The organism is Streptomyces sp. NPDC029138, from assembly GCF_055564375.1.
The window spans coordinates 1-57,547 of record NZ_JBVHWM010000031.1; the positions used below are offsets into that span (position 1 = coordinate 1).

Here is a 57,547-nt window from a genome sequence, read left to right on the forward strand (position 1 = left end):
TCCCGGTCACCGTCGCCGAACTCGGGCCGGCCCCGCTCGTCGGGGCGCTCGGCGCCATGATCGGCGAGGTTGCGGCCGACATGCAGCGCGCTCATGGTATCGACCTGCGGTGCGGTGTAAGGGTCGCCCGGCTTGAGGGCGACGCGCGGGGACGGTTCCGCCGGGCTCACTTCGACGACGGCAGTACGGTCGACGCCGAAGTGGCGGTGGTGGCACTCGGGAGCATCCGCAACACCGAGTGGCTGCGGGAGTCGGGACTGGCGGCAGGCGAGTGGGGGATCACCTGTGACACGGGCTGCCGCGCCCTCGACGACCATGGCCGCGTCACCGACGACGTCTTCGCCGCGGGAGACGTGGCGCGTTGCCCGAATCCCTTCTACGGATACCGGCTCGTCTCGCTGGAGCACTGGGCCAACGCCGTGGAGCAGGCAGAGGTCGCGGCACACAACATGGTCAGCGCCCAGGTGAACCGATGGAGCCACCTGTCCATCCCGCTGTTCTGGTCGATCCAGTTCGGCGTCAACATCAAGTCTGTCGGCGTGCCGACCTTCGCCGACGAGGTGGTCGTCACCCAGGGATCGCTGGACGACCGCCGCTTCGTCACCGCATACGGCTATCGGGGCCGCGTCACGGCCGCTGTGAGCTTCGACAACGGTAAGTGGCTGGGCCACTACCGGCACTTGATCAAAACGGCCGCACCCTTCCCTCCCCCCTGCCCCACTCCCGACCAGCCGGCCGACAGGACACCGGTGCCCGTCGACTTCCCCGGCCCCGCCGCGCTCGCGCAGGGCGCCACCATGGCTGTCACAGGCCATGACCCGGGTGAGTGCCGCGTCGCGGCCGTGCACCGGCATCGGCAGGAGGAAGGCCAGACGACCACGGCCGGAACAACCGGCACGCTGCGACGGATCTTCGACTACTCCGCCCGGGCCGACCCCTACCCGCTGTATGCCGAGTTGCGCAAGACGCCGGTGGCTCGGCAGGAGGACGGCAGCTACGTCATCAGCACCTATCGCGAGATCACGGACATACTGAATGACCCGCACCTGAGCTCCGACGTGCGCAACCTGTCGTGCCCGATGCCCTCAGTCGAGGGAAGGGCCACGTCGTCGTTCATCCGCATGGACTCGCCCGAGCACGATCGTCTGCGGCGTATGGCGATGCGTCACTTCGGGCCCCCGCACACCCCTGGGCTGGTGACCGCGCTTGAAGGCTTCCTGACCGCCACCGTCGGTAGCCTGATCGACGATGTGGCGGGCAAGGAGCAGATCGACGTCGTCGACGAGTTCGCCTTCCCGCTCCCCGTAACCGTGATCTGTCACTTGCTCGGCGTGCCGCGCGAGGACGAGCCGAGGTTTCACCTCTGGGTGAACGACATCATGAACTCGGTCGACTACGACCCCAAGACCGACCCGAAGGAGAAGCTGGACAAGGGCGTGCAGTCCCGCAAGGACTTGCTCCGGCGCCTCGGCGAGCTGGTGGAACAGCGCCACGGCCGGCCGGGAGACGACCTGCTGTCAGGCCTGGCCAACGACGACGGGCCCGACGGTCGGATGGCCGACGCCGACATCGTCGCCACCGCCAAACTGCTCCTCATCGCCGGCCATGAGACCGTCGTCAACCTCATCACCAACGGCATGCTGACCCTGCTGCGCCACCCGCAGGTGCTGCAGCGCCTGCGCGACGAACCGGACCTCGTCGGGCCGCTGGTTGAGGAACTGCTGCGCTACGAGCCCCCCGTGCACATCATTCCCTGGCGGGCGGCGTACAGCGACATCACCGTCGCCGACACCGTCATCCCCCGGGGCTCGCAGATCATGCTCATGCTGGCCTCCGGCAGCCGCGATCCCAAGCGCTTCCACGAACCGGACCGCTTCGACCCGGACCGGCGTGACAACCAGCACCTGGGCTTCGGCAGCGGCATCCACCTGTGTTTCGGCGGCCCGCTGGCCCGGCGGGAGACCCAGATCGCGCTGACCGAGCTGGTACGTCGGCTCGACCGCCCCCGGCTGGTCACCGACCCGCCGCCGTACCGGCCCAGCCCCGTTCTTCGGGGTCCGAGCCATCTGGGCATCGAGCAAGGTGACGGTTGACGCGGCAGCCGAAGGCAATTGCGAGGTCGGGCGGCGGACGGCTCGGCCGTTTCCGCATTGCCACCACTGACCCGCAGTCGCGAACGACACCCGGCGCCCCCTCCACCCCGATGCTGGCCCTTCTTGCCGCGTGGGTCTCGTCGACGCCGGTGATCCAGCGTCTGGACGGTGCTCGCCGCCCCCGGAAGCGGTCGGCAGTCAGGATGGCCGCCGCGCTCGATGAGGACCAGGAGCCCGAGCCCGAGGAGCCCCTGGGGTGGCGGCCGGTCTGGAAGCGGCCCCGGAAGCCGAAGTCGAGGCGGCGAAGAAGGCGGAGCTGCGCAAGCAGCGGCGGCTCCAGGACGCCGGACGTCGCCGCCTTGCCGCCGGGCAGTCGCGCCGGCCCCGGCCCCGGCAGAACCGGATCGGCAACGCGGCCGCGCACCGCGACGCCCGCGCCCTGTCCCGGCTGCGGAACTCCAACGCCTGGCTGTGGTGACGATGCCGGACACCGTCCACCGAGTGGAGCCCACCGAGCGGACTCCACTCTGGTGCGCACCGCGATGCCCGGCACTGCACCCGGTGCGTACCACCCGGCGATGGCCGGCATGGCTTGGCACGTGATTTACCGATTTACGACGTCGTTTCGACGTGAGATTGGGCGTCGCACGCTCGCACGAATAGGCGATGTTCACCAGAACGGGAGTCAGCTGCCGCGGACCTTTCCCCGGGTGTATGCGTCACTGCCCGGTCCGGTGGGTGATGGGCTGTTGGGAGGCGGTCGGTGGTGCGAACAGTGCCTGGACGGTTTCGGCGGCCAGGTCTCGCAGCCAGGTGTGGGCGCGGTCGTCGTCGTAGCGCTGGTGCCACAGCAGGTACAAGGGGATGTCGGGCAGCGGGAGTGGCGGCGGCAGTGTGGCCAGGCCGAGTTGTTCCCGGGCTGCGCGGGTGACCGCGTCGGGGAGGGTGACGACCAGGTCGGTGTCGCGGGCGAGTTGCAGTGCGAAAGCGGCGGTGGGCCCGGCGGCGACGACGCGTCGTTCGAGGCCGCGGGTGGTCAGGGCGTCGTCGATCGGGTCGCGCAGGCTTCCGCGTCGCGAAACGGCGAGGTGTTCGGCGGCTGCGTAGCGCTCGATGCTCAGCGGACCTTCGGCGAGGGGGTGGCCCGGTCGGACGGCGACGACCAGCCGGTCCCTGCCGACGAGGCGGTGGCGGATGTCGGGGAGCGTCGGAGCGCTGGAGCTCGATTCGAGGTCGACCTCACCCCGGCGCAGTTCCGCGTCGTCCGTCCCGGGTTCGGCGGACAGGCGCAGCCGGACGTCGGGGGCCTGGCGGTGGACGGCGGTGATCAGGGCGGTGCCGCAGGCGGCGGTCAGGGCGTCGTGCCAGCGCACGGTGAACACCCGGTCCAGAGCTGCCAGGTCGAGTTCCTGCTGTGCGGACAGAAGGTGGTGGGCCTGCTGTACGAGGGCGTGGACCTGAGCGCGCATGGCCAGGGCGCGGGGGGTTGGGACCATGGTGCGGCCGGTGCGGACCAGGATCTGGTCGCCGGTGGCCTTGCGAATGCGGCCCAGGGAGCGGCTCATCGCCGGTGCGGTGACGCGGAGCCGTGCTGCGGCGCCCGCGACGCTGCCTTCTTCCAGCAGTGCGTCGAGGGCTGTGAGCAGGTTCAGGTCCAGTTGCATGCCAGTAACTCTACAAGTGACAAGCATGCACTTGTTGTTAATGACCAAGCGGGCCTACCTTCGAAGTGCGGGGGCGAGACAACCGCCCCGCTTCGACCGATCTCCCAGGGAGCCCACCATGAGCACAGCCATGCCTTTCGCCGCCGGTACGACGCTCCTGTCCGACGTGACAGCCGCGGTGCAGACCGCCGGCGTCACGTTGCGTGATCGCCACACCTCGCACGCCAGGGGCGTGAGTCTGGACGAGGTCGTGGGCGAGATCCACGCCAACGACGACGCGGTGCTGGAGGTGCTGCGGGAGCCGCTGCTGCGGGCCCGGCCGGGATCGCAGTGGGCCGAGGACGAGCTTGCCGGCGGCGCGCTCCCGCCCGGCGAGTGGTGGGTCGTCGACCCCGCCGAGGGCAACATCAACCACGTGCACGGCATGGAGGACTGGGCCGTGACCGCCACCCTGGTCCGCGACAACCAGCCGGTGCTCACCGTCGTCCACCTGCCGCTGACCGGCGACACCTACACCGCAGTCGCCGGCGGTGGCGCCCGCTTCAACGACCGGCCCCTGAAGGTGTCCGCCAAGACCGACCTGGGCGCCGCGCTCGTCGGCACCGGACAGGCCAGGCCCGGCGAGGACGAGCACACCTTCCGGCGGATCGGTGACTCCGTCACCGCGATGCTCGTCAACGGCCTGGTCGTGCGTGTCTCCGTTCCCGCCACGATGCAGCTCATCCACGTCGCGGCCGGACGCACGGACGCGTTCTGGCAGTTCTCCGACGTCCGCTCCGGCCTGGTCGCCGGTGCGCTGTTGGTCTCCGAGGCCGGAGGCACCGTCACCGACCTGGCGGGCGAGCCCTGGAACACGGGCAGCCGCGACTTCCTGGCCGCTGCCCCTGGCATCCACACCGCCGCCCTCAAGGTCCTGTCGACCATCGCCTGACCGGACATCCCCGCTCCATCCACCTCACCCGCAAGGAGCATCACCTCATGACCAGCATCGGCGTCCTGGGCGCCGGCCGCGTCGGCGCCAACCTCGCCGGCAAGCTCTCCGCAGCCGGACACCGTGTCACCCTAGGTGTCCGGAACCCGGAAAACACCGCAGCCCTCCCCGCCGGCATCCCCCCGCAGATCACCTTCGCCGACCAGCACACCACCGCCCGCACCGCGGACGTCGTGATCAACGCGACGCCCGGCGACACCTCCCTGGACCGCCTGGCCGGCCTGCGCACCGAGCTCTCCGGAAAGATCCTCGTCGATGTCTCCAACGCCACCCGCGACGCCGATGACGGCCTGCCCGGTGACCTGTGCTACCCCGGCAGCAGCCTCGCCGAGAAGCTCCAAGCCGCACTCCCCGACACCCATGTGGTCAAGACCCTCAACACCATGCTGTTCATGGTCATGACCGCTCCCGAAACCCTCGCCACCCCACCGACCGCCTACCTCTCGGGCGAGGACCAGAACGCGAAGAAGACCGTCACCGACCTGCTCGGCGACCTGGGCTGGCAGCCCGAACGGATCGAGGACCTCGGCGGCATCACCACAGCCCGCGCCACCGAAGCCATGATCCTCGTGGTTCCCCACATCCTGCGCCGACACGGCTTCAAGCCCTTCGCCGTCTCCCTCGCCCGCTGACATCTCGCTGCCGGCCTTCCCCATGTGCCGGGCTTTCCCCGGCTCGGAGTACTACGGCGGCTCCGCCTCTCCCACGGCCTGATCGACAGAGTAGGCACCCGGCTATACCCCCGCGGTATCGCCACGGTTGCCCCGCAGCACTTCACCGTGGCCTCCTGAGCCGTCTGGAACATCTGCCCGGGAGTTGCCCGCCATGCCACAAGGCGAGCATGCACCGCTACCAGCCCAGATCCGCCAGGTTCGAGCTGATCCCCTGCGAGCGCCTGGACAAGACCCGCGACACGCGAGCAGGTACTCACCGCCGAGATCGGCGGCAGCCGATGGGGTCCGCGACCTGTGCCAGGCTGGCAGCGGTTGGCCTCGGCGGCCTCGGCGATGCGGTCGGCCACGGCGTCGGCTGCGAGATGGACGCGGTGCGTGGGACGCCTCGACGCGCACGGTGCAGCAGCGGCCGGCCGGGACGGTGTCGTCGGTGCGGGGGCGGCTGCGGTGTGCCGCAGTACCGGCCGTCGTACGGCTTCCCCAATGGAGGGACGCCACCGTAGGGGTCGGCCGCTGTCCCTGCTGTGCCCCCGCCGTAACCGGCCCGCCGCTGTCCCCGTTCAGCCCCCGCCGGACGGACACGCCGCGGCCCCGGTGCAGTCTCCGGCCCCGCGGGGGCCCGGTCGGAGGACCGACCGGGCCCCGGGGACGGCCGGACAGGACGCGCCAGGGAAGTTGCTGACGTGTCGTCAGTTCGTAGTCGTGGGCCCGGTCGTCGGCAGGGTCGAGTCGAACTTCCAGTGGCCCGAGCCGACCTGGTACACCGCCTCCGTGCTGTCCGTGCGCAGCAACCGCGCCCCGTGCGGTGCCCGCGCGGAGCCCTCCGTCGCGGGGACGTGGACCTCCGCGGTGCTGCCGGCCGGGACGTCGACCGTCAGCCGGAAGGTGTCGGCGTCCCGCTGCCAGGCGGTGCGGGCGGTGCCGTAGGGGGTGCGGTGTGAGGCGGACGCGGACGTCATGTCGCCTTCCACGGCCGGATCGACGAGCAGTTCGGCGTAGCCGACGGAGTCGGCGGTCTGCGAGAGGCCGGCGACCCGGGTGGTGAACCAGGAGTCGATCGCGCCGAGCATGAAGTGGTTCTGCGACTGGCCGGGGCCGCCGTCCCAGGACTCGCCCAGAGTGGTGTTGCCGGCCCTCACCTGGTAGCCGTAGCTGGGGCTGGTCGTCCGCGTGGCGACGGCGTGGACGATGTCGTCCCGGCCGGCGGCGCTGAGCACGCGGAAGGCCGCGGGCAGGGAGATCTCGCCCAGCAGCAGGTGGTAGCCGGCGTTCCGCACGGACGAGGTGAAGTGGGCGAGCAGGCGGTCGCGTTCCCCTGCCGGATAGGCGCCCATGTCCAGGGCGAGCGCCTCGGCGCCCTGACCGCCCCCGCCGAAGGTCCCGGTGGCGGCGTCGTAGTACTTGGCGGACAGTGCCCGGGCGGCGGCGTCGGCCTCGGCCCGGTAGGTGGCGGCGGCCTCCGCGTCGCCGAGGACACCGGCGATGCGGCTCAGGGCGTCGACGACCCGCCAGTAGCCGTAGGTGCCGGCGACGGCGCGCGGGAAGGTGCGGTCGGGGGTGAACCAGTCGCCCAGCCCGTAGTCGAGGATGCCCCCGCTGACCTGCCGTTCGAGGAAGGCCGCGTACGCGCGCATCCGCGGGTAGTACGTCTGGAGGGTCTGCCGGTCGCCGTAGGTGGTGTAGAGCTGCCAGGGGACGAGGACGAACGCGCCGCCCCAGTTGGAGTCGTTGCGGTAGGCGCCGGGCAGGCTGGTGTACTCGGGGACGGTGCTGGGGACCAGCCCGTCGGCGGTCTGCGCGTCCGCCATGTCGCGGACGATCTTGCGCAGGTAGGCCTGCATGTCGTAATTGGCGGCGAGGGCGGGGAAGACGAGCTGGTCCTGTTCGAGCCAGCCCAGCTTCTCCCGGCTGGGGCAGTCGGTGAGGACGCTCATCATGTTGCCCTCGATGGCCCGGCGGATCAGCCCGTGGATGTCGTTGATCAGCGGGTCGGAACTGGTGAAGTCGCCGGCCGGGGCGTTGTCGGTGCGCAGGACCTTGCCGCGGACGGTGACCGTCGCCCCCTCGGGCAGGCCCTTGACCTCCAGGTAGCGGAAGCCGTGGTAGCCGAAGCGGGGGTGCCAGGTCTCGCCGCCGTCACCGCGGGTGGTGTAGCTGTCCCACAGGGGCGCGCCGACGTTGCTGATCGACTGGAACGCGTGACCGTCCTTGAGGCTTTCGGCCGGGTAGACGCGGACCGTGGTGCCGGCGGGGGCGTCGACGGTGAGCTGGGGCCAGCCGGCGATGTTGCGGCCGAGGTCGAAGACGCGGCTGCCCGCGGCGCCGGCGACCTCGGTGCCGGTGAGGGTCTCCACGACCTTGACGGGTTCGGTCTCGCGGGCGCTGAGGACGGCGGGCCGGTCGGCTGTTCCGGGTGCGCTCACCGCCACCGCGTGCGGCCAGGCGTGCCGGTCGCCGCCGGGCTCGTCCCACTGCGGGATCTCGCGGCGGGCGTCGTAGTCCTCACCGCCGTACCAGTTGCTGGAGGTGGTGGGGCCGAGCGTGGTGCGCCAGTCGTCGCCGCTGGTGACGGTGCGTACGCTGCCGTCGGCGAGGGTGACCTCCAGGCGGGCGATCAGCTTGGGGTCGCTGAGGTTGCCGTACAGCTTGCGGTAGCGGTCGGCGGTGCTGACGACATTGGCCATGCCGTTGCCGAGGGCGACCCCGATGGTGTTGGCGCCGGTGCGCAGCAGGTCGGTCACGTCGTACGTGGCGTACTGGACGCGCTGGGCGTAGGTGGTGTTGGCGGGTTCCAGGACGGCGTCGCCGACCGGTCTGCCGTTGAGGGTGGCGTCGTAGATGCCGAGGCCCGCGATGTACAGGCGCGCGCTGCGCGCGTCCCGCGGGAGCGTGAAGTCGTCGGTGAGCAGCGGCAGTCCGGCCGGGAGGTAGGGCGTGGGCGGCTGCTGGCCGGTGACCTGGGCGAGGGGGGTGAAGGGGCCGCTGGCGGCGTCGGCGGCGGAGACGGCGTAGTCGACGGGGAAGCCGGGGACGCGGCCGTCGTCGGTGAGGACATCGGCGCGCGGGTAGAGAGCGACCTCGTCGAAGGTCTTGGCGCTCTTCAGGTCGAGGGTGAGCGTCACGGGTGCTGCGGAGACGTCCGGTCCGGTGTGGGCCGCGCTCGCGTATCCGGCCGCGGTCTGCAGGGCGCTGTTGGGCAGGCCGTCGACCGCCAGCGCCGGTTCCCACGTCTTGCGGACGGTGTTGCTCTCGGAGGCGGTGACGGCGGCGCCGCGGGCGAGCCCGGTGGTGGAGGTGGCGGAGTCGCGCAGGTCGATCTCACCGAGCTGGAGGCGCCAGGTGCGGTCCGGGAAGCTCTCGGCGAGCGGGAGTCCGAGCCTGGTGACGTCGAGGCGCACGTGGCGGGCGGTGGTGCGGGGCAGGCGGACGACGACGGGTTCGACGGTGCGCTCGCTCAGTCGCCAGGCGGGGTGGGTGATCCAGTCGGCGTCCCAGTCGGACGGCCGGGTGAGGCCGGTCTCGAAGACGGCGGGCCGGCTCCAGGCCGAGTGCTGCGGTCCGTGCTGGGACCAGAGCATGACGCGCCAGTAGACGCGGGTCCGCGAGCCGAGTTCCCTGCCCGCGTACGTCGTCGCGGGCGTGGTCGAGTCGACCTTCCCGGAGTCCCACAGGTCGGGCCGGGAGGCGTTCAGCAGGCCCGGCGAGGTGGCGGCCTGCACGCGGTAGGCGGTCTGCCGGGTGTCCGGTGCGGTGGCGGTGGTCTGCCAGCCGAGGTCGGGTGTGGTGTCGTCGATGCCCAGCGCCTGGGTGAGGTGCTGGGTCCGCAGCCGGGTGGGGGAGATGGTGCCGGGGGCGGCGGCCTCGGCGGCGACGGCGCCGGCCAGCAGGGTGACGACGGCGGTGGCGGCGGCGAGGAGTGCGGTCGGTCTGTGTTGCTGGCGGAAGCGCGGTCTGCGCATGGCGGCTCCTTGCGGAAGGTGACGAGGCATCAGGTGCGGTGGAGCGTGGCGGTGACGCGGCGCCGGAAGCGCAGGGTCACGGGGCCGAGAAGGCCGGACGGAAGCGGCTTGTTGCGCTCGTTGGACAGCGTGTTGGCCACGCGGACCCGCACCGTGTTGCGGCCCGTGCGGAGCAGTCCGGTGACGTCGGCCGTGAACGGCGCCCACAGCAGCGGCGGCAGCGTCCGGCCGTTGACCGTGACCTCCGCGACGTCACGCACGTCGCCGAGGTCGAGCAGGACGCGGAGTCCGTCGAGCCGGGCGGCGTCGGCATCGATGTCCGTGACGTACGCGCCGGTCCCGGAGAACAGCGGGTCGCGCCCGGTCCAGCTGCCCAGGGGCCCGGTGACCGGGGTGGCGCCGTCCCGTTCGAGGGTGAGGGTCCAGTCACCGGTCACCGGGAGCGGGGTGAGCGGGTCGTCGACGCGCACGGTGCCGCGGTAGCGGTGGCTGCCGTCGGTGCCGGTGAGGGTGTGGGTGCCGGGGGCGTCCGCCTCGACGGTCGCGGTCAGGCCGGTGCCCTGCCGTTCGACGCCGAGGACCGGCAGCGGGGAGTCGGTGAGGTGCGGTCCGGGCCGGGTACCGGCGTGCACCACGGCGACGAGGGTCTGGTACGGCTCCAGGGTCAGCGGCAGCCGCACGGCGTCGTGGCCGCTGGTGTGCAGGGGCGCCGGGCCCCCGGTGCCGGTGGCGGGGTCCCACAGCTCCGGCGCGCCCGACGCCGGGAGTGTGGCCACCGTCCGCACCGGCGCGCCGCTCTCGTTGTTGACGAGGAACACGGTGTCGGCGGCCCGGCGCACCCGCAGCACCCGGACGGCGTCCTGCGGCGGGTCCAGGACGGCGGCGGCCGCTCCGGCGGCGTGGGCGGCCGCGGCCAGCCCGGCGGTGTCGGCGACGCGTACGGCGTTGCCGCGGCCCAGGGGACGGGTGCCCGGCAGCCGGTCGCCGAAGAGGTCGGCGAGACCGTGTGCCAGGGACCGGTCGTTGCCGTCGGCGTCGTCGCTGTCGAGGGCGCCGACCGCGACGACGGTGCCGCCCGCCTCGGCGAAGGCCCGCAGCACCCGCAGACCGGCCGCGTCCAGCGTCGGTGCCTGCGGCACCACCACGACGTCGTAGGCGGCGGCCCCGACGACGAGCCGTCCACCGTGCACCTCCGCGTGCGTGAGGAGGGCGGGGTCGCCGGTGAGGGCGCCCTCGTGGAGCAGGTCGAAGTCGACCTGGGCACGTTCGAGGGCGTAGGCCGCGTCCGCGAGCGGGCCGTCGACGTCCTGCTGGCGTGCGGTGCCGGTCCACTGCTCGGCGGCGCGCTGCGGTTGTAGCAGCGCGGTGCGGGCGGCACAGGTGCCGCGGCCGGCCTCCATGACCCGTCCGATCCACTCGGCGAGCGGCCGCATCGCCCACCACCAGGGGGCGCGCGGCCCGAACGGCGGTGGGAAGTACACCCGCGTCTCGTCGGTCCACAGGGCGTGCAGCACGGTCAGGTTGATGCCGCGCGTGGCCTGCGCGCCGACGGTGGCGTGCACGAAGGCGGGGGTGACCTGCCAGCCCATGTTGCCGAACATCTCCAGCAGCGCCCGCTCCCGGCCCTGCTGGTGGGCGACGGAGGCCGGGTTGCGGGGGATCATGGTGGGCCGGCCGGCGACGTACTCGGCGGTGATGATGTCGCCGCCGGGGACCTGCGCCCACTGGTTGACCTTGTGCAGGTCGCCGGTGGACGGGATGCGCTTGGCGGGGGCGGTCTCGTCGTAGAGCGGGTTGGTGATCAGGGCGACGCCCCGCTCCTCGTACCAGCGGGACTGCTTCTCGAACGCGGCGGCGAAGCGGTCGGAGACTGCCCGCCAGTACCGTCCCCGGGCGATGCGTCCCGCGCGGCCCAGGTCGTCGAACGCGCTCGCGTAGGCGAGGCCGGGGGTGACGCCGACCGCGCGCAGGGCCCGCTCGAGGGTGGGCGACCAGGGCAGCCGCTTGAAGTGGGCCTCGGCCGAGGCGAAGAAGGGCTCGTCGTCCCAGAAGCCGGGGACGACCGTGCCGAAGTGCCTGCCGAAGCGGCGGTGGTACTCACCCGGCACGATGTCCAGGAAGAGTTCGACCGGTTCGTCGTCGAGCAGGTCGACGTAACCGCGGCTGTAACCCTGGGAGTCGTCGACGAGGACGACGCCGCCGAACACGTCGACCTGCCACGTGCCCGCCGGTGCCTGCCAGGTGTGCCCGTCCGTCAGCTCGTCCGTCAGCTCGACGACGTCGTCGCCGTCGCCCGGGCCGGCGGGCCGGGCGGCCGCCGCGGCGACGGTGATGCCCGTGCCGGGCAGGGCGCGGTCGGGGAAGTCGCCCGCGGCGGCGGGCTCGTCGTACGTGGCCGAGTAGAGGGCGGTGCCGTCGGCGGCGGTCACCGCGAGGCTGTCCCACAGGGCCCGCTGGTCGTCGACGGCGCGGACGCCGACGCCGCCGGTGGTGTGGGCGGGGTCGTCGACGCCGCCCTTGTCGACACCGTCGAGGGTGACGGACAGCGCCGTGCCCCGTACGGTGACGCGGAGCGTGTGGAACTTGGTCTTGTTGAACCCGTCGGTGCGTCTGCTGCGCAGCAGTTCGACCGGGTCGGAGCCGGGTGTGAGGCGCTGGACGGTGACGACGCCGGTCTGGTCGAAGGCGACGGCGTATCCGCTGCCGCCGTCGGCGGACGCCCGCACGACGAGGCCGGCCGCGGTGTGCTCGGCCTTGGCGCTGCCGGTGACGGTGCAGTCGCCCCAGTCGTCGCTGCCGCGCAGGACGGCGGCCCCGGCGAGGACCGCGCCGTCGGCGACCAGGTGGCCGGCCTCCACGCCGACGCCGGTGCTGCGCAGCAGGTCGACCGTTGCGGGGCCGTGCACGACGGTGGTCGAGCGCCACAGCGCCTTCAGACGCAGTTCGGGGCGCGGCGCGTAGGTGCGGGTGCCGACCTGGCCGCCCTTGACGATGAACTCCCCGGCCCGGCCGCTCGGGAAGTGGTCGTCGTTGAAGATCCACACCCGCATGCCGGTGCGCTCGGCGGTGTCCAGCACGTGTCCGACGACGGCGAACCAGTCCTCGGTGAAGAACACCGGCAGCATCTCGGCGTTGTCGAAGGGGAAGAGGACCACCTCGTACATGCCCTTGGACCGCAGGTCCGCGAGCTGCCGGTCGACCAGGTCGGGGGTGACGGGGCCGTTCCAGTACCAGTAGACGGTGGGGCGGCTGTCGCGGCGCGGGTCGGCGAACCGGCTCGCCGACCAGGCGGTGGTGTCGGGTGCGGTGGGTGCGCCGGCGGCGCGGGCGGTGCCGGGCAGGCCCACCGCGAGCAGGGTGCCGGTGGCGCCGGCCGCGGCCACGAACCGGCGTCTGGACAGGGCGTTGTCGGGCATGGCGGAGCTCCTGTGGTCGAGGGTGGACGCCAAGGTCAGCCCTGGGCGAGGGCGAGCACGTCGGCGGCGGTCAGGGCGCGGTTGTGCAGCCGGACGTCGCGGACGGCTCCGTGCAGGTAGGGGTGGGTGCTGTTCTGGGAGCGACCCAGGTAGTTGCGGCTGGTGCGGCCGAGCAGGAGGGGACCGGCGACCATGCCGTCGTTCCGGCCGGCCTCCCGGCCGTCGATGTAGAGCACGCCGGTACCGCCCGCGAGGGTGAGCGCCACATGGGTCCAGCGGCCGACCGGCAGCGGGCCGGTGGCGTCGATGACGTCCTCCGCCTTCATCCCGGCGATCTTCAGCGCGGCGCGGGCGCGTCCGGCGCCGGTGGTCGCGGCGAGGAACAGGTAGGTGTCCTTGTGGTAGCCGAGGTCGAAGACGCGGGCCGAGGGCGCGAGGGTGTCGACGCGGACGCGCACGGCGACGGTCAGCTCGTCGAGTGCGCTGGGCAGGCCGGGCGGGAGCAGGACGTGACCGTCCCGGCCGTCGAGGGTCACGCAGGGGTTCCCGCCGTCCGTGCTCCAGGCGGCGCCGCCGACCAGTGCGGCGTCGGGGAAGGTCCGGGTGCGGTCCGCGGCGGTCGTGCCGCTGCCCTCGTCCAACGGGTAGCGGACGACGTCCCGTTCGGGTGTGCGGCGCGGTGGCACGGCCCAGTAGACGTTGTAGCGCTGGTGGTGCACCTCGTGGAAGGGCCGCAGGGACACCTCCCGGTCGTCGGCGAGCGCGGTGAAGGCGGTCCCGTCCGCGGAGGTGGCTCTCAGGCTGGCGGGGCTGATGGCGGGCAGCGTGGCCGGCGGCGTGTCGCCGTACTCGCCGGCCAGCACGAGCGGGCCGTACGACAGCGCCTGCACCTGCGGATTGTCGGGCGCCGGGCGCCAGACCGGCACCCGGGGCAGGACGAGGTCGACGGTGTCGCCGGGGTGCCATCGCCGTTCCACGTCGGCGTACGTGCCGGGCCGGAGGCGGGCGGTGACGGGGAGGCCGTTCACCTTCAGGACGGCGGGCCGGCCGGTGGCGGCGACCCAGCCGGGGATGCGGAGGCGGAGGCTGAAGCGCGCCTCTCCACCGGTGACGGTGAGGCGGGTGCGGTCGCCGGCCGGGTAGGACGTCTCCTGACGGAGCGTCACTCCTGTCTCCCGCCAGCGCAGTTCCGAGGGAATGAACAGGTTGACGTACAGCGTCGGCCGCTCGGTGCCGCCGCCGCGGAAGTAGACCGTGTCGGCGAACTTGGTGTGGGTCTCCAGACCGGTGCCGTGGTCGCAGGAGAAGTTGTCGTAGTCGCCGCTGTAGCTGCCGGGAGCGGCGCCGAGTCCGCCCTTGGGCTGCCGCTGGGAGCCCGCCCACAGACCGGTGTAGTAGGTGACGAACCCGTGGTCGGAGTCGGGGTCCTGTTCGCCGAGCATCTGGTTGTACAGCGTCCACTCGTAGTGGTCCATGTAGGCGGTGCGCTGCGGCCGGTGCAGGAACAGGTGCCTGCCGAGCTTGAGCATGTTGTAGCTGTTGCAGTTCTCGCAGGTGACGTCGGAGAGCCGGCTGACGATCTCGTCGGGCGGGCCGAAGAGTTCCTGGTTGGAATTGCCACCGATGACGTACGAGTGGTGGTCCACCACGTGCGTCCAGAAGGTGTCGGCGATGTCCAGGTAGCGGGCGTCGCCCGTGGCCTCGTAGCCCGGCACCGCGCCGACCACCTTGGCGATCTCGGTGTTGGCGTGCCGTCCGGCGAGCTCGTCGCGGCCCGCGGCGAGCGGCGCGTACAGCTCGTCGTGGTCGAAGCGCTGCGCGGTGCGCAGGTGCGCCGGGTCCCCGGTCTCCAGGTACAGCCGGGTAAGGACGTCGTTCATGCCGCCGAACTCGACCTTCAGCACGCTCTGCATCCGCTCCCTGGACAACGGTGCGGTGCGCGCGTCCGCCCAGGCCGCCATCTCCAGCAGCACCGTGAGCGCCTGCCGGTTGCCGCTCAGCCGGTACTGGTCGAGCAGACCGGCCATGATCTTGTGCAGCGTGTAGTACGGCGCCCACGGCCTGCCGCCCGCCTCCAGCTCGTCGAAGACCGTCTCCGGGAACGCGGAGAGGTACCCGCGGTGGAAGCCGGCCGCCGGCCCGGCCTGCTGGCACTCGGCCAGCGCCGCGACGAGCCGGCGCCCCTTGTCGGCGTAGGCGGTGTCACCGGTGTTGGCGTGTGCCTGGGCCAGGGCGCTGAGCAGGTGCCCGGTGGTGTGGCCGCGGAGCTGGACGGTGGGGGCCTCCCAGCCGCCGCAGGGCTCCGCGGCGGACGGCAGGCCCACGTTCAGCCGGAAGGTGTGCAGCAGCCGGTCTATGTCGACGAAGAGCAGGTAGGCGCACGTGCGGCGCATGTTGGCGAGGAACGGGCCCTCCAGCAGCCGGACGGCGGAGAGCGGGAACGGGGTGAGGGGCGGCGTCGGCGCGGAGGGGGTGAGCGGCGGCGTCGGCACGGACTCCGCCGCGCCGGGCGGCTCGGCGGCGGCCGCCGGAGTCACCGGCAGTGCGGTGAGGGCCGCCGCGGCCGAGGCGGCGAACAGGACGTGGCGTCGGGACGGCTTCGGTCCGTGGTGCTGTGCGGGCACGGGACGGGTTCCCTTCGGGCAGGCGGCACTGACTTCCGGAACGGGGGGCCTGAGCGGGGACGAGGACGCTCGGTCGGGGAGGGGGAGGGGGAGCGGGATCGCGAGCGGGTTGAATCGTTCAAGGCGGGTGGATCCACGACGTGCCCTCCGGCGGCCGTGCCGTGGGGGCCGTGCGGGGCGCACCGGTGGCCGGTGCGCCCCGCGGGGTCACTCGACGGTGGCCTGAACGTACGGCACCAGCCGGACGGGGCCGGTCAGCCCGTAGGCCTGCCGGGCGGTGGTCCCGAAGACCTCGGGCCGGGTCACCCGGAGACGGTTGATCAGCGGCGTGGCCACCTCGATCTCGACGGTGTTCTCGCCCGCCCGCAGCAGCGCCCCGAGGTCGACGACCGGGTGCACGCGGTCGACGGGTGCGGTCCGGGTGCCGTTGACCGTGACCCGGACCGTGTCGCTGACCTGTCCCAGCTCCAGTACGGCGCCGTGGGCGTCGCTCCAGTCGGCCGGGAGGACGACCGTGGTGCGGTACCGGCCGATGCCGGCGGAGTCCGCGAGCTGCGGGATCTGCGACCAGGGCAGCAGGGTGTCGAGGGTCAGCGTGCGCCGCACGGTTTCGGTGCGGGTCGGGGAGGATCCGGGGTGCCAGTCCTCGACGTCCAGCTCCCAGTGACCCGGCACGATGGAGGCGGGCACCGGCGGGAGCGTGGTGGTGACCGTGCGGCCCTGGGACAGGCGGGTGGTGTACGTGCCCGCTGCGCCGGCGCGGACGGTCAGTCCCCGCTCGGTGAACAGTACCTGGTCGGCGTCGGTGGCGACGGCGTGCGGGCGGTTGCCGAGCCGGTCCCCGAAGAGTCCCGGCCGGCCCAGCGCGACGATCGTCGTCTGGCCCGGCTGGAGGCTGATGCGCAGGGTGACGTCGTCGCCGTCCTCGGTGTAGCGGGCGAGGCGGACCACCTCGCCGCTCCACGGGTCCAGCAGGTACGGCACCGTGTCGCCGCCCACGGTGCGGCGCAGGGTGACGTCGTGGTCGATGGTCGCGACGGGCGGCTTGACGGTCTCGGCGTGCTTGCCGTTGCAGAAGTAGTAGAAGTCCGCGTCCTTGGTGACCCGGTGGGCGTTGAGGAGGGTGGACGCGGTGGCGTGCCGTACGTCGGCGGTGACGCCGAGTCCGGCGAGGGCGTCGCCGACCGCCGCCTTGTCCGTGACGCGGACGACGTTCGGCAGCGCGAGAAGCCGGGTGAGCACCGCGCGCAGTTCATCGGTCTCACCGGCACCGGGCACGCCAGGGGTGAGCGCCTGGTCGAAGGCGCCGAGCAGCACCATGGGCAGGCCGGCCCGCGCCAGCGTGAGCAGCTTGCGGGCGTCGGGCAGGGCGAGGGTCGGGGTGGAGCCGTAGAAGAAGTCCCCCTCGACGAACAGCGCCTTGTAGGCGGGGCCGTCCGGGGCGAGCCGGCCGCCGGAGACCGTGGCGTTCGGCAGGTCGAGCAGGGGGCCGCTGAGGAACTGGTGCGTCCAGCCGAGCGGGACGCCGGTGGCGGTGAACCAGGACGCGCCGATGCCCGTGGCGGTGTAGCCGGTCTGCCGGAAGACGGCGACGTCCACGCGGGCGGTGCCGGACTGCAGGACGCGGTGTACACGGCCCAGGTAGCCGGCGATGTCCTCGACGTGCCGCCAGGTGGGCTGCCGGGGACCCCACGACTCGCCGTAGCCGGGGGTGCCGTTGTAGGGGCTGAACGCCGCGAAGCCGGGCCACTGGGCCTCCGGGGCGGTGGCGTAGGAGAAGCCGTGCACCACGGTCTGGTTGACGCCCGCCGCGTAGGCGCCGCCCATGGTGCGCAGGAAGCGGTCCCATGTGGTGCTGTAGGCCGAGCCGCTGTAGGCGCCGGACTCGCAGGACAGCACGGTGTGGCCGGCCATGTCCCGGCCACCGGCCAGGCAGCGGAAGTCGTCGAGGTTCTTGAAACCGAGGGACTCGCCCTCGGGGATGTCCAGCAGCGCGGCGGACTCGATGGCGTCGGTCTGCAGCCCGTACGGCTGGGCACGCAGGCCCATGCCGAGGGAGTGCGCCCAGTCCCGCAGGGCGCGCACGTGGTGCCGGTTGAACAGGTCGGACACGGTCGCCCAGAAGTCGTGCCGGATCTGCCGGGTGAGCTGGGCCTCGAAGGCGAAGACCTGGTTGCTGTTGTCCAGGACCAGGGCGGGCAGGTACGGCAGCAGCGGCCGTCCCGTGCGCTCCTCGAAGGCCCGCGGCAGCAGCGGGGTCCAGGTCAGCCCGTCGGTCTCCATCTCGATGGAGTCCTCGAAGAACGCGCCGCCCGCCGCCTTCAGCAGGCTGCGCAGGGAGTCGGTCAGCACGGCTCGCTCCCAGAAGCCGGTGACCGCGGCGGTGCCGGCCGCGCTGAAGTGGTCGACGACGTAGGCGGCGGGCGCGGAGTGCGGCCCGGACTCCGGCTGCTGGCCGGAACCGCGCCGCCAGTAGGAGATCAGCACCCAGTCCCCGTCGGCGGGGGCCGTCCAGGAGAGCGTGCCGTCGGTGACGGAGGGGGTGAGGTCGCGGACGCTGTCGAGGTCGAGCCCGGTCTCCTTGCGGGTGGAGTGGGCCGGATTGATCCGGGCGGCCTGGACGGCGAGGAGACTCTGGCGGGTGACGCCGGCCGCCGCCGCGTGCACCGGCGGCGGGACCGGGCCCTGGTAACTCGCTCCGGCGGTCACCGTGACGCGGCCGTGGGCGAGTTCCTGGGCGGCGGCCTCGTCGTCGGGGGTGACGCCGGGCACGGCCACGGGCCAGCTCGGGCCGAGGGTGAGGTCGACGGTGAGGCCGCGTCTGGTCGCCCGGCTCAAGGCCGCCTCGACCCCGGCGCGCCAGGGTGCGCTGCCCCACCCGTGGTGCTCGGTGTCCAGCAGGGACTTGTTCTTGACGCTGTGGTGGACGGCGGCGATCTCGGCTCCGCCGAAGCCCGCGTCCGCGATCTGGTCGATCTCGCGGGCGATCTCGTCTGGGTCGACGAGGCCGTCGGGCCACCACCAGCGGAACTTGGGACGCACGGAGCGCGGCGGGCGCGCGAACCAGTCGGCGGCCGGCCAGGTGGTGCCGACCGTGGGAAGGGCTGCGGCGCCGGTTGAATCGATACCGACGGCGGCCACGGTGCCGGCCGCCAGCGCGACGGCGAGAACCGTGCGCCGGGACATCCCGCCACGTTGCGAGAGGAATTCAGGCATAGGTGCGCCCCACAAGATGACTCGACACGGGATTGAATCGTTTCAATACCGTAGGAACGCCGGAACGCTAAGCCTGTGGGTCCGGGGGGTCAAGACGTGGCGGGTCAGTAACTTCGCGCGCGGCCCGAACCAGTGCCCCGACTGCCGGGGTTCGCGTCGTCGCGACGGGGCGAATACTGCCTGTCGGGGCACGGGCGGTGAAACGCGGCACCGCCCGAACGCGGTTCACGCTCGGGAGAGGCGACACCGGTGGAATGCAGGGGAGTTCGACCAGGAGGTTGCCGCCCATCACCTGCTGGATGCGGATGGTAGCTACGAACGCAAAGCCGACCACTGCCTCGCCTTCACCAGCATCGCCTGCACCCTCATTTGCTGCCGCAGGCTCTGCGGGGCACGTTCAAGTGCCCCCACGGGCGCGGAACGCCTTCGCCGCCCCGCGGGTTGGCCGCCCACTTGTCGTCCTGCGTGCGCTTCACCGGCCGCTCCTCCTCGGTGGCAGGGGCTGGGAAGAACGGGGTACAACCGGACGGGGGACGCAGGCACCACGATACGAGGGCGTGCGGGAGGGGCTGATCATCGGCCCGGCCGTCGGTATGTGCCCGTCAGGCCCTTGACCGGGTGCCGCTTCGACGGAGGATGGGGGAAGAGAGCGGTCTGCGTGGTGAAGTGTGGGCCTTTGGCAACTCCGACAGCAGGGAGCGTTTCTTCCGATGACCGCACAGCCCGCACGCCCTGAGCGCAGCGATCCCGAGACCGCCTCGGTCATGGATGTCTCGCCGTTCAAGCCTTCTCTCGTCAAAGCGGTGTTCAGGGACGTGACCCCGATGCACGTCTCTCGGTCGGCCGCGTGGGCCGCCGCGTCGGTGACTCGGACAGTGCTGACGGAGATCATCGACGGCACGAGGAGAGCGGCGGCGGAGGATGCCCGGAAGAAGCTGATTCCCGGGGACCTTCTCTCGGCGATCGACCGGAACGTCGAGCTCGAGGTGGGGGACAAGTGGTACGACCACAGCCCGACGTTCAAAGGCCTGACCGGTGTCCTGTACGACGCCAAGGGTGTCATTGTGCCTTCTCCTAAGCGCAGCAGGTCGCGCAAACCGAGTGCCGTGGTCGGCGCCCACAGGTTCGAGGCCGGGGTCAAGAAGCTGCTGTGGAGCCAGGGGGTGACGGCCGTCCCAGCGATGGTCCGCGACCTGGACGGAATCGCGAGCGTGTTCCTGACGGACCTCGCCCGGGACGCGGCCATGGTCGTCCGCGAGGGCGGGGTCAAACGTTTCGGTACGGGCACCCTGGTGATGCCGGGCGAACCGGCCCCACCCCCGTTCCTCAAGGATTCCCTGGCCCTGTCCACCCGTAGGGGGGACAGGCGGACCATCGGCAGGGATGACATCCTGGCCGCCACCACGATTCAGTTGTCCGGCGGCAACCTCAGCCAGCGAGCCCTCACCGAGGCGCGCGAGGCGACAAAGAACACTTCGGCCGGCTGAGCGGGTGCGACCGACATCGCCGCCTGCACCCTCATCTGCTACCGCAGACTCGCCAAGTGAGATGGACTCCTAGACCGGAAAAGCGCGAGCGGACTCACGGAGCTCCTGGCCCGCGAACTTCGCAGCCGCAGCCGCGAGGTCGAAGTCGAGCACCTGCACGTCCATCTGCCGCATGTCCTCAAGACGTCCGGCAGTACCCGCACGGCCAACCCCGAGCAAGAGGCCACCCGATGATCCGTCGCGTGTTCCGCTGCGGCCACGCGCCCGGCGCCCTCTCCCTGGAGGACCAGGCCGCCGTCGACGCCTTCCGCGCACACGTTGCCGCCATCGCCGCTCCGCGCTCCCCGGAGCCCTGGAAACCCGGCCACGCGCAGGACGTCGCCGTGCGGATCGGGCCCTTCGTGGAACGCGCTCACACCCGTCCCGACGACGACCACAGGCCCGAAATGATCGCCGTGGCCCTGGTACACCCCGACACCCCGCACGCCGCGGCTTACCTCCACTGCCGCCAGTCGGCTACACCGACCGTGGCTGGCTGCGCTGTGAGACGACCGCGATCCTCGGCGTCTGGCAGCCGGGCTACGCGATGCTCACCCACGCCACCGCGAACCTGCCCCTGCCCGACGACATCGGCATGGACCCCGCCCACTACGCCCTCTACATCGAGGCCCGCAAAGCGACGACAGCCGCGACGGCTTCGCCCTCCTGCGCCTCGGCCCGTACACCAGACCCGGCACGCCCAGCAGGAGTACGACCGGCTCACCGCTGCGCTGGAGGGGCGGGAGACCACCCTCGTGCCCGGGTGCCGCGTCTCCGCGCGGCCCGCGCCGTTCGACGTCAGCGACCACCAGCTGTTCGCCGACCCGTACGTGGCCGACGCCGTGGCGCTCCTGGACGCCGCCGTCGCGGGGGTGAGCGCGTGACCACCAAGGCCCTGTACGAGATCGAGACCAGCGAGGGCGCGACGACGGCACGATGCACCTCGTCGACCTACCTGACGGTCAACCACCACCCCTTCGTACTCCCGCCGACGCTCGCCCGCCTCATCAACGGTCAGCTCCAGCACAGCCCCCGGCACAGCAACACGGCCGGGCGCGGATACACCACGGGCTGCCCGCCCGCGCAGCACGGAACACCGCCATGATGGACGCCCTGGTAGACCTGCCGCCCATGGCGAGCCCCCGGCCGGGTCACGTCACCGGAACTCTCGACTACTGGCACTTCACCAGTGGTAGGTAGCACCGCCCGACCGGCTGGCGCCACAGCCGTACATCCGCATCGGTGCCGGTCAGCCCAGCGAGGCGCTCGCTGCACGCAGTTCGTCCAGGGCCGCCAGGGTGTACCCGGCGAGGTCATCCTTGCCGTCACGGTCGCCCTCGGACCATTGGGCGTATCCCCGTTTGAAGGCGAGGACGCCCAGTTCGCCCGCCAGAGCCGCGGTCGGATCGGGTATGCCGCGGGCGACCAGAGCGGTCGTCATCGCGGCCGCGAGGCTGACGCTCTTGAGGGCGTCACGCTCTTGGAGTTCGGCGCTGGCGGCGACGGCCGCCTTCAGGCGAGGCGCGAGCTCGCGGCTCATGGGGCCCATCGCGCTCGATGCGCGCTCCAGACCGGCGGTGACCGCCTCGAGCGGGCTGGCGTCAGCGGGCGCGTCGGCGATCCCCTCGGTCAGCAGTCGGCTCAGCGTCTCCTGTCCGGCCACCAGCAGCTCGCGCTTATCGGGGAAGTACCGGAAGAAGGTGCTCTTGGTGACTCCTGCGCGTTCGGCGATCTGCGCGACCGTCGTGGCGTCGTAGCCCTGCTCGGTGAACAGGTCGACGGCAGCCACGACGAGGCGTTCGCGTGCGCCTGGTTCCCATCTACCCATGGTCACCATCCTAAGTGATGGAACTTTTGTCCCATCACTGCAGTAGAGTGATGGGACAAGAGTCCCATCACTCCTGGGGGAGTTTTTCATGCGCGTTTTCGTCACCGGCGGCACCGGTCTGATCGGTTCCGCTGTCGTCGCCGAACTGCTCGACAACGGCCACACCGTCCTCGCACTCGCTCGCTCCGGCGCATCCGCGCAGGCCGTGGAGGCGGCCGGTGCCGAACCCCTCCGGGGAGCCCTCGCCGACCTGGACACCCTTCGTGCCGGCGCCGCCCGGGCCGACGGGGTGATCCATCTCGCGTTCGACCACGACTTCAGCAGCCCCGACACCCTCGCGAAGTCGGTCGCGGAGGAGGGTGCCGCACTCGCGGCCCTCGGCGAGGAACTCGTCGGCAGCGACCGCCCCCTCGTCACCTGCTCGGGTACGCCCTTGGTACCCGGCCGCGCCTCCACCGAGGCCGACCCGCTGATGACCGAGGGGCCGGTCGGCGGTCGCGGTCGTGCGGTCGCGTCGGTCCTGGGCCTGTCCTCGCGCGGGGTCCGCAGCAGCGCCGTACGGCTGCCACGCACGGTTCACAACCACGGCTCCGGCGGATTCGCCGGCCTCTTGACCGACATCGCACGCCGGACCGGAGTGTCCGGTTACCCGGGTGATGGCGCACAGCGCTGGCCGGCCGTGCACGCGCTCGACGCGGCAGTCCTCTTCCGGCTCGCCCTGGAACAGGCGGAAGCGGGCACTTCCTGGCATGCCGTGGCCGACGAGGGGGACAAGGTTCGCGATATCGCCACGGTCATCGGCCGACGGCTGGGCCTGCCGGTCGAGTCGGTGTCGGCGGAGACCTTCGGCCCCCTCGGCCAGATCTTCGGGAGCGACCAGCCCTCGTCCAGCACTTACACCCGGCAGGCGCTCGGCTGGGAGCCCAAGCACCCCAGCCTTCTGGAGGACCTGGAGAACATCCAGCCCTGACCGGCGACCGGGACGTTCGGGCAGGCCCCTGCCGAAGCGATCCCCCGTTCGCGCTCCTGATCCGTGAATCTCATGGGTGGGTGAGGATGCGGGTCCGGAGGAGTTCGAACGAAGCTCGGCCGTACATCGCCCTCTTGAGCGCTTTCACCCGGTTCGCGTGACCTTCAACGACGCCGGAACTCCACGGGAGGGTGAGACCGGCGGTGACAGCGTCGAGGCCTTGGCGGAGGAAGCCGGCGAAGCCCTTCATGGGATTCGCCGCGTCCTGCTCGGCCTGCCGGATCCACTCCAGCAGGGTGCGCGGCGTGGATCCGGTGGACTTCGTGGTCCGCCTCGGTGCCGACCGGCACAGGGCCGAACGGCCTCCACTGTTCAAGGACTTCGAACGGCGAGGCGTGGCGTTGGGCGACAGTGTGGCGATGTTCGGCCGAAGCGGCGAGTGGACATACGTCCTGGAGGCGGAGCGGTCTACCTGGCACCTTGTTCTCCTTGACCGGCTGGGCCAGGACACCCTGATGGAGCAGGGAGAAGAATTCGTTTGCCTGGATCGCTTCCTGGACGAGGCCCCGTGGGTCTGCTATGGCGAAGCAGCCGGTGAAAGGAGGTCCATCGGGCCCGGCGACAGCGCGCTGGAGACCGCTTTCCCGCTCGAGGACCGCCTCGGCGCGTTCGCCGCGCTGGATGCGGCCATGCGCCAGGCCGGGGCGGTGCGGGCCACCTTCCCCGGATGTGAGGACGCTGAGGACGAGGACGAGGAGTTGGCGAGGCGGCTGTTCACGGCGGTGGGTGAGCATCTCGGACTGTCGCTGCCGCGCCGGGAGACCGAACAGGGGCTGCTGCCCGCGGTACACCTGCCCTCGCCGGTGTGAGCCGGTAGTTGCGGGGACACCGCGCCCTCTCGGCGCCGCGCCCCCTGTGAGCGACGTGGTGCTACCGGTTCTTCGCGGTCATGGTGCACTTCACGGTCGTGCTGTCGCTGGAGCACGCCGCGCGCATGTTCGTGTTCAGCCAGTACGGGTCCCGGTCCGGCAGGCGCTGGTTCGCGTTGAAGGCCGCGAAGCCGGCCATAGAACCGCTGTTGTCACTCCCGGAGATCGCGGACCGTCCACAGACCTCTTGCCACGTCGGCGTATGGCCGTCGATGTTGAACAGGTGGACGGTGCTGCCCTGCTTGCTCGCAAAGGTCTGCCCACAGGCGTCTCCGCTGCTGACAGGGTTCGGGCCACCCGCGAGCGAGGGCATCCCGCCGCTGTTGTAGGCGGAGTTGAATGCGAATTCGTCGCACTGCCTGCCGCCACGCATGACGACGGTCCACAGTTGCGGACCCTGACGTGGCGCTGATGCATCCGCTTTCGGTTGGTCTGGTCTCCGCCCCGAACAACCTGTTCCGCCGACGGACTTGAGGGCCACGGGTCCGCCCAGCCCGGCGGAGTGAGAACTGTGGGAAGTCCTCATACAGCAGGGTGCGTGTGATCGCGCCAGTTGGCGCAGACAGCGCCGGGGCGCGCGCCTGCGCCGCCGTCGGAGGTAAGTGCAGGACATCCCTGCATTCGGTGCGCGCATCCGATGTCGGCGGTGCGCTGAATCGCCCACCGCGCGGTGACGATGCAGTTCACAGTGTGCACCGTGCGCGCACCCAGACGAGCGAGTCGGCGCTGGCTGGCTCTCGACGGCGCCGTCGTCCGAGCCGCACTTTTGGACCTCGTCGTCCAGCTCAGCCTCCAGCTGCGCCGTCGCGGCCAGGCCTCCTGGCGATCACCCTGACCTTGCTTCGCGGGCGGCACCGCGTGGCCGTGTACCGGACGCGGTCAGCCGGGTCGAGGCGGTGTACGCGGGCCACTACCAGCGCCTGACGGATCTGTTCGCCGACTGCTCCGCGGAGGAACTGGCCGTCATCACGGACTGGTTCACCCAAGGCACGGCCCCGGCCCACGCCTCCCTGGATCAACTCAACCGCAACAACCCTTAGTACTCCAGCAGCGGATCGTGTTCTGAACTGCGTTTTCGGTAGTGGCAGCGGCGGGCGACGGCCTGGCGGTGTCTTCTCCAAACCGACCACTTCACTGCGTGGGTAATAGGGTTGCGGTCGGCTCGTGGGCGGGGCAGGAGAGTGTCCAGGAGTCGTCGGATTTCTGCCACGGTGAGTGGGACGAGGGCTGATCCGTTTCTGCAGCCCCCTTTGCGGCCTCGCCGGCCTGGACGGCGAGTGTGGTCAGGACCGCGTGGGCGAGCATCGCCAGGGTGACGTGCCGATACCAGCCGACGTAGCGGCGGACCTCGTACTGGTCGAGGCCGCATTCGTTCTTCGCTGCCTGGAAGCACTCCTCGATCGCCCAGCGGGAGCCGGCGATCCGGGCCAGCTCGGCGATCTCGAGGCCGACGGGGGCGTAGGCCAGGTAGTAGGCCACCTCTTCGGGGTCGGACAGGCTGCGGCGGGCCATCACCCAGCGGTGATGGGTCGGCGGGTCGGGGTCGAAGATGATGTTGGCGGGCAGCTTGGCTCCGGCCCAGTCGTAGACCCGCGGGCCCTTGGCGCCGTCACCGCAGGACAGCCGCTGCCAGGCATCACCGGGTGCTTCGTCGATGAGCTGGTCGATGCGCCAGATGCCGGCCAGGGACTTGATCTGCTGGGATTTCGGCACGGCGACGACGTAGCCGATGTCGAGTTGTTCGAGCAGGCGGCGGAAGTGCCAGTCCTGCCCGTAGGCCTCGTCCGCGGTGACCCAGGCGGCGGGCAGGCCGGCGGCCAGGCAGCGGCGGACAATGTTCCGGGCCAGCTCTCCCTTGGTCGCGAAGCCGCGTTCGTCGGGGATCTTCGCCGCCCGGCAGCGGTCACGATCGGACGTCCAGACCTTGGGCAGGTAGAGCTCCCGGTCCACCAGGGCCCGGCCCGAGCTGGTGGCATAGGCGGCGAACACCCCGATCTGGCAGTTGTCGATCTTTCCCGAGGTGCCGGTGTACTGTCGGCCGACCCCGGCCGAGGTGGTGCCCTTCTTGATGAACCCGGTGTCGTCGATGATCAGCACTCCGTCCGATCCGAGCTGCTCGGCGACGTATACACGGACGTCGTCACGCAGGGCGTCCGCGTCCCAGACGCTGCTGTTCAACAGCCGCTGGAAGCCGTCCGGGGTGCGGTGACCTGCCCATTCCGCGAGCTGCCAGCCGTTCTTCCTTGCCGCTTGGCCCAGCAGACCGCGGACGTAGTCCCGCATCCGCCACCGCAGATCAGCCCGACCGAACCGGCCCGCCACCCGGGCGAACACCGACTCCAACTCGTCAGCCCAGCAACCGACTTCAGTCATCCCCTCCATGCCAGGACAACGACAACCACCAGCTCAGGACACGAACCGCTGCTGGAGTATTAGAGGTCGTTTCTGATGGCGTGATCGCTCGTTGAGCCGTGCATGACGGATCTGGTGGAGCGGTTGGTGCCGGACGAGCTGTGGGTGCTGTTCCGGCGGGTGGTCCCCCCGACAAAGGTCATACGCCCACAGGGCGGCGGGCGGCGTCGGGCCGGTGACCGCGAATGCCTGGCAGCGATCATCTTCGTGGCCACCTCGGGCTGCACCTGGCGACAGCTGCCACTGGTGTTCGGGCCGGCCTGGCCCACCGTCTACCGCCGCTTCGCCCAGTGGAGCCGGGACCGGGTCTGGGCCCAGCTTCACCGCGTCATCCTCGACGAACTCGGCGCTCGGGGCGAGCTGGACTGGTCGCGGTGCGCGATCGACTCCGTCAGCGTCCGGGCGGCAAAAGGGGGCCACTGACCGGACCGAATCCGACCGACCGCGGCAAGCCGGGATCGAAAATCCACCTCATCACCGACCGAAACGGCGTGCCGCTGTCGCTGGGCATCTCCGGCGCCAACATGCACGACAGCCTCGGTCTGAAACCGCTCGTGCGGGGAATCCCGCCCATCCGCTCCCGCCGCGGCCCGCGCCGCCGGCGTCCGGCCAAGCTCCACGCAGACAAGGGCTACGACTACGACCACCTGCGAAAATGGCTTCGCGAGCGTCGCATCCGCCACCGCATCGCTCGCAAGGGCATCGAGTCGTCCACGCGACTCGGCCGACACCGTTGGGTCGTTGAGAGAACGGTGTCCTGGCTGGCCGGATGCCGAAGGCTGCACCGCCGTTACGAGCGAAAGGCAGAGCACTTCCTGGCCTTCGTCGGCATCGCCGCAGCACTCATCGGCTACCGCAGACTCACCAACTGAAACGACGTCTTAAGACGGCGCCTGAACCTCCCGCAGATCGCGCAGAACCTCGTCAGTGCGGCAAGACGACCGATGCAGGCCGGTGCGGCGCCCGTGGCTAGGATGGGGGCATGCACATACGGGGGCGCAGTCGCAGATTCACAGCGGTGTCGGCGTTGGTCGTGCTGGCCCTGACCGGGTTCTCGTCGAGCCTTGGGTGCAGCAGCTCCAGTCAGGACCACGACAGTTCGACGTCGGGCGGCGGTGGCTCGCACGGCAGCGACCCGCACGGCGGTTCGTCCAGCGGCTCGCCCAGTGACTCGCACGACTCCGGGACGAGCACCCATGGCAGCGGCGGCAGTTCGCAGCCCACCCCTACGGCATCCCCCTCCAGCGGTACCACCCGCCCCCTGAAGGACGGCAGCGCCGTGCTCGTGCACTGCGCAAGCATGGAGGACCCGTACGCGACCGTCGAGATCAGGAATCCGAACGGACGCGACGGCCTCTTCACCTTGAAAGTCAAGTTCAAGGACAAGTACGGCTACACCCTGATCGACACTGGCGATCAGGTGTCGGTACCCGCGAAGGACAAGACGACCTACCGGGTGGCCGTTGCCAGTTCGGGACGCGTGGAGATGATCGATCATTGCGAGGTCGTTCCGAGAGCCGCTGCCGTCCGGTGATGGTCGGACAGGTCCTGGCCGGCACATGATGACCACAGGCTGGCGCGCGGAAGGCCGGCGGGTGGCTTTCCCGCTTCCGTACCTGACCCGGATGAGCCCGCCACCGGCTGCCGCCGCGGGCCAGCACAACCCCATCCCGTGAAGAACCGCGGTGTCGGTGGTGGCTGGAACGCTGGACGGCATGAACAGCGACGACGAGTCAGCTGCTGCGCGGCCGGATCTATGGAGCCGACCCCGACCTCCCGGACCGCTTCCTGGCCGGAGCTACGTCGAACTGGTCGGTGGTCCGCTGGACGGGCTGCTCCTGGACATCACGGGCTGGACGCAGGATGACATCGGCGCTGGCGTCTGTCTGCTGACAGACCTCGGGCAGTTCGGGTCGGGCGGCCGGGCACTGTACGACCCGCGGCCGGGCGACTGTGGCCGTTTCGACTGGTCCGATGGCAGTCCTCGCCCGAGGCGCCGGTCTAGCCAGGGCTGTCGAAGGGTGCGACGTCGCCGGGGGAGAGGTCGGGGACGCGGGCATCATGCTGCGGGAGAACCTCCTCGACCCGGCCGCCGTCACGGTCGCCGAGGATCACGTCGCGACCAATCTGCTCGGCACGATCCGGATGACGTACGCCTTCCTGCCCCTGCTCGCGGGCAAGGACGACGCGGTCGTCATCAACGTCACCTCCGCGCTGGCGTTCGTACCGTACTCTGACCGGCAACACGATCCTGATCACCGGCGGAACATCGAGGACGAGCCCGTCGATGCCCGGGTGCTCGGTGGTGATCTCGTCGAGGAGTTCCCCCCGGCTGGAACAGCAGCGGGCTCCGCAGCCTTCCGTCCAGATCACCACGGCTCTCGCCCGGGCGCTGCGGCTGTCCCTGGACGAGCGCGACCATCTCTTCGTCCTCATCGGCCACAACGCCCCGGCCCGCTTCCAGCGCTCCGAACATGTCAGCCCGCCGCTGATGCGGGTCCTGGACCGCCTGGACGACTCCCCGGCCATGGTGCAGACCGACCTGTTCGACACTCTCGCGATGGACCCCTTGGCCGTGGCGCTGCTCGGCGACCAGACCCACCACACCGGTCTGGCCCGCAGCGGCTACTACCGCTGGTTCATGGACCCGGCCGAACGTCCGCTCGGCAAGATCATCATCAACGTCCGGCGCTGACGGTTCATCGCCTTTCTGAAGCGGGTCGCAAAAGTTCCTGTACGCAGTCCGCACTGCGGCAGCCCTGGCGATACACCCGATGTAAGTAGAGGAGAGGAAACTGATTCGCCCAATATGTTCGGAATAATCCACCGTCGTACTTCGAACTTTTGAAGCCCCTGCCAGTCAAAGGTCCGATGAAATTCCGCTCCGCCGGTTGACATGACTGAAACATGTCACCTACGTTGCGGGCTCGCGTGCTCCTGCCTCTGCGGAAGGGAACTCCCGTGCCCGCTTCGTCTCGTCGCGATTTCCTTCGTATCAGCGGAGCCGCCGGTGGCGGCCTCGCCCTCGCCGGTGGTTTTCCCACGTTCACGGCGCACGCCGCGCCGGCCCGCCCGGCCGATGTGGACCTCGTCCCGGAGGACAAGGCCACCACGATCTGGTACCGCACCCCCGCCGATGAGGCGCACATCATCCAGGAGGCCCTGCCGATCGGCAACGGCCGGCTGGGCGCGCTGGTCGGATGCGACCCGGCCGACGACTTCCTCTACCTCACCGACGGCTCTTTCTGGAGCGGAGGACGCAACGACAGGCTGACCGATGACGGCCAACGGCCAACTTCCCTATGGGAAAGACGACTTCGGAAGCTTCGGACTGCTGGCCAAGCTCCGGATCGCGCTGCCCGGCCACTCCGGAGCCGTATTGAGCGAGTACCGTCGCCAACTCGACCTGAGCAATGGCGTGGTGTCCGCGACGTACAAGCTCCGCGGAGTGCGCTACCGCCGTGAGGTCTACGCCAGCCACCCGGACGACGTCGTCGTGGTCCGGCTGACCGGTGGACCGCACACCGGAACGATCTCGCTGACGGGCACTCATGACGAGACGACGTCAGGGGGCGACGGACGGCTCTCCCTCGCAGGTAAGCTCGCCAACGGTCTGCGCTACGCCGCCGCGGTGACCGCGGTCAGCAGTACCGGACGGATCAGCCTGGACCACGACACTCTGTCCTTCGCCGACTGCCGAGAACTGCTGATCGTGCTGTGCGCCGGCACGAACTACTCGCCCGACGCCACGAGCGACTACCGCGACGCGAAGCGCGACCCGCTCACCGTGGCCCTCGGCAAGGTGACTGCTGCCGCCCGGGTGTCCGGCACCACGCTGCTGAACACGCACGTGGCCGACTATCGGCGGTTGTACGACCGGTTCACGATCGATCTGGGCCGGTCCACCCCGGTGCAGCGGTCCCTGGACTCGTGGTCGCGCATCGCGGTGCGGTACACCGATCGGACCACTCCCGATCCGGAACTGGAGGCCGCGTACGTCCAGTACGGCCGCTACCTGACCATCACCGGATCCCGCGACTGGCTCCCGATGAACCTGCAGGGCATCTGGGTGCACAACAACACGCCGGACTGGTACGCGGACTACCACACCGACATCAACATCCAGATGAACTACTGGCTGGCCGACCCCGCGGGCCTGGGCGAGAACTCGTACGCCCTGGCCAGATACTGCGCATCGCAGCTGCCGATCTGGACCGACGTCACCAAGCGTCTCTTCAACGACGAGCGCAACCGGTTCCGCAACAGCAGCGGGAAGATCGCCGGCTGGGCGGTGGCGTTCTCCACGAACATATACGGCGGCAGCGGCTGGGCCTGGCATCCCTCCGGGAACGCCTGGCTCTGCAACTCGCTGTGGCGGCACTACGAGTACAGCCAGGACCGGGACTACCTGGAGCTCATCTACCCGGTTCTGAAGGGCGCCGCCGAGTTCTGGCAGGCCCGGCTGATCACCACCAAGGTGTCCGACGCGGACGGCACTTCTCGTGAGGTGCTCATCGATGACACCGCCTGGTCTCCGGAGCACGGTCCGGACAGCAAGGGCATCACGTACGCGCAGGAACTCGCCTGGGAGCTGTTCGAGGAGTTCAAGACCGCCTCCCGCGTACTGGACCGGGACACGGCGCTGGCCGCGGACCTGGCCGCGATGCAGGAGAAGCTCTACCTTCCACGGGTCAGCCCGAAGACCGGCTGGCTGGAGGAGTGGATGAGCCCGGACAACCTCGGAGAGACGGCCCACCGGCACCTGTCCCCACTGATCGGCTTCTACCCCGGCGACCGGATATCCGCCGACAGGAGCCCGGCCGACCTGCTCGACGGCGTGCGCGCGCTGCTCACGGCCCGCGGCATGGACACCTTCGGGTGGGGGTGCGCCTGGCGATCGCTGTGCTGGTCGCGCCTGAAGGACGCGGACAAGGCGTACCAGCTCTACCTGAACGTGCTGCGGCCGTCGGTCGCCAACAGCAACGGCACCTCCGCCAACTGGTTCGACATGTACAGCCAGGGCAGCTACACGATCTTCCAGATCGACGCGAACCTCGGCGGTGCCACCGCCGCCCTCGAGATGCTCCTGTACTCACGTCCCGGCGTGATCGAGTTGCTGCCCGCGCTGCCTGACGCCTGGGCGGGCAAGGGCTCGGTCACCGGCCTGGGCGCCCGGGGCGGCTTCGTGGTCGATCTGTCCTGGCGCGACGGCAAAGCGACCTCGGTGACCGTCCGCAGCGTCGGGGGCACGACCACGGAACTGCGGGCCGGCACCTACCGCAAGCGGATCAGCCTCAAGCCCGGCAAGTCCGTCACGATCCGCATCCCCTGACGGACCCCTGTCCCAGGCGACCGGCGCGGGAACGGGTCCGCCACCCGGCCGAGCCGAGGAACGGCCGACCGGGCCGCGCCGGCCGTCGTGGGGACTCAGCCTCGGGACGTTCTCCGCCGGGCGTCGCCGGTGTCCGGCACCGGCCGCGGGCGGTCGGGGAGACCAGGACCGTCTTGCCCTCAAGCCGCTTCACGACGACGCCCCCGCACGCAGGGCGTCGGAAACGGACTTCACACCGCCGTGCGCGGTGAGCCCGCCGTGGAGGGGGCGTCGGCGCCGGTGATGAACGACGACTCGTCCGACAGCAGGAACACGACCAGCGAGGCGCCCTCGAAGACGGTGCCGGTGCGGCCCAGCGGGGTCTCGCGGCCGTTGGCCGCGCGGAAGGCCAGGGAGGCGGCGGCGGTCATCTCGGTCTCGATGTATCCGGGGTGGACGGCGTTGACCCGGATCCCGCACGGCCCGAGTTTCAGCGCCGCCGTCTTCGACAAGCCGCGCAGCACCCATTTACTGGTGGTGCAGGCGAGGGGTAGTGGGCGGTCAGAGCCGCCGAGGAGCGCCGCCTGCCGCCGCCACTTCCGTTCAACGGATCAACGTCTCCAGATGAGCGCCCTTGACCCAGGAGCCCGGCAGTTCGCGGTGCAGGGCCACGATGTTCTGGCGCAGCGCCAGGCCCAGCGCGTCCTTTGAACGTGCTGCCAGTGGTGACGAACAGGGCGACGTCGGCGCCGTGTTCGAGGCGGGCGGTGCCGACGAATTTCTGCATGTCCTGTGAGGACACACTGCGGTGCGGCGCGTACTTCTTGCACTGGACGACCAGCTCGCGGCCGTCGGCCAGGTAGCCGACGACATCCGCGCCCGGGTCGCCGCTCTTGCCGCTGACGACGACTTTCGTGCAGCCGTCGCGCCGGCACAGATCGGCGACGTACGTCTCGAACTCCTGCCACGACAGCGCGTCGACCGACCGGGGTGGTGGCGGGCAGATTGGTCATCCAGTAACCGGTTGGCTCATCGGTTTCTTCCGGCTGTTCGACCAGCAACCCCGCACCTGGATTACGGCGAAGTGCGAGGTCATCGTCTCTTTGCTGCCCTGCCGCCAGCTGACCTTCTCGAACACGGCGGAAGGCCAACAGGCAGGCAGCCAACACGTCCGGCTGAAATCCGCCGTCGGGTTCTGGATCCCACGGACCGACTCCCGACACTACGAACGGCAGACCGCCACGCCGTCAGGCCATTTCCCTCTTCAGCGCATGAAACGAGGTCAGTCGAACTGCTCAAGCGTGCCTTGTGACGGCATCGCCTCCAAGCTGCCACATCTCATAGTTCCCACATTCTGCCGTGATCTCGGCCGTCGACTGAGCCGCAGTGACGAAGTCATCTACTACCGGCGAGGTGTGCGATGCCGCCACAGCGAGGCATACCTGTTCGGGCGCCAGATCCGGGATGGGCACATAGACGACGTCTGGATGCGAGTAGAACACGGACGCCGAACGGGCCAGGAAGGAGATGCCCCGCCCTGCCGCGACGTGCTCGAGCGTCTCGTCCACGCCGCGCACCGGGTACCCGGCATTGGGGAGCGGGCGCTTGGTGGGCTGCGTGCTCGGGTCACCGTGCCAGACCAGCGGTTCGCCGGCCAGGTCGGCCTCGGTGACCTCCTCCTTGTCGGCAAACCGGTGTCCGGCGGGCAGTACCGCTACCCGCGGCTCGGTGTACAGCGGGGTGACGCGCAGGCCGGCCTCGTCGATGGGCAGCCGCACATAGCCGACGTCGATGCGGCCGTCGAGCAGCATCGCAGCCTGGTCGTCCCCTTCGATCCGCTGCACGTCCACGACCACGTCCGGGTGCCGGTCCTCGAACGCACGGGCCGCCGGGGTGACTGCAATGCCGGCCCGGAAACCGACCATCAGCCGCCGCTTGCCGCTGGCGGCCGCGGTCACCCGGCGGCGGACCGCGTGGGTTGAGGCGAGCAGCGGACCGGCGTCGGCCAGCAGTTGCCGGCCCGCGTCTGTCAGCTCTACGCCGTGGCGATCCCTGGTGAACAGCGTGGCGCCGAGATCCTGCTCGAGCGCGCGGATCTGTCGGCTGAGCACCGGCTGCGCGATGTGAAGCTCCTCGGCGGCGCGGCCGAAATGCAGGCGGTCGGCCACGGTGACGAAGTAACGCAGTTTGCGCATATCCAGATCCATAAAACCTCCCGGCCCGGTGATGCCTCCAGGGTATCACCACGGCTTCAATAGGTCTTGGACACCCACTCAGACCCGATGGCAGCATGAAAAACAGGCGCTTGAGGGCGTCGAAGTAAATTCGACCCAAGAATTCGACACTGAAATTTGATAGCAGGGCCAAAGCCCGGAAAGCAGGAACACCGATGAGCAGCATCAGCATTATCGGACTGGGAAACATGGCCCGTGCTTTGGCCGGCCGGGCGCTCGCCGGCGGTAACGCCGTCGAGATCATCGGCCGCGACCAGGCCAAGGCCAAGGAATTGGCCGCCACGCTCGGCGGCGCCACGGTCGGGACGTCCGGGGCCGCCCCGACCGGGGACATCGTGATTCTCGCCGCGCCGTACGCCGGCGCGGCGGCGGTGGTGAGGGAGTACGGGGACGCGCTGCGTGGCAAGATCATCGTCGACCTCACTAACCCCGTAGCCTCCGACCTTCAGGGCTTCGTCGTCCCCGACGGCAGTTCCGGCGCACAGGAGATCGCCAAGGCGGCTCCCGACGACGCGCATGTCGTCAAGGCGTTCAACACCGTGTTCTCCCACGTTCTGGCGGCCGGCCCGACCGAGGACCGCCCTCTGGACGTGTTCATCGCCGGCGACGACGCGCAGGCGAAGGCACGCGTGTCGGCGTTCGTCGAGAGCCTGGGGCTGCGCCCCTGGGACACCGGGGAACTGTTCATGGCGCGAGCACTGGAGAACGTCGGCCTGCTGGAGCTGGGCCTCATGAACCACTCCGTCAAGCACACCAATTTCTCCCTCGGCATCACCCTTCTCGGCTGAGCGCCCCCTACCACCACCTCTCGTGCCGTATTACGCCAGTTCACTTACGGCACGAAAAGACCCTGCACCTACCCTCACAAGGACAGTTAGATGCGCGTATTCGTCGCTGGGGGGACCGGCCATTCCGGTTCGTACATCATCCCCGGGCTCATCGCCGCCGGGCACGAGGTCACCGGCCTGGCCCGGTCGGACGCGGCCGCGGCGGCCCTGTCCGCGCTCGGCGCGAAGGTGCGTCGCGGCGACCTCCAGGATCTCGACGGGCTCAAGGAGGCAGCCGCGGACTCCGACGGCGTCATCCACGTCGCCCACAGGCAGGATCTGCTTCCCTCCGGCGGGCTGGACGCCGTGGCCGCCGCGGAGCTCCCGATCATGCTCGCGTACGGCGAGGCACTCGAGGGAACCGGAAAGCCGCTGGTCGCGGCGGGAAGCATCGGCTCGCCCGGGAACCTGGAGCGGCCGGCCACCGAGGAGGACCCGGCCCTCCCCGCCGGCGAGGAGCACAAGGGCACCCTGCGGATCCGCAACGTCGTGGAAAGAGCCGTTGTCGACCTCGCCGAGCAGGGGGTGCGGTCTTCGGTCGTGCGGATCGCCAACATCGCGCACAGCACGACCGATCGTGCCGGCTTCCTCCCCACGCTGATCGCGCTCGCGAAGGAAAAGGGGTTCGTCGGCTACCCCGGCGACGGCGCGAACCTGTGGAACGCCGTGCACATCCGCGATGCCGCCACCTTGTTCCGCCTGGCGCTGGAGAAGGGGCCGGCCGGCAAATACTGGCACGCGGTCGAGGACGGGGGCATCCCGTTCCGCGAGATCGCCGAGGCCATCGCCAGCCGCCTGGGCCTGCCCGCCGTGAGCGTTCCCCAAGATGCCCTGATGACGCCGGGGTACTTCGGGTTCCTCACGAATATCGTCACGCAGAGCTACCCGGCGTCCAACCTCATCACCCGCCGCACCCTCGGCTGGGAACCCGCCCGGCCCGGCCTGCTCGCCGATATGGACAACGGCCATTACTTCCCAGCCGGCTGACGGCAGGAACCCGGATCGTAACGAGCCCGGCAACCGGCGATTTCGGCTCTTTCGAAGGACGTTGAGATTATGACGACTGTGGGATTCATCGGAAGCGGAAGCATCGGCAGGACCCTCGCGCGACTCGCTGTCGAGGCCGGACACCAGGTGGTGCTCAGCAACTCGCGCGGTCCCGAAACGCTCGTGGACACGGCCGCGGAACTGGGGCCGCGGGCGTCCACGGCGACGAGCGAAGAGGCCGCAGCGGCCGGTGACATTGTCGTGGTCACGGTGCCGGTCAGCGCCTTCCCCCACGTGCCCGCCGCGCCACTGGCCGGGAAGACGGTCATCGACACCTGCAACTACGGCCCCGAGCGTGACGGGCACATCCCCGAGCTCGACAACAAGTCCCTCACCTCGAGCGAGCTGCTTCTGCGGTACGTCCCGGACGCCCTGCTCGTCAAGGCGTTCAACAACATCTTCTTCAAGCACCTGCTGTCACTCGCACGCCCGGTAGGGGCGGCCGACCGCTCCTACCTGCCGATCGCCGGTGACTCCGCACCGGCGAAGGCGGCGGTGACCGCATTCATCGACTCCATCGGCTACAGCGTGGTAGACGCGGGAACGCTGGCCGACAGCTGGCGGCAGGCGACGGGCACACCGGTGTGGGGAACACCGTACGGGCCGTACTCGAACGAGAAGGGCCAGCCGGCCGGCGAGGACGCCATCCGCGCGGCACTGGCCACCGCGACGCGGTAGCCGTCAATCAACGCGTACCGTGATGCGGTCCGGCCTGCCATGCCCCCGCCCGGTGGATACGGGTGGGGGCATGTTTTCCCCTACGCGTACGCGACGGACGCCGACTCCGATGAGGCCGCCGAGGACCTCACGGCCCTGTGCGAGACGGTCCTCACCCACACCCCGCCCACCACGCTCGCCGACTTCCTGACCGAGCAAGTACCCCAGCCCCGCGCTGCCCTGGCGCTCGCGTGCATCCTGCAGCTCACCGACACAGACGACGGTGCACGCATGTGGTGGCAGTTCGCCGCCGGCGCGGGCCAGCCCGCCGCGGCCCACTGCCTCTACCTGCACCACCTCACCCAGGGGGAGCAGGGAACCGCCCAGTGGTGGCACGAACAGACCGACGACCTCACGCCACCGCCCGAGCCGAACGCCCGCAGCGGGCATCATGAGCGCCGGCCGACAACCAGGTGGCACCCCGCCACGCACCCCGTCACCAGCACTTCCACCACCACCCTTCTTCGCGTCCTGCGCCACCTCGCCAAACACACCGTCCGTCCCCGCAGCGCCGCGGTCACCGAACTCATGGCCTACGCCTCCACAGCGGTCACCGCGGGATGGCTGCGCGAACCCGACTCCGACATCCCCCTGCCGGGACCGGACTTCGCCGACCGGATCACCGAGCTGATCGAAGCAGCCGCGAACAAGCCGGACGTCTCCGACACCCACCCCGCACGCTCCGCAGACCAAGACCTTCCTCCCGACCCCGACCAGAACGCCCCAGCCAGGACTGCCGTACCTCAGCACATTCAGGAACCCGCACAACGGTGAACAACTGAACCGAGGGGGCGCCCGCCCACAGACAACGGCACCGCTGCCCTGACAACGAGCTGAGGGAACGGTGCCGTTATTGATCACGTGGTGCCCTTCAGGCGGTGGGGGGGGGGGGGGGGGGGGCCCCCCCCCCCCCCCCCCCCCCCCCCCCCCCCCCCCCCTCTCCACCGCTCCGGTCGCATCGGCCGGCGCCCTCACCGCCGTACGACGTCCCCGAACCGGATGTCGTACGCGGTGCCCGGGTGCATGACCGCGAGCATCCGCTCCCCCTCCGCGGTCACCTCCTCCCGCCGCGCCCTGGTCAGCGCGACGAAGGTCTCGATGACGAGGGTGTCGCCGTCGAGCTTCCACAGCCCGGCCAGGAAACCGTCGACGAGCAGGGTCCGGTAGGCCTGGTTGCCCTGCCAGTGACGGCCGCGGTGCGCGGGCGGTACGACACGGGTGCGGTCGGCGTGGGAGAGCAGGAGGTTGTCGAACTCGGGCAGGAAGCGGGGCGGTGCGGGGGTGGCCGGGTCGGGGCGCGGGGCGTCGGGGAGGTCGAACAGTTCGACGCCGTCCGGGTCACGGAAGGTCAGCAGCCGGGGGCGCAGGCGTTCGAAGGCGGGCCTGAGGCGGGTGAGCCCGGCCCAGGTCTGCATGTCCCGTACGGAGGCGGGGCCGAAGGCGGCGAGATAGCGCAGGACCACGGAATCCGGCGCGGGCGCGGGTTCGCCGGGGCGGCCCAGCCAGTGCTCGGCGGTGGTGAGGGCGACCTGGCCGGTCTCCTCCCACAGCCCGCGCGGGGTGACCTGGACGAGCGGGAGCGTGCAGCGGGCGGCGACGGCGAGGGCCCGCGGGTCGGCGTCCGGCCACTCGGCGCCGAGGGCCGCGCGCAACTGGGCCATGGTCCGCGGCTCGGCCTCCACCAGTTCCCGGGCGACGGCCGCGAGCCGGTCCAGGTCGACGCCGGCCAGCCCCGTGCGGAAGTTCCCCAGCTCGCGGTCGCGGGCCGGCTGGACGAAGGGCCGCAGGGCGAGGCAGTCGTCGGCGGTGTGGGTGTGGATCGTGGACCGCAGCGTGACGATCCTGGCGACCTCCCGCCCGGCCATCAGCGCGGACAGCCGCTGCGGCGCGAAGCCGTCGAGACGGGCGGCGAGGGCGTAGTACGGAGGCCTGGTGTTCTGCGCCTGAAGGCCGAGGAGATGGCTCACCGCGTCGCTCACCGACCGCGCGGACCGGCTCAGCAGGAGCTGCCGGGCGAGGGTGGCGCGGTTCAGCGCACGGACATCCATGACCGGCTCACTTCCCGGACCACCCCGGACACCGCTCCGCTTCCCGCTGCTCCTGGTCATGGCCGCACGCTAACGCCACTCGCGGACAACGCCTGTCCGCGACGGTCACCGGCATGCGGTTGTCCCGTCGCCGTCGGCTGTGGTGTCGTACGTAGGGATCAAGGGCTTGGCGGAAGGGGCGGACACGGGCGACGCGTTGGTGCTGGGTGGCGGGGGCGTGGGCGGGATCGCCTGGATCACCGGGGTGCTGGCGGGGCTCGCCGAGGCCGGGCGGGAGTGACCGGGGCCGGTCTGCTCGTGGGGACCTCCGCCGGGTCCACCGTGGCGGCGCAGGTGGGCAGCGGGCTGAGCCTGGAGGAGTTGTACGCCCGCCAGGTGGATCCCGCCTTGCAGGCCGCCGAGATCATGGCCGAGATGGACCTGGAGAAGTTCGCGGCGGAGATCGGCTCGGCCATGGAATCGGCCGCGTCCATGACGGAGTTGCGGCGCGTGGTCGGGCGGGTGGCACTGGATGCCCGGACGGTCTCCGAGACGGAGCGGCGCGCGGTCATCGAGTCCCGGCTGCCGTCCCACGGGTGGCCGGAGCGGGCGCTGAAGATCGTCGCGGTGGACGCGGACAGCGGTGAGCCACGGGTATTCGACCGGGCCTCGGGCGTGCCGCTGGTGGACGCCGTCGCGGCGAGCTGTGCCGTGCCGGGTGTGTGGCCGCCGGTGACGATCGACGGGCGCCGGTACATGGACGGCGGGGTGCGCTCCGTAGCCAACGTCGACCTCGCCGCCGGTGCCGACCGGGTGCTGGTGCTGGTGCCGCTGGGCGCCACCGAGCCGTTCCCCAGCGAGCAGCCGCTGGAGCGGTCCGTGGCGGAGCTGCGCGAGGCGGGCGCCGAGGTCGTCGTCGTCGCTCCCGACGAGGCGTCGGCCGCGGCGATCGGCGACAACGCCCTCGACCCGGCCACCCGCCGCCCGGCCGCCGAGGCGGGCCGGGCACAGGGGCGGACGCTCACGCTGCCCTGGGCGCGGGGCTGAGCGGGCTCGTACGCCGACCGTTCACGGCGTGCGGTCGCACACCGAGGGGAGCCACGTCAGGCCCGGGGTGGTGCCGAGGGTGTCCAGGGAGTGCAGCAGGTCGTCCAAGTGGCGGGGGTGGGCGAGGAATTCGATCGTCGCCTCGGCGAACGCGTCCCGTACCGCGGGCGGCATCGCGTCGGAGGCGTCGAAGCAGTGCACCGCCCGCTGGTCGCGGAGGGTGAGCGCCAGGGAGCGGCGCCAGTCCGGGTCGGCGTCGCCGGAGGTGGGCGGGACCCCGGTGTGGACGGAGAAGCCGGACTCCTTGGCGCTCCAGGCGCGCTGGGCGTCGGCGGAGGCCAGATACCGGATCAGCTTCTTGGCCGCCGGGGTGGCGTGCAGAAGGGCGACCAGGTCGCCGGAGACCTCCCACGCGCGGGTCGTGGGCGCGCCGAAGATCAGCTGGGCGGAGGGTTCGTAGCGCCCGTCGACGTCCTTCCAGGCGGGCCGGCCCCGGATGAACGACGCCTGGTGCTCCAGCGTGCAGCCCCGCGGGCTCGCGGTGACCGGTTGCGACGCCACCTGGTACGGGGTCTCCAGGGCCCGCCGGACGAGGTCCCGGTCGCCTCCCGCACCGACCAGGTCGCGCCAGGTGGTCCACGCCGCCTTCACCTGCTTCGAGCCCCAGGGCAGTTCGCCGCGCGCCCACCGCTCATAGACGTCCGGACCGTACCGTTGCAGCAGGATGTCCTCGATCCAGTCGGTGCCGGGCCAGCCGCTGGTGGCGCCGGAGCCCATGCCGACGCACCACGCGGCCGGCTGGTGCACCGCCTGCTCGCGCTGCCGCTCTCCGACGTCGGCCGGGTACCAGACGATGCTCTTCAGGTCGGCCTTGAGCGGGAACCAGTACACGTGCCCGTCCGCCAGCGGCATGGCCCACGAGGCGCCGAAGTCCCCTCGGTCCACCAGGCCTTCGAGCGGCAGGAGGTGCTTCTGCCGGGCGTACTCGGCGAGTTCGCCGGGGCCGGTGAGCACCACCACGTCGGGCGGCGTCCCGGCCTCGACATCGGCGCCGAGCACCTGGCTCTCGGCATTGCTGCCCTGGTAGTCGACGCGGATGTGGTACTTCCGCTCGAACGGTTCGATGACCGCCTTCCGGAAGTTCTTCTCGTCCTCGCCGGTCCAGTTGGCCAGCAGGGTGACGGTCGGCTCCTGCCCGAGGGCGCGTACGCCCACCACGACGGCCGCCGCGAGCACGGCCAGGCAGCTCGCCACCACCGTGACGATGCGGACCAGGCGGCGGGAGGGGCGGAACCGGGTGCCGGGGGCGGCCGGCGCGGGGCCGCCGGGGTGCGCGCTCACCGGGGCCTGAACCGGTAGTCGTCGATGTGCCGCCGCAGGCCCGTCTCGACCAGTGCCATCAGCAGGACGCCTCCTATCAGGATCCACACAGCCGCCGACGCGCGGAAGCCGGTGTGCGCCAGGTGCGAGGCGGTGTCCCGCCCCGCGTCGGGGATGAGCCGCCCGGGCAGCGGGCGGTCGAGCAGGCGCCAGGTGTCCGCCATCCCCTGCTGGGTCCATACGGTGAACAGCACGGCGGTGACGACACCGCCGACCAACAGGACGAGTGCGGCGAGGAGTTGCCGGTTGTACCGGCGCCGGAAGCGGCGGCGGAGGAAGAGCTGGGTCTCCACCAGCGCGGCACCCAGAGCGAGGGCCAGCAGCAGGGTGACGCTCCAGGCGAGCCACAGCAGCGGGCCGAAGGAGGTCTGCCGGTGCACGGCCGCCCGCTGCTGCCGTTGCAGCGCCTTCAGGCGGTCCTGTATCCCGGAGCCCTTCTCCGTCAGGATGCTGGTGGCATAGCGGCGGTAGGCCTCGCGCAACACGCTGCCGTCGGGCTGGAGTTGCGACTTCTGGACCTTCACCGCGTAGACGGTGATCAGCCCGGTGATCGTCTGGAGTGCCTGCCGGCCCGCCGGCCCGCCGACGTCGTCGTCCGCGGCGGCGGCCGACAGGCTCTGCGCGGCGACCGAGATCTGCTTCTGGAAGTCGCTGGTCGGGGCGGGCGCGCCGGCGTCCCGCTCGGCCTGGTCGAGCGCGTACCGCGCGGTGTCCAGGGACAGGACGGCCGGCGCGCTGGAGGTGCGCAGCGGGTTCGCGTCGCTGTGCACACCCTGGTACGACACGAACAGCGACAGCGCGAGCAGGGCCGACAGAGCCAGCAGCAGGCGGTGGCGGACGGTCAGGTCATGGGCGGTCGTGCTGCCGCCGTCCGCCGGGCGCGGCCCGGCACCGGGGAGCCGGGCGCGCAGGCGGGCGAGGCGGCGGGGCGCCCTTCCCGGGGCGTGACGGTCGGCCGGGCGGGCGCGCGAGGCTCGCGGGGCGGGCACGGCTGCCGGCTGCACATCGGTCGCGGTGCCGGGTGGCGTCCCTCTGCCGGTGGTCATGCGGGCGCCCCCCTCAGCAGCCGGCCGCACTTGCCGCCGCAGTAGACGGAGTCGGCCGGGCCGAGCCACTTGCAGCCCGGACACTCGATGAGTCCGTCGGGGCGGACGGGGATGGGGGGATGGGCGGAACCGGGCGGGTTGGCGGAACCGGGTGAGGAAGCTTCCGGTGGGGTCCCAGATCCATGTGGGGTCACCGCCGCCCCGGCGGCACGCCCCGCGCCCGAACCCGCCGCCGCCGATGACCGGGGCGGTGACGGTGTGGCCGCCGACTGCTCCGGTGGCGTCGTCAGGGCGCTGGAGAGGATCAGGTGCTGCCAGTCGACGTCCTTCAGGCCGGCCCGTATCCGGCCGGGGCCCGGCGCGGCCTCGATCAGCCGGAGCGCGCCGAGCAGTTGGGCGTCGCCCAGTTCGGCGGCCAGCGACAGCGCGCGGGCGAGTTCGCGGTCCGCCGTGTCGCGGCCCTCCGTGCCGCGCAGCCAGGCCCGGTAGGCACCGGCGACGGCGGCGCTCGCCCGCTGGTACAGCTCGTGCCGGCGGACCCCGGGATGCTGCCGGGAGGCGTCGAGCGGGTTGTCGGTCCAGCGCACCAGGACGGGCTGCGGCGCGGGCAGCCGTACCGGCCGGCCGAAGTCGGGCACGACGATCTCCACGGCGGCGAGCTGGAGGTCCTCGCCGGTCTCGCGGCCGGTCGGGTCGGCGGTCAGGACGACCTGGAAGTGACGTACCTCGTCGCCCCAGGCGCGGGTGACGTACTCCGCGCCACGCCCTCGGGAGCCGACCGGGAGGGGTGGCAGTTCCTGTTCGCTCGGCACCACCTGTTTGACCTGGCGGATCACCGTGCCGGGCGTGGGGGTGAGCCGGATGCGCAGCTCGGGTACCGCCGTGCCGAGCAGCCCGGCCACCAGCTCCTCGTACGCCGCCGTCAGTTCGGACTCGGCGCGGACGGCCCGGGCGCGGCCGTGCAGCCGTCGGGTGATGCGCAGCAGCAGTTCGGCGTCCCAGTCGTCGCCGATGCCCCAGGCGTCGCAGACCAACCGGCCCTCGCAGGCGTCCAGCGCGGTGTCCAGGGACATGGCGGCCCGGTCGTCGTGCTCGTTGCGCCCGTCGGTGAGCAGCAGGACGTGTTTGACGGGGGCGGGATGGTCCTTGAGCAGCCACCGGGCGAGGTCGAGCCAGGTGCCGATGGCGGTGCCGCCGTCCGCGTCCAGGATGCGTACGGCGCGTTCGGCGGCCTCGCGTTCGCCGGGGCCGGCGACGGCGAGCACCGCGCTGCCGGACCCGGGGTGGACGAGGGTGGCGTCGAACCGTCCGGAGAGCACGGCGAACGCGGTGCCGTCGGGCAGCATCCGCACCGCCGCGACGGTGGCGTCCTTGGCCGCGTGCAGTTTGGCGGCGGGGTGGAGCATCGAGCGGGAGGTGTCGACGATCAGCACCTCGGCGAGCGCGGGGCCGGTGCCGGGGACGGGCGCGCCGGGGTGTCCCGGGCGGCCCTGGCTGCTGACCCCGATCTCCAGGATGGCGTGCATCTCCGGGTCGGGGTGGCGCCCGGCCGGCTCCGGCGCGACCGGCAGTTCCTTCTGCTGGCCGACCGCGAGCGTCACCTCGGTCTCCTCGGCCACGGTCATCGCTGCCTCTTCCCAGGGGTCGTGTTCGGAACGGTTGCTGTTCCTCGGAGTGCGCGGGTGGGTCAGAACGTGGTCATCGGCCGGACCGCGTGGGCCAGGTCGAGGAGCCGGCCGTGCTCCCCGGCGGTGCGGGCCTGGGCGGCCAGTTGCCGGAAGGAGTGCTCCAGCCGGGTGCGCAGGCCGTCCTCGTCCCCGGGCCCGAGGAGGTCCCCGGCGGGGAAGTCCGGTCCCCAGCCCTGGGCCGGCCGGCTGTGCAGGGCGTTCTCGCGGACCTCCGCGACCAGCCGGGCCCGGGACTCCCCGGCCGCCGCGCCGCCGTCCAGGCGCAGTTCCGGCAGCCGCCGGGCCGCGTCCCGCAGGCCGGCCGGGGTGGGCGGGCTGCCGTGCAGGATGCCGGCGCGGACGCGGACGGCCGCGATGCGGGCGGCGTCGTAGTGCCGGGAGGTGGCGGGCACCTCGTCGAGGACGTGGACTGCGGCGTCCCGGTCGCCGCCGGCCAGATGGCCGCGGGCCAGGCCGAACGCGGCGGCGGTGTGCGCGGAGTCCCGTTTCCAGACGGCTTCGTAGTACCGCATGGCCCGCGCCGGGCGCCCGCCGCCCGGGGGCGGGGAGCCGGTGTGTTCGGCGCAGTAGCCGAGGGCGAGCTTGGGCACGTACTCGCCGGGCAGGGCCCGGTAGACGGCGTCGAAGCGGGCGCCGGCCAGCTCCACCTCGCCCTTGCTGAGGTGCAGCACGCCGTGGTGCCAGGCGATGCGCCAGTCATGGGCGGCGGCACGCTCGCCGAGCTGGGTCTCGGCCTCGGCGAGCCAGCTCCGCGCCGCCTGCTGCTCGCCCTTTCTGAGATAGGCGCGGCACAGCCACAGCGCGGTCTCGGGGGTGCCCAGGCGGGATTCGCGGGGCCACTGCCGGGCGACCCGGTCGGGGGCGTCGGGCGGGAAGGTGTCCAGGAGCAGGGCGGCGCCGTCGTCGGGGTCGGGGAGCGGCTCGGGCAGGGCGCCGGCCACCTCGGCGGCGGCGGGCGGGGAGACGTCCAGGCCGGCGGGCCGCTCGCCGGGGCGCAAGGTCCAGTGGTCGAGAGCGGGGATGGCGCCGAGCCCGGCGTCGAGTCTGGCACCGGTCGCGCGGAACCGGGTGGAGCTCTCCGGCAGCTGCTCGCCGAACTGGAGCGATCGGAACTCGCGGAGCACTTCCCACAGTTGGCGGGACATCTCGGCGGCGGAGCGGAACCGGGCGCGGGGTTCGGCGTGGGTGGCGCGGGCGATGAGGCGGCGGAAGGAGTCGGGGGCGAGGCCACGGGCGGGTTCGGTGCCGCGGGCCAGGGCCTGGAGGGTCATGCCGACCGTGTAGAGGTCGCTGTCGACGTGCCAGCCGCGCCGGTCGATCTCCTCCTGGGGCGGGGCGAAGCCGGGCGTGTGGACGTAGGCGGAGGCGCGGTCGCCGATGGCGCGGACGGCGCCGAGATCGATGACCTTGATCGCCCGGCCGAAGTGGATGACGTTGGCGGGCTTCATGTCGCAGTAGAGCAGGCCGCGTTCGTGCATGTACTGGAGGGCGCCGAGGATCTTGCAGCCGTAGGTGAGCACGTGGTCGAGCCGGGGACGGCCGTGGAAGATCCGCTCGACGTCGTCGGCGTCGAAGAGCTGTTGCAGGGAGCGCCCGCCGATGTAGTCCATGACCAGGTAGCCGGTGGGTGAGCGGCCGGGGGCCTGGTGTTCGGCGTAGGTGATGATGCGGACGATGTCGGGGTGGTGCAGGTTGGTCAGGGAGCGGCGCTCCTCGACGGCGGTGCGGCGGGCCAGGGCGTCGTGGACGTTGATCTGGCCCTTGAGGACGACCCGGTGGCCGTCGGCGCGGGTGTCCTCGGCGAGGTACACCCAGCCGAGGCCGCCGTGGGCGAGGCAGCCGAGCACCTTGTAGTGGTCGGCGACGATGTCGCCCCTGGCGAGCTGCGGCAGGAAGGAGTAGGGCGTGCCGCAGCGGGGGCAGCGGCCGGTGGCGCGGGCGGGCTGGCCGCCGTAGCCGATGCCGATGGTCATGGTGCAGCCGTTCGCGCCGCAGCGGCGGCCTCCGGTGGGCGGGCGGGGGTCCTCGACGAGGACGTCGTCGGGGACGGGGACTTCGGGCAGGACGACCAGTCCGTGCTGGTCGAGTTCGCCGATGCCGGCGACGGCGTGCACGGCCGCCGGGCCGGGGGCCTCCTCGGCGGTGCCGGCCGGGGGCCGGGCCGGCGGTGCGGCGCCCGGCTCGGCGTGCCGGTGCCCGCAGGTGTCGCAGTAGCCGGTGCCCATGATGCGGCCCGCACAGCCGGGCCGGATACACGAGGTCACGAGACGCGCTCCTCTCCGATCCGGGCCACGAGACGCCCACCGGGCCCCACGCACGAGATCGCAAGCCGCCCACCAGGCCCCACACATGAGGTCGCGAGACGCCCAACGGGCCCCACACATGAGGTCACGACACACCCTCCGGGCCGCACGTACGCGGTCACGAGACGCGCTCCTCTCCGAGCCGAGTCACGAGACGCCCACCGGGCTCACGCGCGAGGTCACGAGACGCCCTCCAGCCCACACGCACGAGGTCACAAGACGCCCACCGGGCTCCACACATGAGGTCGCGAGACGCCCAACGGGCCCCACGCACGAGGTCACAAGACGCCCAACGGGCCCCACGCACGAGACCGCGAGACGCCCAACGGGCCCCACGCACGAGACCGCGAGACGCCCAGCGGGCCGCACGCACGAGGTCACGAGGCGCCCTCCTCACCGGGTGTGGTGGTGGAGCAGAAGCCGACGAACCGTTCGACGGCGGCCTCGGCCCGCTCGATGTCGCAGGGGGTCTGCCGCAGCAGCGAGACGGCCTGCTCGTAGAGCCGGTACGCCGCCATGACCCGGTCGCCCTGCGCGGCGGCCCGCTGCCGGCACAGCGGCCACTCGGCGCCGACGCGGCCGAGGAGTTCCTCGCGGCGGCGCAGCCGGGCGTCGAGCAGGGCGACGGCCTTCTCCAGGCGGCGCCGGCGGCGGCCGACGGCGTCCTCGAAGGTGAACAGCAGTCCGGCGCGGGCGGGTTCGCGTTCCTGGTCGGGGGCGTGGTCGATCCAGGCGCGCAGCATCCGGCTGCGCCGCACCCCGGCCTCGGCCCGGTCGAGCAGTTGCCGGGTGCCGGGCGGGGGCAGTACGCGGTCCCGGCGGGCGTCGAGCGCGGGTCCCAACTCGTCGGTGATCCGGTCGATTTCGGTGCGCAGGCGGGTCCAGCGGTCGCGCAGCGGGTGGTGGACGAGGAACTCGGCGGCCTGCTCCGCTCGTTCGCCCGGACTGCGGAACACCAGCAGCAGCCGGGCGCCCTGCCGGGCGAGCCGGTCCAGCAGGCCGAGCAGCGCGTCGGGGTCGGCGGCCTCGTCCACGGCGACCAGGACGGCGGCGAGCGGGAGACGCAGGGTGCCGAGCCGTTCGGGCCGGGGGTCGTCGCGGATGCCGAGGCGTTCGGCGATCCGGTCCATGACCTCCACGGCCGTCAGTCCCTTGACGTCCAGGGCGAGGTCGTGGGCGCCGGCGGGGGGCACGGTCTCGGGCGGGTCGTGGCTGACGGCGCTGGTGTTGCGGTGGGTGCGCAGTTCGCGGTCGGCGAGGGTGACGGCCCGTTGCAGGGTCCAGGCGCGGTCGCCGCGCGCGGGGACGACGGTGACGAGCACCGGCCAGCCCTCGCCGCGGAACCAGGAGGCGAGTTCGGTGGCGAACGGGACGTCGAGCCGGCCGGCGGCGGCGCCGGTGCCGGTGCGCAGCCGGGGGTCGACGGCCTCGGCGCCGTCGGTCCAGGCGGCGACCTGCGGCAGATGGCTGAGGATGGTCTCGGTGGGGCTCATGTAGCTGAAAGCGGAGCCCGGGCCCTCGTCCACGCTCAGGACGATGCCGATGACCTGGTCGGTGGCGTGGTCGACGACGCCGCCGCCGCTGAAGCCGTCGTCGGCGAGTTCTTCGGGGGTGAGCGGGCGCAGTTGCACCTGGCTGTCCCGGCCGCGCGCGGCGACCAGGGTGGCGCCGTGCCAGCGCCCGCCGTCGTCGCCGCGCGGAAAGCCGTACATGCTGACGGGACCGTGCGGGGCGGCGAGCCGGTAGAGCCGGGTGGTGTGCTCGGCGGGCAGCGGGGCGGCCAGGCGCAGCAGGGCGAGGTCGCCGCTGCGGTCGCCGAAGGTGTCCTCGCTCTGGGGTACGTGTTCGTCGGGGCGGGCGGTGGCGGCTACGGCGGCCAGGCCGGGGACGCCGACCAGGCGGACGGTGTAGCGGTGGCCGGGCCTGACGACGTGTGCGGCGGTGAGGACCCGCTCGGGGGCGAGCAGCACGCCCGCGCCGAGGACCCGGCCGTCCGGTGTCTCGATGCGCGCGATCCAGGACGGTGTCCGTAAGCGCGATGCGACGACTCGCTCCCCCGTGCGCGTCATGGCCCCGAGGTTACTCCGCGTACCCGCCCGGTACCACTGGTGTGCACGGGGTCGTTGCGGAAGCCGGTCACCTGAGTCGAACGCATGCACTATACACACGGTGTATAGTCCGGGCATGCCTCTTACGACGATCTCGACGCCGACGCACGCCACCACTGACGCGCCCAAGAAGATGCGTGGAACGGGCCGGAGGTTGCGTGGCTGGGCGCTCGCGTCCGCCGCCGCCTGCCTGACGCTCACCCTGTCCGGCTGCGCCCAGGTCGACACGACCGCACCGAGCACCGCCCGCGCCGAGGCGGCACACGGGGCGCCGGCCCGGTTCGGGACCGTCGACTGCCGCGAGGCCAAGTGCATCGCGCTCACCTTCGACGCGGGGCCCAGCGAGAACTCCGCGCGGCTGCTCGACATCCTCAAGGAGAAGAAGGTCCCGGCCACCTTCTTCCTGCTCGGCAAGCGGCACATCGAGAAGTACCCGGAGCTGGTCAAGCGGATGGCGGCGGAGGGCCACGAGGTGGCGAGCCACACCTGGGACCACAAGATCCTCACCCGCATATCCGACGCGGAGATACGCGAGGAACTGACACGGCCCGACGACGCGATCGAGCGGCTCACCGGGCGCAAGCCGACGCTGATGCGCCCGCCCCAGGGCCGTACCGACGCCGACGTGCACAAGATCTGCAAGGAGCTGGGCCTGGCGGAGGTGCTGTGGAGCGTGACCGCCAAGGACTACACGACCGACGACTCGGCGCTCATCACCAAGCGGGTCCTCGACCAGTCGTCCCGGGACGGGATCATCCTGCTGCACGACATCTATCGCGGTACCGTGCCGGCCGTGCCCGGCATCATCGACGCGCTGAAGGCGCGCGGCTACGTCTTCGTGACGGTCCCTCAGCTGCTGGCGCCCGGCAGGGCCGAGCCCGGCAAGGTGTACCGCCCGTAGCCCGACCCGCCGCTCAGAACACCACCGACCAGCCCTCGCGGTTCGCCTGTTCGGCGGTGTAGGAGACGCCGTGGACCTTCAGACCGGCCGCGTCGAGGAGCGTGATCTCGCCGCCCTGGTTGCCGAGCGGGGTCTCGGCGGTGAGCGGCACGGTGAGGCAGGCGCCGGGCGTGAGCGGGGCCGTGGCCGGGACCGGCGAGCCGTGGCCCAGGCGGCTGACGATCCGCCAGCCGGTCAGATCGACCGGGTCCGGCGAGGCGTTGAGCAGGGTCACGGTCTCCGCCTCGGGCGCCGGGCCCTTCGGGTTGACCGTCGCCGCGACGATCATCACGGGCTGCACGCCGGTCGTGGGCCGGGTGCCGTCGACGTCGTCCAGGGTGTGCCCGGTGGTGTCGTCGGTGTGCCAGGACTGGCTCTGGAAGGCCAGGAAGATGCCGACCCAGCGGGACTGCGCGGGGAAGCGCAGCAGAAGTCCGCCGTCCTGCCAGACGCCGTCGTCGCCCTTGAAGCGGCGGCTGTTGCCCTGGTTCATGTGGACGTCGTGCACGCCGTTGCCGGGCAGGAAGCCGAACACCTTGTCCTTGACGGCGGGTTCGGGGCCGAAGCGGGAGCCGAAGACGTGGGCCCGCGCCTCCTGGTCCGCCACCGCGCGCTGTACGTAGTGGTCGAGGAGGTCGGCGAGGTCGTTGTCCGGGCCCTCGACGTCCGGCGGGAGCGAGCGCATCCCGGCCGGGTCGAAGAGGTTGCCGCGCACGAAGTCGAGGGTCGGGCCGCCTGGGCCGGCCGGCAGGGTGTTCCAGCCGCCGGGCAGGCCCTCCAGGGCGGTGGTCAGCGGGTGCCGGAAGTCGTCGGCGACCAGGTAGAGCAGTTCGGAAGGGTGCTCCTGGGAGAGCACGTTGACCGCGGCGCGGTAGTGCGTGCCGTGGTCGTCCGTGAGGTGGATCTGGTAGTGCGGTGTCTCCCGCGCGCCCTCGCGCCGTGTCTCCACGACGCGGGCGATGAGAACGCCGTAGTTCTTCACCGGCATGGCGATCAACTCCCCCGTACGACGGGCTGATTGCCCAGCCCGTGGCAGGAAGCGTAGAAGCAGGACCCCCGTGGCGCCGCCCCGCGCACCGACTGTTTCAGCATACGACTCCTCACGGACACCTGCTACGCGAGCGGGGCGAGGCGGCGGGTGAACGCGCAGGTGACCGGCGTCCATTGCCTACGATCGTGCCGTGCCCACCTTCTCCTTCGAACGTACGGCCCCGCTCCCGCTCGCCGAGGCGTGGCGCCGGCTCACGGACTGGCCGCGTCACGCCGACGCGGTCCCGCTGACCCGGATCAGGGTGCTCACGCCCCCGCCGACCCGCGAGGGCACGCGCTTCGTCGCCCGGTCGGGGTTCGGCCCGCTCGCCCTCGACGACGTGATGGAGGTGACGGTGTGGCGCCCGCCGACCGACGACGAGCCCGGCCTGTGCCGCCTGGAGAAACGCGGCCGGCTCATCCTCGGCTGGGCGGAGATCGAGGTCCGCCCGGGCCCCGGGGGCCGCAGCCGGGTGGTGTGGCGGGAGGACCTGAGCGTCCGCTTCCTCCCCCGAGCCTTCGACGGCGTCGTGAAGTCGGCGTCCCGCCTGCTGTTCGGCCGGGCGGCGAACCATCTGCTGAGACACGGGTGAGCCAGGGGACGGGCGGGTGCGCCGGCCGTCGGCGGCGGGCGTCCTCAGTCCCTGCGGCCCGTCAGTGCCACCGTGACGCCCAGACCGATCATCGTCAGGCCGCCTGTTCCGCCGACCGCGGACAGGCGGCGGGGGGAGCGGGCGAACCAGTCGCGGGCGGCTGAGGCGGCCAGGCCCCAGGCGGCGTCGGAGATCACCGCGATGGCGTTGAAGACCAGCCCGAGCAGCAGCATCTGCGCCGGGACGTGCCCCTGCTCGCGGTCCGCGAACTGCGGCAGTACGGCGGCGAAGAACACCATCGTCTTGGGGTTGGCGACACCGACCGCGAAGCCCTCCCCCAGGGTGCGCAGGCCGCCGTCCGCCGGACCGGACTCCGCGACCGCGGCCCGTAGCGAGCCGCGCTGCCGCCACGCCTTGACGCCGAGGTACACGAGATACGCGGCGCCCGCGAACTTCAGAACGGTGAAGACGAGGACCGAGCGCTCGACGATCGACCCGATGCCGAGCGCCACGGCGACGACGAGCAGATACGCGCCGAGCGTGTTGCCGACGACGGTGGTCAGCGCGGCCCGGCGGCCGTGGGCCAGGGCCCGTCCGATCACGAACAGGACGCTGGGGCCGGGGACGATGATGAGCAGGAGGGAGAGGGCGGCGAAGGCCGCCAGCCGGTCGGGGGACACCATGCCGTCATGCAACACAGGGGCGACAGCGGTCGGCAAACCCTTTTCAGGCCACCGACCCGATCCGCCCCGCCGGCCGCGTGGCCGTGTCGTGGTGGATGGGCGTGTGCGCGCCGGTCAGTGACACTCCGCTGCCCCCGCGCCGGCCGGCGACGATCTCCGCGGCGATGGACAGCGCCGTCTCCTCGGGCGTAAGGGCGCCGAGGTCCAGGCCGATCGGGGAGCGCAGCCGGGCCAGCTCCAGCTCGGTGACGCCGACCGCGCGCAGCCGCTCGGCCCGGTCCAGGTGGGTACGGCGGGAGCCCATCGCGCCGACGTAGGCGACCGGCATCCGCAGCGCCAGCCGCAGCAGCGGTACGTCGAACTTGGCGTCGTGGGTGAGGACGCACAGGACGCTGCGGCCGTCGACCTCGGTCCGCTCCAGGTACCTGTGGGGCCACTCCACGACGATCTCGTCTGCCTCGGGGAAGCGGGTCTTCGTCGCGAACACCGGGCGGGCGTCGCACACGGTGACGTGATAGCCGAGGAACTTGCCGATCCGGACCAGCGCCGACGCGAAGTCGATCGCGCCGAAGACGATCATCCGGGGTGCGGGGACGGAGGACTCGACCAGGACCGTGAGCGGGGCGCCGCAGCGGGAGCCCTGTTCGCCGATCTCCAGGGTGCCGGTGCGGCCCGCGTCCAGGAAGGCACCGGCCTCGGCGGCGACCGTGCGGTCCAGTTCGGGATGGGCGCCGAAGCCGCCGTCGTACGACCCGTCGGGCCGGACCAGGAGGGCCCGGCCCCGCAGCTCGTCCGGGCCCTCGGCGATCCGCGCGACCGCCGCCGCCTCCCCGCGGGCGGCGGCGGCCAGCGCGGCCTCGAACACCGGCCGGGCGGGACCGTCCGCCCGGACCGGCGTGACGAGGATGTCGATGACGCCGCCACAGGTCAGGCCGACGGCGAAGGCGTCCTCGTCGCTGTACCCGAAGCGTTCGAGGACGGTCCGCCCGTCCTCCAGCGCCTGCCGGCACAGCTCGTACACGGCACCCTCCACGCAGCCGCCGGAGACCGAGCCGATCGCCGTGCCGTCGGCGTCCACCGCGAGGGCGGCGCCGGGCTGGCGCGGGGCGCTGCCGCCGACGGCCACCACGGTGGCGACGGCGAAGTCACGGCCCTGCTCGGCCCACCGGTTCAGCTCCTCGGCGATGTCCAGCATCTGTCGTTCTCCTCAGGCGGGTTGGAGGTGTCAGGACGGCCGGCTAGTGGACGCCCAGCCAGGCCTCGATGGGATGAAGGGCGAAGTAGACCAGGAATACGACCGTCAGGCCCCACATGAAGGCGCCGATCTCACGGGCCTTGCCCTGGGCCGCCTTGATGGCGACGTACGAGATGACGCCCGCGGCGACACCGGTGGTGATGGTGTACGTGAACGGCATCAGGACGACGGTCAGGAAGACCGGGATCGCGGTCGCGCGGTCGCCCCAGTCCACGTGCCGGGCGTTCATCAGCATCATGGCGCCGATGACGACCAGCGCGGCGGAGGCGACCTCCTGCGGCACGATCGCGGTGACCGGGGTGAAGAACAGGCAGGCCGCGAAGAACAGGCCGGTGACGACGGAGGCGAGACCCGTGCGGGCTCCCTCGCCGACGCCCGTCGCCGACTCGATGAACACGGTCTGGCCGGAGCCGCCCGCCACACCGCCGATCGCACCGCCGGCGCCGTCGATGAACAGCGCCTTGGACAGGCCCGGCATCCGGCCCTTGTCGTCGGCCAGTTCGGCCTCGGTGCCGACGCCGATGATGGTGGCCATGGCGTCGAAGAACCCGGCGAGCACCAGGGTGAAGACGATCATGCCGATCGTCATCGCGCCGACCTCGCCCCAGCCGCCGAACTCGACGTCGCCGAAGAGCGAGAAGTCGGGCATCGAGACGGCGCTGCCGTGCAGTGCGGGGGCGCCGCCCGCCCACTGCCCGGCGTCGATGACGTCGAGGCCGTTGAGGACGGCGGCGACGACCGTGCCGGAGACGATGCCGACGAGGATGGCGCCGGGGACGTTCCGGGCCTGGAGCATGAAGATCAGCAGCAGGGTGCCGGCGAAGAGCAGCACCGGCCAGCCGGCGAGTTCACCGGCGGGGCCGAGGGTGAGCGGGGTGGCCTTGCCCTGGTGCACGAAGCCGGCCTTGTAGAGACCGATGAGGGCGATGAACAGGCCGATGCCCATGGTGATGCCGTGCTTGAGCGCGAGCGGGATCGCGTTCATGATCATTTCACGCAGGCCGGTGACGACCAGCAGCATGATGACCACGCCGTACATCACGCACATGCCCATGGCCTGCGGCCAGGTCATGTGGGGGGCGACCTGTGAGGACAGCACCCCGGAGACGGAGAGGCCGGCGGCGAGGGCGAGCGGTACCTTGCCGACGAAACCCATCAGCAGCGTGGTGAAGGCCGCCGCGAACGCGGTCGCGGTGATCAGCGCCTTCTGGCCGAGCGTGTCCCCCGCCGCGTCCTTGCCGGACAGGATCAGGGGGTTGAGCAGGAGGATGTAGGCCATCGCCATGAAGGTGGTGATGCCGCCGCGCACCTCACGCGCGACCGTGGATCCTCTTCCGGATATGTGGAAGTACCGGTCGAGCCAGGACCGCCCGGCCGGGACGCGGCTGCCTTCGCCGGCGTCCTCGGCCGCGGTCCTGGGCTCCACTGACTGCTGGGTCATGGGCCAACTCCCAAGGTTCATAGGTGCACCCGTGCAGGGCCTTGTCCGGCACGGGATTTGGGATTGGACGACCCGGGGGACGGCCCGAGACGAACAGTGGGGGTCCGGGGGGACGAAGTCCCCCCGGGAGATCACCGGTTGGAGCCCCGAAGGGTCACGTTCCCGTCAGGTGCTCGGGCCGCACCGGCGTGCGGTTGAGTTCCAGCCCGGTCGCGTTCCGGATCGCCGCGAGGACGGCCGGGGTGGACGACAGGGTCGGGGCCTCGCCGATGCCGCGCAGCCCGTAGGGGGCGTGCTCGTCGGCGAGTTCGAGCACGTCGACGGGGATGGTCGGCGTGTCGAGGATGGTGGGGATCAGGTAGTCCGTGAAGGAGGGGTTCCTGACCTTGGCGGTCTTCGGGTCCACGATGATCTCCTCCATCACGGCCACGCCCAGGCCCTGGGTCGTGCCGCCCTGGATCTGGCCGATGACGGAGAGCGGGTTGAGCGCCTTGCCGACGTCCTGGGCGCAGGCCAGTTCGATGACCTTGACCAGGCCCAGCTCGGTGTCGACCTCGACGACCGCGCGGTGGGCGGCGAAGGAGTACTGGACGTGTCCGTTGCCCTGGCCGGTGCGCAGGTCGAAGGGCTCGGTCGGCCGGTGCCGCCACTCCTCCTCGACCTCCACGGCGTCGCCTTCGAGGACGTCGACCAGGTCGGCGAGGACCTCGCCGTCGTCGGTGACGACCTTGCCGCCCTCCAGCAGCAGCTCCGCCGTGGCCCAAGCGGGGTGGTAGGAGCCGAACTTGCGCCGGCCGATCTCCAGGACCTTCTCGCGGACCAGCTCGCAGGCGTTCTTCACGGCGCCGCCGGTGACGTACGTCTGCCGGGAGGCCGAGGTCGAGCCGGCCGAGCCCACCTGGGTGTCGGCCGGGTGGATCGTCACCTGCGTGACGCCCAGCTCGGTGCGGGTGATCTGCGCGTGGACGGTGACACCGCCCTGGCCGACCTCCGCCATCGCGGTGTGCACGGTGGCGACGGGCTCGCCGCCCACGACCTCCATGCGCACCTTCGCCGTGGAGTAGTCGTCGAAGCCCTCGGAGAAGCCGACGTTCTTGATGCCGACCGCGTAGCCGACCCCGCGTACGACGCCTTCGCCGTGGGTGGTGTTGGACAGTCCGCCGGGCAGCTGCCGTACGTCGGCGCCCTCGCTGGACTCCCACTGGCGCTCGGGCGGCATGGGCATCGCCTTGACGCGGCGCAGGAGTTCGGCGACCGGCGCCGGGGAGTCGACGGGCTGCCCGGTCGGCATGAGGGTGCCCTGCTCCATCGCGTTGAGCTGCCGGAACTCCACCGGGTCCATGCCGAGCTTCTTCGCCAGCTTGTCCATCTGCGCCTCGTAGGCGAAGCACGCCTGGACCGCGCCGAAGCCGCGCATGGCGCCGCAGGGCGGGTTGTTGGTGTAGAGGGCGATGGCCTCGATGTCGACGTCGTCGATCACGTACGGGCCGACGCTCAGCGAGGAGGCGTTGCCGACGACCGCCGGGGAGGCGGAGGCGTAGGCGCCGCCGTCCAGGACGATCCGGCACTTCATGTGGGTCAGCTTGCCGTCGCGCGTGGCCCCGTGCTCGTAGTGGAGCTTCGCCGGGTGGCGGTGGACGTGCCCGAAGAAGGACTCGAACCGGTTGTAGACGATCTTCACCGGCTTGCCGGTGCGCAGGGCGAGCAGGCAGGCGTGGATCTGCATCGACAGGTCCTCACGGCCGCCGAACGCGCCGCCGACACCGGCCAGCGTCATGCGCACCTTCTCCTCGGGCAGGCCGAGGACGGGCGCGATCTGGCGCAGGTCGGAGTGGAGCCACTGGGTGGCGATGTAGAGGTGGACGCCGCCGTCCTCCTCGGGCACGGCGAGGCCGGACTCGGGGCCGAGGAAGGCCTGGTCCTGCATGCCGAAGGTGTACTCGCCCTCGACGATCACGTCGGCGCGCCTGCGCGCCTCCTCCACGTTGCCGCGGACGATCGGCTGGCGGTGGACGATGTTCGGGTGCGGGACGTGCCCGGCGTGGTGGTCGTCGCGGTTCTCGTGGACGAGGATCGCGTCCGGGGCGGTCGCGGAGGCCTCGTCGGTGATGACGGGCAGTTCACGATAGTCGACCTTGATCTTGGCGGCGGCGCGGCGGGCCGTCTCCGGGTGGTCGGCGGCGACGATCGCGACCGGCTCGCCGTGGTGGCGTACCTTGCCGTGCGCGAGAACCGGGGTGTCCTGGATCTCCAGGCCGTAGTTCTTCACCTCGGTGGGCAGGTCGTCGTACGTCATGACGGCGTACACGCCCGGCATCGCGAGGGCCTCGGAGGTGTCGATCGAGACGATCTCGGCGTGCGCGACGGTGGAGCGCAGGATCTGGCCCCACAGCATGTCCTCGTGCCACATGTCGGACGAGTACGCGAACTCGCCGGTGACCTTGAGGGTGCCGTCCGGGCGGAGCGTGGACTCCCCGATGCCGCCCTTCGTCTGCGAACCCTGAGTGATCTTGGTGGGTGCACCGTTGGCCGGCATGCTCAGACCCCCTCGGACTGCCGTGCGGCCGCCAGGCGGACCGCGTCCATGATCTTCTCGTAGCCCGTGCAGCGGCACAGGTTGCCCGACAGGGCCTCGCGGATGTCCGCGTCGGTCGGGTTCGGGTTGCGCTCCAGCATCTCGTCGGCGGCGACGAGCAGGCCCGGGGTGCAGAAGCCGCACTGGACGGCGCCGGCGTCGATGAACGCCTGCTGGATCGGGGAGAGTTCCGTGCCCTCACCGGTCTGCGAGTCGGTGCTCTTGGCCTGCCACCGCTTCGCCTCGTCCAGGCTCGTACCACCGCAGGCACCTGTCCCGCAGGAGCGCTGCCTGGCGAAGTCCGCCAGCCCCTCGACGGTCACCACGTCCCGGCCCTCGACCTGGCCGGCCGCGACCAGGCAGGAGCAGACGGGCACGCCGTCCAGCCGCACGGTGCAGGAGCCGCACTCGCCCTGCTCGCAGGCGTTCTTGGAACCCGGCAGGCCGAGGCGCTCGCGCAGGACGTACAGCAGGGACTCGCCCTCCCAGACGTCGTCCGCCTCCTGCGGCCGTCCGTTGACGGTGAAGTTGACGCGCATTACGCAGCTCCCTCAGATGCGCGGCGGGCGCCGCGGTACGACTCCCAGGTCCAGGTGAGCGTCCGGCGGGCCAGCACGCCGACCGCGTGCCGGCGGTAGCTCGCGGTGCCCCGGACGTCGTCGATCGGGTTGCAGGCGGCCGAGCACAGGTCCGCGAACTGCTTGGCGACCGACGGGGTGATGATCTTTCCGTTGTCCCAGAAGCCGCCCTCCTCCAGGGCCGCGTTCAGGAAGTCCTCGGCGGCCTTGGCCCGGACGGGTGTGGGCGCGGCCGAGCCGATGCCGGTGCGCACGGTCCGGGTCCCCGGGTGCAGGGCGAGCCCGAAGGCGCACACGGCGATGACCATGGCGTTGCGGGTGCCGACCTTCGAGAACTGCTGCGGGCCGTCGGCCTTCTTGATGTGCACCGCGCGGATCAGCTCGTCGGGCTGGAGCGCGTTGCGCTTGACGCCCGT

Annotated in this window: 42 protein-coding genes and 8 pseudogenes (1 of these 50 cut by a window edge); 24 read left to right on the forward strand and 26 right to left on the reverse strand. The window is 71.5% G+C overall.

The features are described 5' to 3' along the window. The 3 pseudogenes from ACZ4WH_RS23400 to ACZ4WH_RS23410 form a co-directional block, all read left to right on the forward strand. Positions 1–821, forward strand: a pseudogene (locus ACZ4WH_RS23400) (FAD-dependent oxidoreductase); the annotation flags it as partial. Between the two features lie 654 nt (positions 822–1,475). Next, a pseudogene (locus ACZ4WH_RS23405) lies at positions 1,476–2,093 on the forward strand (cytochrome P450); the annotation flags it as partial. Positions 2,094–2,296: 203 nt separating this feature from the next. Beyond that, positions 2,297–2,571 (forward strand): annotated as a pseudogene (locus ACZ4WH_RS23410) (hypothetical protein). A 241-nt stretch (positions 2,572–2,812) separates the two neighbouring features. On the opposite strand, the gene ACZ4WH_RS23415 reads toward ACZ4WH_RS23410, so the two are convergent. Continuing rightward, positions 2,813–3,757 (reverse strand): LysR family transcriptional regulator, encoded by a 945-nt coding sequence (locus ACZ4WH_RS23415; protein WP_468183365.1) that lies wholly within the window; start codon positions 3,755–3,757, stop codon positions 2,813–2,815. A gap of 118 nt (positions 3,758–3,875) precedes the next feature. On the opposite strand from ACZ4WH_RS23415, the gene ACZ4WH_RS23420 reads away from it, so the two are divergent. Both ACZ4WH_RS23420 and ACZ4WH_RS23425 read left to right on the forward strand, forming a co-directional pair. Continuing rightward, positions 3,876–4,688 (forward strand): inositol monophosphatase family protein, encoded by an 813-nt coding sequence (locus ACZ4WH_RS23420; RefSeq protein WP_468183367.1) that lies wholly within the window; start codon positions 3,876–3,878, stop codon positions 4,686–4,688. 47 nt (positions 4,689–4,735) lie between these two features. After that, on the forward strand, positions 4,736–5,380 hold the full coding sequence (locus ACZ4WH_RS23425) for an NADPH-dependent F420 reductase (protein ID WP_468183369.1): 645 nt from the start codon (positions 4,736–4,738) through the stop codon (positions 5,378–5,380). A 731-nt stretch (positions 5,381–6,111) separates the two neighbouring features. Here ACZ4WH_RS23425 and ACZ4WH_RS23430 read toward each other — a convergent pair. From ACZ4WH_RS23430 to ACZ4WH_RS23445, 4 genes are all read right to left on the reverse strand, one after another. Next, the gene (locus ACZ4WH_RS23430; RefSeq protein ID WP_468183371.1) at positions 6,112–9,381 is read right to left on the reverse strand and encodes a family 78 glycoside hydrolase catalytic domain; all 3,270 of its coding nucleotides are present in this window, start codon (positions 9,379–9,381) and stop codon (positions 6,112–6,114) included. Between the two features lie 29 nt (positions 9,382–9,410). After that, a complete protein-coding gene (locus tag ACZ4WH_RS23435; RefSeq protein WP_468183373.1) occupies positions 9,411–12,797 on the reverse strand; it encodes a glycosyl hydrolase in 3,387 nt (1,128 codons plus the stop codon). Between the two features lie 35 nt (positions 12,798–12,832). Next, positions 12,833–15,421 carry a glycoside hydrolase family 127 protein gene (locus tag ACZ4WH_RS23440; protein ID WP_468183375.1) on the reverse strand — a complete coding sequence of 863 codons (2,589 nt, stop codon included), beginning with the start codon at positions 15,419–15,421 and terminating at the stop codon, positions 12,833–12,835. A gap of 207 nt (positions 15,422–15,628) precedes the next feature. Next, positions 15,629–18,637, reverse strand: a complete 3,009-nt coding sequence (locus tag ACZ4WH_RS23445) for a glycosyl hydrolase (RefSeq protein WP_468183377.1) — start codon at positions 18,635–18,637, stop codon at positions 15,629–15,631. A gap of 710 nt (positions 18,638–19,347) precedes the next feature. Here ACZ4WH_RS23445 and ACZ4WH_RS23450 point away from each other — a divergent pair. From ACZ4WH_RS23450 to ACZ4WH_RS23460, 3 genes are all read left to right on the forward strand, one after another. Then, entirely contained in the window at positions 19,348–20,124 is a 777-nt protein-coding gene (locus ACZ4WH_RS23450) for a hypothetical protein (RefSeq protein ID WP_468183379.1), read from the forward strand. 794 nt (positions 20,125–20,918) lie between these two features. Continuing rightward, a complete protein-coding gene (locus ACZ4WH_RS23455) occupies positions 20,919–21,047 on the forward strand; it encodes a hypothetical protein (protein ID WP_468183381.1) in 129 nt (42 codons plus the stop codon). Further along, positions 21,044–21,268 (forward strand): hypothetical protein, encoded by a 225-nt coding sequence (locus ACZ4WH_RS23460; RefSeq protein WP_468183384.1) that lies wholly within the window; start codon positions 21,044–21,046, stop codon positions 21,266–21,268. Before ACZ4WH_RS23455 ends, ACZ4WH_RS23460 begins: the two co-directional genes overlap by 4 nt. Before the next feature lie 144 nt (positions 21,269–21,412). On the opposite strand, the gene ACZ4WH_RS23465 is transcribed toward ACZ4WH_RS23460, so the two are convergent. Continuing rightward, positions 21,413–21,991, reverse strand: a complete 579-nt coding sequence (locus tag ACZ4WH_RS23465) for a TetR/AcrR family transcriptional regulator (protein ID WP_468183387.1) — start codon at positions 21,989–21,991, stop codon at positions 21,413–21,415. Between the two features lie 88 nt (positions 21,992–22,079). Between ACZ4WH_RS23465 and ACZ4WH_RS23470 the strand changes: the two genes are divergently transcribed. After that, the gene (locus ACZ4WH_RS23470; RefSeq protein WP_468183390.1) at positions 22,080–22,961 is read left to right on the forward strand and encodes an SDR family oxidoreductase; all 882 of its coding nucleotides are present in this window, start codon (positions 22,080–22,082) and stop codon (positions 22,959–22,961) included. Positions 22,962–23,031: 70 nt separating this feature from the next. On the opposite strand, the gene ACZ4WH_RS23475 is transcribed toward ACZ4WH_RS23470, so the two are convergent. After that, a complete protein-coding gene (locus ACZ4WH_RS23475; protein ID WP_468183554.1) occupies positions 23,032–23,313 on the reverse strand; it encodes a transposase in 282 nt (93 codons plus the stop codon). Between ACZ4WH_RS23475 and ACZ4WH_RS23480 the strand changes: the two genes are divergently transcribed. After that, positions 23,210–23,830 carry a hypothetical protein gene (locus ACZ4WH_RS23480; protein WP_468183393.1) on the forward strand — a complete coding sequence of 207 codons (621 nt, stop codon included), beginning with the start codon at positions 23,210–23,212 and terminating at the stop codon, positions 23,828–23,830. The genes ACZ4WH_RS23475 and ACZ4WH_RS23480 overlap by 104 nt on opposite strands. 61 nt (positions 23,831–23,891) lie before the next feature. Here the strand turns inward: ACZ4WH_RS23480 and ACZ4WH_RS23485 are convergent, their stop codons facing one another. Next, the gene (locus ACZ4WH_RS23485) at positions 23,892–24,263 is read right to left on the reverse strand and encodes a hypothetical protein (protein WP_468183396.1); all 372 of its coding nucleotides are present in this window, start codon (positions 24,261–24,263) and stop codon (positions 23,892–23,894) included. A 523-nt stretch (positions 24,264–24,786) separates the two neighbouring features. Between ACZ4WH_RS23485 and ACZ4WH_RS23490 the strand changes: the two genes are divergently transcribed. Continuing rightward, positions 24,787–24,930, forward strand: a complete 144-nt coding sequence (locus ACZ4WH_RS23490) for a hypothetical protein (protein ID WP_468183399.1) — start codon at positions 24,787–24,789, stop codon at positions 24,928–24,930. 91 nt (positions 24,931–25,021) lie between these two features. Here the strand turns inward: ACZ4WH_RS23490 and ACZ4WH_RS23495 are convergent, their stop codons facing one another. Next, positions 25,022–26,263, reverse strand: a complete 1,242-nt coding sequence (locus ACZ4WH_RS23495) for an IS701 family transposase (RefSeq protein WP_468183402.1) — start codon at positions 26,261–26,263, stop codon at positions 25,022–25,024. Between the two features lie 102 nt (positions 26,264–26,365). Here ACZ4WH_RS23495 and ACZ4WH_RS23500 point away from each other — a divergent pair. The 3 genes and pseudogenes from ACZ4WH_RS23500 to ACZ4WH_RS23510 form a co-directional block, all read left to right on the forward strand. Next, a protein-coding gene (locus tag ACZ4WH_RS23500) for an IS5 family transposase (RefSeq protein WP_468183404.1) occupies positions 26,366–27,174 on the forward strand; the annotation gives its coding sequence in 2 pieces (ribosomal slippage) (positions 26,366–26,723 and positions 26,723–27,174; 810 coding nt in all). A 146-nt stretch (positions 27,175–27,320) separates the two neighbouring features. Then, positions 27,321–27,836: a hypothetical protein gene (locus ACZ4WH_RS23505; RefSeq protein ID WP_468183407.1), complete on the forward strand. Its 516-nt coding sequence runs from the start codon at positions 27,321–27,323 to the stop codon at positions 27,834–27,836. A 181-nt stretch (positions 27,837–28,017) separates the two neighbouring features. Next, positions 28,018–28,287 (forward strand): annotated as a pseudogene (locus ACZ4WH_RS23510) (hypothetical protein); the annotation flags it as partial. A 16-nt stretch (positions 28,288–28,303) separates the two neighbouring features. On the opposite strand, the gene ACZ4WH_RS23515 reads toward ACZ4WH_RS23510, so the two are convergent. Further along, on the reverse strand, positions 28,304–28,561 hold the full coding sequence (locus ACZ4WH_RS23515; RefSeq protein WP_468183569.1) for a hypothetical protein: 258 nt from the start codon (positions 28,559–28,561) through the stop codon (positions 28,304–28,306). Positions 28,562–28,589: 28 nt separating this feature from the next. Between ACZ4WH_RS23515 and ACZ4WH_RS23520 the strand changes: the two genes are divergently transcribed. Both ACZ4WH_RS23520 and ACZ4WH_RS23525 read left to right on the forward strand, forming a co-directional pair. Continuing rightward, the gene (locus tag ACZ4WH_RS23520) at positions 28,590–28,997 is read left to right on the forward strand and encodes an MmyB family transcriptional regulator (RefSeq protein ID WP_468183410.1); all 408 of its coding nucleotides are present in this window, start codon (positions 28,590–28,592) and stop codon (positions 28,995–28,997) included. A 212-nt stretch (positions 28,998–29,209) separates the two neighbouring features. Beyond that, positions 29,210–31,634 (forward strand): annotated as a pseudogene (locus tag ACZ4WH_RS23525) (glycoside hydrolase family 95 protein). Between the two features lie 189 nt (positions 31,635–31,823). On the opposite strand, the pseudogene ACZ4WH_RS23530 reads toward ACZ4WH_RS23525, so the two are convergent. Next, positions 31,824–32,190 (reverse strand): annotated as a pseudogene (locus tag ACZ4WH_RS23530) (SDR family NAD(P)-dependent oxidoreductase); the annotation flags it as partial. Positions 32,191–32,286: 96 nt separating this feature from the next. Between ACZ4WH_RS23530 and ACZ4WH_RS23535 the strand changes: the two are divergent. Next, positions 32,287–32,409: a hypothetical protein gene (locus ACZ4WH_RS23535; RefSeq protein WP_468183413.1), complete on the forward strand. Its 123-nt coding sequence runs from the start codon at positions 32,287–32,289 to the stop codon at positions 32,407–32,409. On the opposite strand, the pseudogene ACZ4WH_RS23540 reads toward ACZ4WH_RS23535, so the two are convergent. Together ACZ4WH_RS23540 and ACZ4WH_RS23545 are read right to left on the reverse strand one after the other, a co-directional pair. Continuing rightward, positions 32,383–32,619: pseudogene (locus tag ACZ4WH_RS23540) on the reverse strand (restriction endonuclease); the annotation flags it as partial. The gene ACZ4WH_RS23535 and the pseudogene ACZ4WH_RS23540 overlap by 27 nt on opposite strands. A gap of 289 nt (positions 32,620–32,908) precedes the next feature. Beyond that, a complete protein-coding gene (locus ACZ4WH_RS23545) occupies positions 32,909–33,820 on the reverse strand; it encodes a LysR family transcriptional regulator (protein WP_468183416.1) in 912 nt (303 codons plus the stop codon). 182 nt (positions 33,821–34,002) lie between these two features. Between ACZ4WH_RS23545 and ACZ4WH_RS23550 the strand changes: the two genes are divergently transcribed. The 4 genes from ACZ4WH_RS23550 to ACZ4WH_RS23565 all read left to right on the forward strand — a co-directional run bounded on the left by ACZ4WH_RS23550 (position 34,003) and on the right by ACZ4WH_RS23565 (position 37,212). Continuing rightward, a complete protein-coding gene (locus ACZ4WH_RS23550) occupies positions 34,003–34,635 on the forward strand; it encodes an NADPH-dependent F420 reductase (protein ID WP_468183419.1) in 633 nt (210 codons plus the stop codon). A 90-nt stretch (positions 34,636–34,725) separates the two neighbouring features. Then, a complete protein-coding gene (locus ACZ4WH_RS23555; RefSeq protein WP_468183422.1) occupies positions 34,726–35,661 on the forward strand; it encodes an SDR family oxidoreductase in 936 nt (311 codons plus the stop codon). Positions 35,662–35,739: 78 nt separating this feature from the next. Next, complete coding sequence (locus tag ACZ4WH_RS23560; protein WP_468183557.1) at positions 35,740–36,399, forward strand: NADPH-dependent F420 reductase; 660 nt, start codon at positions 35,740–35,742, stop codon at positions 36,397–36,399. A gap of 39 nt (positions 36,400–36,438) precedes the next feature. Continuing rightward, on the forward strand, positions 36,439–37,212 hold the full coding sequence (locus ACZ4WH_RS23565) for a hypothetical protein (protein ID WP_468183425.1): 774 nt from the start codon (positions 36,439–36,441) through the stop codon (positions 37,210–37,212). A gap of 197 nt (positions 37,213–37,409) precedes the next feature. Here the strand turns inward: ACZ4WH_RS23565 and ACZ4WH_RS23570 are convergent, their stop codons facing one another. Beyond that, complete coding sequence (locus ACZ4WH_RS23570; protein WP_468183428.1) at positions 37,410–38,486, reverse strand: winged helix DNA-binding domain-containing protein; 1,077 nt, start codon at positions 38,484–38,486, stop codon at positions 37,410–37,412. Between the two features lie 157 nt (positions 38,487–38,643). Here ACZ4WH_RS23570 and ACZ4WH_RS23575 point away from each other — a divergent pair. Further along, positions 38,644–39,512 (forward strand): annotated as a pseudogene (locus ACZ4WH_RS23575) (patatin-like phospholipase family protein). Between the two features lie 21 nt (positions 39,513–39,533). Here ACZ4WH_RS23575 and ACZ4WH_RS23580 read toward each other — a convergent pair. The 5 genes from ACZ4WH_RS23580 to ACZ4WH_RS23600 all read right to left on the reverse strand — a co-directional run bounded on the left by ACZ4WH_RS23580 (position 39,534) and on the right by ACZ4WH_RS23600 (position 47,998). Beyond that, positions 39,534–40,853, reverse strand: a complete 1,320-nt coding sequence (locus ACZ4WH_RS23580; protein ID WP_468183431.1) for an ABC transporter substrate-binding protein — start codon at positions 40,851–40,853, stop codon at positions 39,534–39,536. Then, the gene (locus tag ACZ4WH_RS23585; RefSeq protein WP_468183434.1) at positions 40,850–41,938 is read right to left on the reverse strand and encodes a hypothetical protein; all 1,089 of its coding nucleotides are present in this window, start codon (positions 41,936–41,938) and stop codon (positions 40,850–40,852) included. The genes ACZ4WH_RS23580 and ACZ4WH_RS23585 overlap by 4 nt, the downstream gene beginning before the upstream one ends. Beyond that, the gene (locus ACZ4WH_RS23590; RefSeq protein ID WP_468183437.1) at positions 41,935–43,563 is read right to left on the reverse strand and encodes a VWA domain-containing protein; all 1,629 of its coding nucleotides are present in this window, start codon (positions 43,561–43,563) and stop codon (positions 41,935–41,937) included. The genes ACZ4WH_RS23585 and ACZ4WH_RS23590 overlap by 4 nt, the downstream gene beginning before the upstream one ends. A 62-nt stretch (positions 43,564–43,625) precedes the next feature. Then, on the reverse strand, positions 43,626–45,890 hold the full coding sequence (locus ACZ4WH_RS23595; protein WP_468183440.1) for a serine/threonine-protein kinase: 2,265 nt from the start codon (positions 45,888–45,890) through the stop codon (positions 43,626–43,628). Positions 45,891–46,306: 416 nt separating this feature from the next. Beyond that, complete coding sequence (locus tag ACZ4WH_RS23600) at positions 46,307–47,998, reverse strand: trypsin-like peptidase domain-containing protein (protein WP_468183443.1); 1,692 nt, start codon at positions 47,996–47,998, stop codon at positions 46,307–46,309. Positions 47,999–48,170: 172 nt separating this feature from the next. Between ACZ4WH_RS23600 and ACZ4WH_RS23605 the strand changes: the two genes are divergently transcribed. Next, entirely contained in the window at positions 48,171–48,938 is a 768-nt protein-coding gene (locus ACZ4WH_RS23605; RefSeq protein WP_468183560.1) for a polysaccharide deacetylase family protein, read from the forward strand. A gap of 13 nt (positions 48,939–48,951) precedes the next feature. Here the strand turns inward: ACZ4WH_RS23605 and ACZ4WH_RS23610 are convergent, their stop codons facing one another. Further along, positions 48,952–49,965, reverse strand: coding sequence for a DUF2278 family protein (locus tag ACZ4WH_RS23610; RefSeq protein WP_468183446.1), 1,014 nt, complete (start codon positions 49,963–49,965; stop codon positions 48,952–48,954). A gap of 193 nt (positions 49,966–50,158) precedes the next feature. Between ACZ4WH_RS23610 and ACZ4WH_RS23615 the strand changes: the two genes are divergently transcribed. Next, positions 50,159–50,599, forward strand: a complete 441-nt coding sequence (locus ACZ4WH_RS23615) for an SRPBCC family protein (RefSeq protein ID WP_468183449.1) — start codon at positions 50,159–50,161, stop codon at positions 50,597–50,599. A gap of 44 nt (positions 50,600–50,643) precedes the next feature. Here the strand turns inward: ACZ4WH_RS23615 and ACZ4WH_RS23620 are convergent, their stop codons facing one another. The 6 genes from ACZ4WH_RS23620 to ACZ4WH_RS23645 form a co-directional block, all read right to left on the reverse strand. Further along, complete coding sequence (locus ACZ4WH_RS23620) at positions 50,644–51,282, reverse strand: LysE family translocator (RefSeq protein WP_468183452.1); 639 nt, start codon at positions 51,280–51,282, stop codon at positions 50,644–50,646. A gap of 43 nt (positions 51,283–51,325) precedes the next feature. Next, positions 51,326–52,477 carry an XdhC family protein gene (locus ACZ4WH_RS23625; RefSeq protein WP_468183455.1) on the reverse strand — a complete coding sequence of 384 codons (1,152 nt, stop codon included), beginning with the start codon at positions 52,475–52,477 and terminating at the stop codon, positions 51,326–51,328. A 43-nt stretch (positions 52,478–52,520) separates the two neighbouring features. Beyond that, positions 52,521–53,978 (reverse strand): NCS2 family permease, encoded by a 1,458-nt coding sequence (locus ACZ4WH_RS23630; protein WP_468183458.1) that lies wholly within the window; start codon positions 53,976–53,978, stop codon positions 52,521–52,523. Positions 53,979–54,132: 154 nt separating this feature from the next. Then, entirely contained in the window at positions 54,133–56,514 is a 2,382-nt protein-coding gene (locus tag ACZ4WH_RS23635) for a xanthine dehydrogenase family protein molybdopterin-binding subunit (protein WP_468183461.1), read from the reverse strand. Between the two features lie 2 nt (positions 56,515–56,516). After that, a complete protein-coding gene (locus ACZ4WH_RS23640) occupies positions 56,517–57,092 on the reverse strand; it encodes a (2Fe-2S)-binding protein (protein WP_468183464.1) in 576 nt (191 codons plus the stop codon). Beyond that, positions 57,092–57,547, reverse strand: the 3' portion of a protein-coding gene (locus ACZ4WH_RS23645) for an FAD binding domain-containing protein (protein WP_468183467.1). It continues 438 nt past the right edge of the window; the window shows 456 of its 894 coding nt (coding positions 439–894); the start codon falls outside the window, past its right edge; its stop codon occupies positions 57,092–57,094. The genes ACZ4WH_RS23640 and ACZ4WH_RS23645 overlap by 1 nt, the downstream gene beginning before the upstream one ends.

Bases quoted from the DNA above. Each gene is read 5' to 3' on its own strand.
- ACZ4WH_RS23415 (WP_468183365.1), bottom strand. From the start codon at position 3,757: ATGCAACTGGACCTGAACCTGCTCACAGCCCTCGACGCACTGCTGGAA.
- ACZ4WH_RS23420 (WP_468183367.1), top strand. From the start codon at position 3,876: ATGAGCACAGCCATGCCTTTCGCCGCCGGTACGACGCTCCTGTCCGAC.
- ACZ4WH_RS23425 (WP_468183369.1), top strand. From the start codon at position 4,736: ATGACCAGCATCGGCGTCCTGGGCGCCGGCCGCGTCGGCGCCAACCTC.
- ACZ4WH_RS23430 (WP_468183371.1), bottom strand. From the start codon at position 9,381: ATGCGCAGACCGCGCTTCCGCCAGCAACACAGACCGACCGCACTCCTC.
- ACZ4WH_RS23435 (WP_468183373.1), bottom strand. From the start codon at position 12,797: ATGCCCGACAACGCCCTGTCCAGACGCCGGTTCGTGGCCGCGGCCGGC.
- ACZ4WH_RS23445 (WP_468183377.1), bottom strand. From the start codon at position 18,637: ATGCCTGAATTCCTCTCGCAACGTGGCGGGATGTCCCGGCGCACGGTT.
- ACZ4WH_RS23450 (WP_468183379.1), top strand. From the start codon at position 19,348: ATGACCGCACAGCCCGCACGCCCTGAGCGCAGCGATCCCGAGACCGCC.
- ACZ4WH_RS23465 (WP_468183387.1), bottom strand. From the start codon at position 21,991: ATGGGTAGATGGGAACCAGGCGCACGCGAACGCCTCGTCGTGGCTGCC.
- ACZ4WH_RS23470 (WP_468183390.1), top strand. From the start codon at position 22,080: ATGCGCGTTTTCGTCACCGGCGGCACCGGTCTGATCGGTTCCGCTGTC.
- ACZ4WH_RS23480 (WP_468183393.1), top strand. From the start codon at position 23,210: ATGGGATTCGCCGCGTCCTGCTCGGCCTGCCGGATCCACTCCAGCAGG.
- ACZ4WH_RS23485 (WP_468183396.1), bottom strand. From the start codon at position 24,263: ATGCGTGGCGGCAGGCAGTGCGACGAATTCGCATTCAACTCCGCCTAC.
- ACZ4WH_RS23495 (WP_468183402.1), bottom strand. From the start codon at position 26,263: ATGACTGAAGTCGGTTGCTGGGCTGACGAGTTGGAGTCGGTGTTCGCC.
- ACZ4WH_RS23520 (WP_468183410.1), top strand. From the start codon at position 28,590: ATGCCCGGGTGCTCGGTGGTGATCTCGTCGAGGAGTTCCCCCCGGCTG.
- ACZ4WH_RS23535 (WP_468183413.1), top strand. From the start codon at position 32,287: ATGTTCTGGCGCAGCGCCAGGCCCAGCGCGTCCTTTGAACGTGCTGCC.
- ACZ4WH_RS23545 (WP_468183416.1), bottom strand. From the start codon at position 33,820: ATGGATCTGGATATGCGCAAACTGCGTTACTTCGTCACCGTGGCCGAC.
- ACZ4WH_RS23550 (WP_468183419.1), top strand. From the start codon at position 34,003: ATGAGCAGCATCAGCATTATCGGACTGGGAAACATGGCCCGTGCTTTG.
- ACZ4WH_RS23555 (WP_468183422.1), top strand. From the start codon at position 34,726: ATGCGCGTATTCGTCGCTGGGGGGACCGGCCATTCCGGTTCGTACATC.
- ACZ4WH_RS23565 (WP_468183425.1), top strand. From the start codon at position 36,439: ATGCCCCCGCCCGGTGGATACGGGTGGGGGCATGTTTTCCCCTACGCG.
- ACZ4WH_RS23570 (WP_468183428.1), bottom strand. From the start codon at position 38,486: ATGGATGTCCGTGCGCTGAACCGCGCCACCCTCGCCCGGCAGCTCCTG.
- ACZ4WH_RS23585 (WP_468183434.1), bottom strand. From the start codon at position 41,938: ATGACCACCGGCAGAGGGACGCCACCCGGCACCGCGACCGATGTGCAG.
- ACZ4WH_RS23590 (WP_468183437.1), bottom strand. From the start codon at position 43,563: ATGACCGTGGCCGAGGAGACCGAGGTGACGCTCGCGGTCGGCCAGCAG.
- ACZ4WH_RS23600 (WP_468183443.1), bottom strand. From the start codon at position 47,998: ATGACGCGCACGGGGGAGCGAGTCGTCGCATCGCGCTTACGGACACCG.
- ACZ4WH_RS23605 (WP_468183560.1), top strand. From the start codon at position 48,171: ATGCGTGGAACGGGCCGGAGGTTGCGTGGCTGGGCGCTCGCGTCCGCC.
- ACZ4WH_RS23610 (WP_468183446.1), bottom strand. From the start codon at position 49,965: ATGCCGGTGAAGAACTACGGCGTTCTCATCGCCCGCGTCGTGGAGACA.
- ACZ4WH_RS23620 (WP_468183452.1), bottom strand. From the start codon at position 51,282: ATGGTGTCCCCCGACCGGCTGGCGGCCTTCGCCGCCCTCTCCCTCCTG.
- ACZ4WH_RS23625 (WP_468183455.1), bottom strand. From the start codon at position 52,477: ATGCTGGACATCGCCGAGGAGCTGAACCGGTGGGCCGAGCAGGGCCGT.
- ACZ4WH_RS23630 (WP_468183458.1), bottom strand. From the start codon at position 53,978: ATGACCCAGCAGTCAGTGGAGCCCAGGACCGCGGCCGAGGACGCCGGC.
- ACZ4WH_RS23635 (WP_468183461.1), bottom strand. From the start codon at position 56,514: ATGCCGGCCAACGGTGCACCCACCAAGATCACTCAGGGTTCGCAGACG.
- ACZ4WH_RS23640 (WP_468183464.1), bottom strand. From the start codon at position 57,092: ATGCGCGTCAACTTCACCGTCAACGGACGGCCGCAGGAGGCGGACGAC.